Source organism: Cupriavidus sp. a3 (assembly GCF_051015765.1).
Lineage (GTDB): Bacteria > Pseudomonadota > Gammaproteobacteria > Burkholderiales > Burkholderiaceae > Cupriavidus > Cupriavidus oxalaticus_A.
Genome location: NZ_CP170644.1, coordinates 2,311,403 through 2,368,541, shown reverse-complemented (window position 1 = coordinate 2,368,541; position 57,139 = coordinate 2,311,403). Strand labels below are relative to the sequence as shown.

Sequence of the window (57,139 nt, the reverse complement as noted above, 5' to 3'; positions counted from 1 at the left end):
TTGCACGGCACCGTGGCTGACAACGCGGCAGTCAATGTGTTGTCCGGTGCGAACAATATTGCGGACGGCGCGTTCGCGAACGCCTCTGGAATTCCTACGGCAATCCAGAATTCCGGCTCCAACGTGCTGATCCAGAACGCCACGATCCTCAACGTCCAGTTCAAATAATGAAGCTGCTGCGCAACCTGTCGGCGTCTGTACCGTTCGTGCTGGCCACGGGGGCCATTCCGTGCGCCAATGCCGCGGATGTCTATCTCTACGGGCCGGTCGGCGAACCCTACAGCGTCAGGGTCACCAGTGTTCGCGAAGCGCGCTTCAAATCCACGATCCGCCAGCAATACGATTTCAGTTGCGGCTCTGCCGCGGTGGCCACGCTGCTGACCTACCAGTACGGCCATCCGATGAACGAGGCCACGGTGTTCCAGACCATGTACCTCAACGGTGACCAGGCAAAGATCCGCGCCGAGGGGTTCTCGCTGCTGGACATGAAACGTTTCCTGGCAGCGCTCGGCTACGAGGCGGACGGCTATGAGCTGCCGCTGTCCAAGCTCGAGGAAACGCAGATCCCGGCCATCGTGTTGATCGTGGAAAACGGCTACCACCATTTCGTGGTGGTCAAGGGTGTAAAAGGCAACCGCGTGCTGGTCGGTGATCCGGCCCGCGGAACACGTGCCATGTCACGCGAGCACTTCGAGAAAGTATGGGAAAGCCAGCTGTTGTTCGTGATCCACAACCGCACGGACAACGCGCGCTTCAACCTGGCCGCGGACTGGCGCCTGGCGCCCAGCGGCCCTTACTGGATGGGAGTCAACCGGGATAGCCTGTACTTCACCGTCATGCCCAAGCATGGCGTTGGCGATTTCTGAGGAATGCATCATGTTGCAGACTTCCCTCCCGACCCCAGCAGCGCCTCGCACCGCCACGTCGGCGGCCGCGATGCTGCTTGGTGCGGGCCTGGCCTGTGCCGGCGTGGCACATGCCAGTTCGCTACCCCAGCCCGACAGCCTCGACCCGTCGGCGCTGCCGTCGCAGGCCGCTTCTGCCAGCGACCGGGACCCTACACCCGTGGCTGCCGCGCGCGGCAGCATGGCCGGCTGGAAACCGGTCGCGCATGACAAGCTTGACGAGATGCGGGGCGGCTTCGAGATGTCGGGCCTGCAGGTTTCGTTCGGTATCGAACGCGCTGTGTACATCAACGGGGCCCTGGTCGTCGCAACCAGCATTAACATCCCGGACGTCGGACGCATCACCGCGGACCAGGCGGCGCGCCTGGCGACGACGCTGGGCCCCGCCATCATTGCTTCCACCAACGCTGCGGTCGATAGCGCGCTGGCGGGCGTCACGGCCGGCGCTCAGGGTGGCGCGAACGGATCCGCCGGTAGTGCGAGTGCCGGCGCCGCAGGGGCTTCCTCGGCCACGTCGGCTGCGGCCAACGGCGGCAGCGCCAGTGCCAGCGGCGCCGCGGGCGCGGCCGGCCTGCCCGCTGCCGTGGTGTCGACCGGCACGGGCCAGGTGGTGACCAACGGCTTGCTGAACGTGATCCAGAACGGCCCTGGCAACTCGGCCGCGGTGGCGGCGCTGGCCGGCACGCCCACCACGGTGATTCAGAACAGCATGGACAACCAGAGCATCCGGAGCCTGATGACAATCGACGCAAGCGTGAATACGCTGCAGGCCTTCCGGTCGCAATTGGCCAACGCGACGCTGCAGGATGCGTTGATGCGGGCCGCCAGCATGAGGTAATCGTAGCGAAGCAGCAGGCACTACAGGTTGCGGGCTCCTGACAACAGCCCGCCCGTCCCGGGGGAGGAAGACGTGATGAAGAAGCGGTCGATGCAGGGCATCCGGAATGCCGGATGCTCGACGTTGCTGTTGCTCGGCGGCCTGGCGCAGGCCCAGACGCCCGATGCGGGGGGACCCGCGGCAGGCCTGGAATCGCTGCAAAGGGAACTCGCCGAACAAGCCACCCAGCTCGACGCCATGAAGCGGGCGCTGGCCGAACAAGAGGCAGTCATTCGCGAGCTGCGCAGCGTCATCAGCAACGAGGTGCTGGCCACCAAGCGCGGCGGCCAGGGTGTCGGGGGTGGTGTGTCGCCCTCCAACAACGCCACCAATGCCGCCACCGCTGCGGCGGCGGCCAGCGCGGCGCAGAGCGCGCCCAACGCGGTCAACAACCCGCAGCAGATCACGCTGCAGCCGCCGCAGGATGTCGCGCAGGGCCCGCAGGCGGGCGAGTCCGCCAACCCCCAGACCGTGGCCGTGGAAGAACCCGTGGGCCGTCCGCCCGAGCGCGAGACCCGGCCGCCCGAGATCGCGCCGATCATCGACCAGCCCGGCGTGCTGACCGCACAGGGCAAGCTGGTGCTCGAGCCAGGCTTCCAGTACGGCTACTCCTCCAACAACCGCGTGGCGCTGGTCGGCTACACGGTGATCCCCGCGATCCTGATCGGCCTGCTCGACGTGCGCGAGGTCAAGACCTCGACCTACATCCCGTCGATCGCGCTGCGCTATGGCGTGACCAAGCGGCTGGAAGTCGAGGCCAAGGTGCCTTACGTGCATACGTCGGGCTCGACCGTGAGCCGTGAAGTCTTCACCGGCACCGCCGTCGACAACGTGTTCAATGCCAGTGGTAGCGGCATTGGCGACGTCGAGGCGACCGTGCGCTACCAGCTGAACTACGGCAACGAGAAAATCCCGTACTTCGTTGGCTGGCTGCGCTACAAGTCCGCCACCGGCAGGGACCCGTTCGAAGTGGTGACCGATTGCGTGACGCGTTGCATAGGCAATACCACCGGCACCGGCCTGCCGCTCAGCATGCCGACCGGCACCGGCTTCCAGGCAATCCAGCCGGGTATCACCTGGCTGCTGCCGACCGATCCGGCGGTGTTCTTCGGCACCTTCAGCTACCTGCACAACTTTGCGCGCGACAACGTCAGCCGCACCGTGCTCAACGGCCAGACGGAGAACCTGGGCAAGATCGCCCCGGGCGATATCTTCGAGTTCAGCTTTGGCATGGGCCTGTCGCTCAACGAGAAGGCGTCGTTCAGTATCGGCTATGACCAGGCCATCATCTGGCCGACCAAGCAGAACGGACAGACTGTGCCAGGCTCGGTGCGCATCACGCAAGGCACGTTGCTGGTGGGCTACTCGTACCGCTTCAACGACCGCTACACGCTGAACCTGTCGGTGGGTGCGGGCCTGACGCGTGACACGCCCGACCTGCAGGTCAACCTGCGCCTGCCGATCACTTTCTGAGGCGGCTTTCGCCGCGCTTTTCCAGGCGTTTCTGACTCACGTGACGTGTGCCTTGCAGCAGGCAGGGCATGCGTGCGCGTCACATGCGCGCGCGCACGCGCAGCGCTCCGGCACTTGCCTTGCGCTTGCCCCCCGAACGGCGTACAACGAAATAACCCCGCGCCGTCAGCGGTACTTTCTCACCCGGTCTACCCACACCATCGGCGCGGCCTGAACAAGGAGAGAGACATGCGCAAACGCATCTTCTGGTTGTTGCCCGACGTGGCGAGCGCCCGCCGCACCATGGACGACCTGCTGCTCGCCCGCGTCGAGAACCGCCGCATCCACTTCGTGGCGCGCGACGGCGAAGACATGACGGGCCTGCACGAGGCCAACCTGTTCCAGACATCCGATATCGTCCATGCCGCGGAAATGGGCCTGGTGGTCGGTGGCGGCGTGGGCGTGGTGGCCGGCGCGGTGGTGGCGATGTTCCCGATCGTCAGCGATACGCCGCAATGGGGCCTGGTCGGGGTGCTGGCGGTGCTCGGCGCGGTGTTCGGCGCATGGGCCGCGAGCATGATCGGCAGTTCCGCGCCCAACAGCCGCCTGCGCGCGTTCGAGAAGGACATCGAGGCGGGCAAGATCCTGCTGATGGTCGACGTGCCGCGCGGCCGCGTCGAGGAAATCGAAACGCTGCTGCAGAACGCGCACCCGGAAGCCCGTTTCGCCGGTCTCGATCCGGCCGTGCCGGCCTTCCCCTGATCCGTCCGCAGCAAGCCTTGCCGTCGCGACGGCAAGGCCATTCGCAGTCTCTCTCGTGCGCCCGCGCGGCGCACTTTGACGCGCATCTCTTAGCGCGTAGCTGGCCACGCCGGAACCGCCCTCCGGTTCCGGTGTGATGCCGCTGCAACACCCCACCACCTCCTGTTTGCCCTGACCTGGCGCATGCGGTAATTTTCGCAACGGCGCATGGCCGTTGCCGTGCGCAGCGCGCGTAAGCTCGCAACAGCGCGCATCAGAATAACGACATACCAGAGGGGGCAATCGATGAAGGCGAAATGGATCGCGTGCGGCATGCTGGCCGCCACGCTTGGATGGGCCGTGCAAACGGCGCAGGCGGAACCGGGCGTGACCCGCAACACCATCCGTATCGGCCAGTCGGCCGGCATCACCGGCCCCGTCGCCGGTTCGGTCAAGGAACAGATCGCCGGCGCGCAGGTGTACCTGCGCACGGTCAACGCCAGCGGCGGCGTGGCGGGCCGGCGCATCGAGCTGGTCACCTACGACGATGGCTTCGATGCCAAGCGCACGCCGGACAACGTGCGCAAGCTGCTCGACGAAGACAAGGTGTTCGCGCTGTTCATGGTGCGCGGCACGCCGCAGAACGAGAGCATCCTGCCGCTGGTCGCCGCGCACAAGGTGCCACTGGTGGCGCCGCTGACCGGCGCGATCACGCTGCACCGGCCGGTGAACCGCTACGTGTTCAATGTGCGCGCCAAGTACCAGGATGAAGTCGCGCGCGCGATCAACCACCTGGCCACCACCGGCATGAGCCGGATCGGCATTTTCCACACCACCGACGGCTTCGGCCAGGACGTGCTCGAAGGCTATACCACCGCGCTGCAGGCGCGCGGCGTGCAGCCGGCGGCGACCGTCAGTTTCGCGCGGCCGATGGGCGACATCAGCCAGGGCGTTGCCACCATGAACAAGGCTAACCCGCAGGCGGTGCTGGTGATCGGCTCGGGCTCGGAAGCCGCGCGCATCATCCGCGAGTTGCGCAGCGCCGGCAGCCAGGCGCAGTTCGTCACGCTGTCTAACAACGCTGCCGATTCCTTTATCCGCGAGCTGGGCGACGATGCGCGCGGCCTGATCATCACGCAGGTGGTGCCGGGCACCAACTCCAGCCAGATGACGCTTGCCAGCGAATACCGCAGCCAGGCCCGCCAGCAGGGCGTGGAGCCGTCCAACGCCGGCATGGAAGGCTTCATGTCGGCCAAGGTGCTGGTGGAAGGCCTGCGCCGCGCCGGGCCCGAGCCGACGCGCGAGCGCCTGGTCAGCGCGCTCGAAGGCCTGCGCGACTACGACCTCGGCGGCATCCTGATCAGCTACAGCCCCACGCGCCATACCGGCTCGTCCTTCGTCGAGATGTCGATCGTCTCGTCCACCGGCAAGCTGATCCGCTGAGCGGGCGGGCGGACAGGCCTGCGGGGCATGCCGGTTCCGCGCCACGCGGGCCGGCCTGCTGCGGTATATTCGCCCGCATGGCTACTCCTACCTCATCTCCCGACGCCGCCGCGCGTACCACATTCTCGTTGCATGGCCGCGTCGCGCTGGTGACCGGCGGCGCGCAGGGCCTGGGCCTGGCGATTGCCGCCGGGCTGGCCGATGCCGGGGCCCACGTGCTGGTGGCCGCGCGCAGCGAGGCACGCGTGCATGACGCGGTTGCCACGCTGGCCGCTCGCGGCGGCAGCGCCGAGGCGCTGGTGCTGGATATCACCGATGAAGCGGCGGTCGAGGCGGCGTTCGCGCGGATCGATGCCGCCCACGGCCGGCTCGATGTCCTGGTCAACAATGCCGGCGCGCGCAACCGCAGCTCGATGGCGCATCTCGATGCCGGCGACCTGCGCGCCATGCTCGAGACCAACCTGGTCGCGCCCTACACGCTGTGCCGCCACGCCGCGCAACGGATGCAGCGCGGGCAGTACGGCCGCATCGTCAACGTCAGCTCGATCGCGGGCCAGGTGGCGCGCGCGGGCGACGTACTCTATCCCGCCACCAAGGGCGGCCTGGACGCGCTGACGCGCGCGCTGGCCGCGGACCTGGGCCGCTTCGGCGTCACCGTCAACGCGATCGCGCCCGGCTACTTCGCCACCGAACCGAACCAGCCCATGGTCGACGACGAGAGCGTGGCCGAGTGGCTGCGCCAGCGCACCTCGCTGGGCCGCTGGGGCCGCCCGGAAGAGATCGCGGGCGCGGCGGTATTCCTGGCATCGCCGGCGGCGTCGTATATCACCGGGCACGTGCTGGCGGTCGACGGCGGCTACCTGGGCCACTTCTGACCCGCCGCCAACGGCAAAGCGTACCCAATTCTGCGTGCCATTCCGGTGACGGCGGTGGCCGCGTTTCAGCGCCGCGCCGGCGCCTTGCCGCCGCGGTAGAACGCCTGCAGGCTTTCGATCATCGCCGCGGCGGCAGCGGAGTCGCCGCGGTCCTTCATCCGCACCAGGCAGATATCGCGCACCAGTGACGGCAGCTGCAGCGGCCGGATCGCCAGGCCCTCGCGCCGGAACTGGAACAGCGCCAGCGACGGCACCGCGCTGATGCCGAGTCCCGCCTGCACCAGCGCCGCCACGGTTGCCAGGTGCTCCACCTCCATCACGCTGTGCAGCCGCAACGGGTGCAGCGCCGCATCGAGATGCTGGCGCACGCTGGTCGTGCGCGACAGCTGGATAAACGGCTCGCCCGCCAGGGCTTGAGGCGCGATGCGGCGCTTGCGCGCGAGCGGATGGCCGGCCGGGCAAACCAGGTGGAACGTGTCGCGCACCAGCGGCTCGACGCGCAGGTCGTCGTCCTGCGCCGGCGCGGGTGCCAGCGCAAAGTCGGCGCGGCCCTGCCGGACCAGCTCGATGCAGCCATCGGCGAGCTGGTCGAACAGTTCCAGCACGATGCCCGGGTAGCGTGCGCGGAACTGCGCCAGCAGCGGCGGCAGGTCGCCCCCCGCCAGCGACGGCAGCGCGGCGATCGACACGCGGCCCTTGCGCCGCTCGGCGTGCGCGCGCAGGTCTTCGAACGCCGCTTCGAAATCCGCCAGCAGCCGCCGCGCAGTCTGCTCGAAGCGCACGCCGTCGGTGCTCAGCTCCACGTGGCGCGTGGTGCGCTCGAACAGGCGGCTGCCCGCCTGCTCCTCCAGCGTCTGCACCAGTGCGCTGAAGGCCGACTGCGACAGGTGGCAGGCGCGCGCCGCGCGGGTGAAGTTGCGGTAGGTCGCCAGCGCCACGAAGGCGCGCAGGTGCTTGACCGACAGGTTCATCGAGGCTTCATATTTATCCAGCAAGTCGATAGATTAATCCAAATAATCCGTTTTTTGGCTGGACGGTACCGGCCTAGAATGGCTTCGACCCCGCCAACAACCTTGCCCCCGACCATGACTGCTCCCTTGCTCATCGGCTCCGGCGCCGGCTTCTCCGGCGACCGTACCGACGCCGCGTTGCCGGTGGTGCGCACGCTGATCGCCGCCGGCCAGCCCGCGGCGCTGATCTTCGAGACACTGGCCGAACGCACGCTGGCGCTGGCGCAGCTGGCGCGGCGCAACGATCCCGCGCACGGCTACGAACCCCTGCTCGACGCGCTGCTGGCGCCGGTGCTCGGCCTGTGCCTGCAACACGGCATTCCCATCGTCGGCAATTTCGGCGCGGCCAATCCGCACGCCGCGGCGCGGCGCGTGCTGCAGCTGGCAGGCGAACTCGGCCTGCCTGCGCCGCGCGTGGCGGTGGTGGAGGGCGACGATCTCTCGCAAGACGCTGGCCGCACGCTGCTGCAGGGCATCCTTGGAGACGCGTTCGACGCCGGCCGCTTTGTCTGCGCCAATGCCTATATCGGCGCGCAAGGCATCGCCGCCGCGCTGGCCGACGGCGCGCAGGTCGTGGTGTGCGGCCGCGTCGCCGACCCGGCGCTGGCGGTGGGGCCGGCGATGGCGCATCACGGCTGGTCGTGGGACGACTGGGACCGGCTCGCCGCGGCCACCATGGCCGGCCACCTGCTCGAATGCGGGGCCCAGGTCACCGGCGGCTACTTTGCCGATCCCGGCATGAAGGACGTACCCGATGTCCACGCGCTGGGTTTCCCGATCGCGCAGCTCGCCGAAGACGGCGCCATCGAGATCTTCAAGGCGGCCAATACCGGCGGCTGCGTCGACCTGCGCACGGTCAAGGAGCAATTGCTGTACGAGGTCCACGATCCGGCCGCATACCTGACCCCTGACGTAGTGGCCGACATCAGCGCCGTCACCGTCACGCAGATCGGCCCCGACCGCGTGGCGGTGCGCAACGTGCGCGGCCACGCACAGCCGGCCCAGCTCAAGGCCAATGTGTTCAGCCACGGCGGCTGGCTGGCCGAAGGCGAGATTTCCTATGCCGGCCCGAACGCCGCCGCCCGCGCGCGCCTGGCGGCCGACATCCTGCGCCGGCGCATGCAGATGCTGGGCCATGACGTGCCGATCCGCTTCGACCTGATCGGCGTGCTCAGCGTATTGGCCGACGACGCCGGCACGATGCTCGCCCGGCGCCAGCCGCACGAAGCCGAAGCGCAGGACGTGCGCCTGCGCGCCGCGCTGGCGCATGACGATGCCGCGGTGGCGCAGGCGCTGCTGCGCGAGGTCAACGCGCTCTACACCTGCGGCCCCGCCGGCGGCGGCGGCGTGCGCACGGGACAGCGCGCGCGCCTGAACGCCGTGTCGTGCCTGGTGCCGCGCGCAGCCGTCAGCGCCACGCATCGCTTCATCGCCTGAGGACGACGCCATGACCACGATCGATATCGCTACCGCCTCGCTCTACCAGTTCGCCCACGGTCGCACCGGCGACAAGGGCGACCGTTCCAACATCAGCGTGATCGCCTACGACGCGCACGACTACGAGCACCTGGTTGCCCACGTCACCGAGGACGCCGTGCGCACGCTGTTCAGCGAGCGCCGGCCCGGCGCCGTCACGCGCTACCTGGTGCCGTCGCTGCACGCCATAAATTTTGTCATCGACGGCGTGCTCGACGGCGGCGTCAATGACGCGCTCAACCTCGACACCCACGGCAAGGCGCTGTCGTTCCGCCTGCTGCAGCTGCAGATCCCGCTGCCGCCGCGGCTGGTGACCGCCGCACCCTGAATCTGCACCAACAACGCGCACCAACAACGATTCCGACAGGAGACAACGATGCACCGATTCCTCAAGCCACTGGCCGCCGTCGCGCTGTGCGCACTGGTCCTGCCCGCCGGGCAGGCATGGGCCGAATTCCCCGACAAGCCGATCCGCTTCGTGGTGCCGTTCGCCGCCGGCAGCGCCACCGACCAGCTCGCGCGGGCCATCGGCCAGGCCATCACGCTGGACAGCAAGGTCACCGTGGTGGTCGACAACAAGCCCGGCGCCAATGGCTTTATTGCGGCGTCTGACGTCGCCAAGGCCGCGCCCGACGGCTACACCGTGCTGATCAGCACCAACACCACCCATGCCGCCAATGAGCACCTGTTCAAGAAGCTGCCCTACGACCCGGTCAAGGACTATGCGCCGGTGACCGCGCTCGGCCGCGGCGGCCAGATCATGGTGGTCAACCCGCAAGTGCCGGCCAAGACGGTGGGCGAGTTCATCGCGCTGGCAAAGAAGCAACCGGGCAAGCTCAGCTTCGGCAGCGGCAGCTCGTCGTCGCGCATCGCCGGCGAGCTGTTCCAGCAGATGGCGCACGTCGAACTGCTGCACGTGCCGTACAAGAGCAACCCGCTGGCGATCACCGACCTGCTCGGCAACCAGATCCAGATGATGATCACCGACACCGCCACGGGCCTGCCGCAGGTCAAGAGCGGCAAGCTGCGCGCGTTGGGCGTATCGGGCAAGGCACGCTCGCCGCTGGCGCCCGACGTGCCGACCATCGACGAGGCCGGCGTCAAGGGCTACGAGATGAGCTATTGGTTCGCGGCCTACGCGCCGGCCGGTACGCCGCAACCCGTGGTGGCCAGGCTGAACGCGTTGATGGTGAAGGCCGCGCGCAGCGACACTGCGGCCAGCTTCTACCAGTCGACGGGCACCGAAGTGTTTACCAGCACGCCCGCCGAACTCGCGAAATTCCAGGCGCAGGAGTCTGGCAAGTGGGGCCGCATCATCAAGGCGGCGAATATCCAGCCTGAGTGACGACGAGCCGCTGCAAGCTCGCATGAATGGAAAACGGGGCCACGCGGCCCCGTTCTTTACGCAGAAGTAGGTACGCTTTGGTCGGGCGTACCTATTTCTGCGTAGCTGTTGTCGTGTCGTCCGCGGTCTCTCCTTGTTGCTCGCTGCCGCGCCGGGCCTGCTTTTCCGGTGAGTCGCCATCCGGCTTAACATACGCCTTCGGCCGGTGTGCGCGCCGGCCGGCGCTGTCTCCCCCGACAACCACCAACAACAAGGAACCAGACATGAAGCTGCAGTCCGCCGCGCGCCTGCCGGCATTGGCCATGGCCGCCGCAACCGCCGCCGCGATAGCCATCACGATGCTACCGGCCACCATCGGTAGCGCCCATGCGGCCGCGGCGCAGCAGAAGACCCAGGTACCGGGCTATTACCGCATGGTGATCGGCCAGCTGGAAGTCACCGCACTGTACGACGGCTACATCGACCTCGACCCGAAGATCCTCAAGTACACCAGCGCACGCGAGGTGCAGAGCCTGCTGGCACGGATGTTCGTCGAGTCGACGCCGGGCATGCAGACGGCGGTCAATGCCTACCTCGTCAATACCGGCAGCAGCCTGGTGCTGGTCGATACCGGCGCAGCGGCATGCTTCGGTCCCACGCTCGGGCGCATTGGCGACAACCTGCGCGCGGCGGGCTATGCGCCGGAGCAGGTCGACGCGGTGCTGCTGACGCACCTGCACGGCGACCATGCCTGCGGCCTCGCCGCGAACGGGCAGCCGGCCTTCCCCAACGCGACGGTCTATGTCGACAAGGCCGATGCCGACTACTGGCTCAACGAAGCCAATGCCGCCGCGGCGCCGAAGGAAGCACAGGGGCTGTTCGCGATGGCACGCGCCGCGGTCGCGCCATACCAGGCGGCGAACCGGTTCCGCACGTTTAACGGGGGCAGCGGCGGCCAAGGCGGCAGCGGCGCCGAACCGATCCCGGGCGTGCGCGCGCTGCCCGCCTACGGGCATACGCCGGGCCACAGTGGCTACCTGTTCACCTCGGGCAAGGACAGCCTGCTGCTGTGGGGCGACATCGTCCACAGCCATGCGGTCCAGTTCCGCCGTCCGCAGGTGGCGATCGAGTTCGATACCGACAGCCATGCCGCGGTGATCACGCGCAAGCGCATCCTGGCCGATGCGGCCAAGGGCAAGCTGTGGGTAGGGGGCGCGCACCTGCCATTTCCGGGGCTGGGCCATGTGCGTCGCGACACGGCCGGCTATACCTGGGTGCCGGCCGAGTACGGGCCGATCCGAGCGGATCGATAGCCCGGGGCGCACGCCGCGCTGTTCGCCATGCCTGGGGAAACGCTCAGGCCGATGGCCGCAGAAATGGGTACGCTTGCCCGCTGCGGCACCTTGGCCGAGGGCATCGCGTTCTTCGACGTGCTGTTCCTGGCTCCGCCCGTAGCGGGCTGCCGCAGCCGGGGCGCGACCACGCCGACGCATGGCGCGCCGGGCGGCCGCTGTTCAGGTTGGTACGCCGGGGAGTTCTCGCGCAGATGGGCGCGGAGTGAGGCGCGAGGATCAGTCGGGACTGGCCGGTACGGCTCAGGGCCGGCGCCGCTCCATTGCCACCATCGATGGCGTAAAGCCGAGCTGGCCGAAGAACGCCGCTTCGGAAGAGCGCGCCGCGCGCAGCACCCAGGTGATATCGGGATCGTTGCCCATGACGTGGCGCACCAGCGAGCGGCCGATGCCGCGCCGGCGGTGGCTCGGGGCCACGGCTACCATCGACAGGAAGCCGTCGGAGACGTCGTCGCACAGGGCCCGGGCGAAGCCGACGATCTCGCCGCCTTCCACCGCCACGGCCACGCGCTGGGAATTGGCCACCAGCCGCGCGAACTTGTCGGGACCGCCTATCCGGTTGGACCAGCCATTGGCGATCAGTAGTTGTCTGGCTGCCTCGATGTCATCGGGCAACAGGTTACGGATTTCCATTGGCGGCTCTCCCAGTAAAGCATGTACGGCCCCTCGCCGCCCCTTGCCACCAGGGGCGCCGCGAGTCGAGAACGGCACGGGAACCCGCGCCGCACAATTGGCGGAGTGTAGCGAGCGGGCGCGGGCGCGTCAATTTGGCTTCCGGGTGGGTGGGGGTGCCGCTCACGCCAGCGCGCCGGCGGGGTATCATGGCCTGCATGAACGCCCCCGTCTTCTCCTCAGCCCATCCGGCCGACCAGCTCGCCGAATTTTCTGACGCAGATGCAGCGCTGGCGCGCATCCGCGAGATCTACGACGCCTCGGTCGGCGCGGTGCGCGCGCGCTTCGATGCATTCGCCAGCGGCAAGCCGCTGCCCTCGGCCGCGCACGCCTGCTATCCGTACCTGGGGATCTCGGTCAACATCGAGACCATGGTCACCGACAGCCGCCCCTCCTGGGGCACGGTGGCCTACCCCGGGGTGTACGGCACCACGGTGACCCGCCCCGACCTGCTGGCGGACTACTACCGCGACCAGATCGAACGGCTGATGCGCTACCACCGCGTCCCGGTGGTCGTCGGCCTGAGCCGGCGCCCGATCCCGCTGCCGTTCGTGATCGAAGCCTCGACCACCGACATCAGCTACACCCAGGCGCGCGAGCTGGAGGCCTCGTTCGTGCTGCCCGAGCTCAGCCGCATCGACGACGGCATCGCCAACGGCACCTACGAGCCGATCCCGGGCGAGGCCTGGCCGCTGTCGCTGTTCCCGGCCGAGCGCGTGGACCTGGCGCTGCAGCGGCTGTACCACTACACCGGCACGGCGCCGCAGCATGTCCAGCGCTTCGTGCTGTTCACCAACTACCAGCGCTATGTCGATGAATTCGTCGCGCTGGGCCGTGCGCTGATGAGCAGCAGCGACGGCGGCGGCTACACCCGCTTCGTCGAGCCCGGCGACGTGGTCCAGGACCTCGGCGGCGCCGAGCCCGAAGACACGACCCGCCCGCGCGCGCTGCCGCAGATGCCGGCCTACCACCTGGTGCGCGAGGACAAGCTGGGCGTGACGCTGGTCAATATCGGCGTGGGCCCGTCCAACGCCAAGACCATGACCGACCATCTTGCCGTGCTGCGCCCGCATTGCTGGCTGATGGTCGGGCACTGCGGCGGCCTGCGCCGCTCGCAGCAGCTGGGCGATTACGTGCTGGCACACGCCTACGTGCGCGACGACCACGTGCTCGACCACGACCTCCCGCCCTGGGTGCCGGTGCCGCCGATCGCCGAGATCCAGGTGGCGCTGCAGGAAGCGGTGGCGCGCGTCACCGGCCTGTCCGGCAGCGAGATGAAGACGCGCATGCGCACCGGCACCGTGGTCTCCACCGACGACCGCAACTGGGAGCTGAAATCCAAGTCGCTGTATGCGCGCTTTAACCAGTCGCGTGCCATCGCCATCGATATGGAAAGCGCCGCGGTGGCCGCCAACGGCTTCCGCCTGCGCGTGCCCTACGGCACGCTGCTGTGCGTCTCGGACAAGCCGCTGCACGGCGAGCTCAAGCTGCGCGGCATGGCCAACGCGTTCTACCGGCAGCGCGTCAGCCAGCATATGACCATCGGGCTGGAGGCAATCCGCATCCTGCGTGAAAACGGTGTCGAGCAACTGCATTCGCGCAAGCTGCGCAGCTTCGACGAGCCGGCATTCCGCTAGGCTGCGACGTTCTTTCTTGCCCAAGCAAAAAAGGCCGGCTCCCGACGGGAGCCGGCCTTTAATTTTTTACTCTCGCGTTGCCGCTCAGAAGCGATAGCCCACGCCCATGCTGAACAGCCACGGGTCCAGGCTCACCTTGGACACTTTGACGTCGCCGGCCTTCACATCGCTCGACAGCCAGATCTTCTTGATGTCGGCATTCAGGAACCAGTTCTTGGTCAGCTTGTAGTCCATGCCGATCTGCAGCGCCGGCCCGACGCTCCAGCTGTCGAGCTGCAGCGCGTTGTTGGCGAGGTTCTCGCCCCAGATGCGGGTGAAGTTCAGGCCCGCGCCGATATACGGACGGAACGTGCCATTGGGAATGAAGTGGTATTGCACCAGCAGCGATGGCGGCAGGTGCTTGAAGGTGCCGATCTTGTTGCCGTCGAGATAGACGTTCTGCTTCTGCGGTACGGTCAGCACCAGCTCGGCGGCGATATTGGGGGTGAAGAAGTAGGTGACGTCGAGCTCGGGGATCCACTTGTTGTTGACCGTGATGCGGTCCGATGCCCCTACGCCGCCAACCGGGTCCGAACTGTTGGCCATGTCGAGGTAGGTGCCGCGCAGGCGCACCATCCAGTTGCCTTGTGCATCGTCGGCGGCCATCGCGGGCGCGGCGAACGCGCCGAGCATGGCGCAGGCGGCGATGGCGGAGCAGGTGACCCGGGTACGGAGAGAGAGCTTGATCATGATGTTTTGTCTTGGTCTGGTAAGGAGTCCGCGGACAGTTTGGCCGAGCGGGTTTGTGCGGACCTTGATGCAGAACAAGTCGAGAAGCCGCCACACAGGTGCGTCGCGATCGCGCGACAGCGGAGTTGCGGCGCTAATCCTCCGCTAATAACCACATGCGGAATCATTCGTGGCAAGCCGGCGCGCCAGCCCTTACGCTGTGCAGGAGATCAGCGCCCGCGAGCTTCCACGCAAAGGCGGGCGCCGTGGCACCGGGCATGTCGTGGGCGTCCGCAAGGGCGTCTTTCCGGGTGTGCCCCGTGGGGGCGGGGCACACCGGTTTTCTTCGGATCCCCTTGCGGCGAGCGCCGTGTCAGGCCACGTCGGCTTCGTCGGCCGGCGCGGTGCCGGCTCACGCCCGAGACCACCGCGCGCAGCGACGCCGTGACCGGGTTCACGTCGATGCCCGCGCCGAAGCCCGTCGGCGAATCTCCCACCCGCACTTCCCATAGCAAGCCGCGCGCGCATCGGCGCCGGCGGTCATCGCGTGCTCGTGGTAGTCCATCACGCGCACCGGCAGGTCCACATCCGTCACGCCGCTCCGCCTCGACCGAAGGACGGTCGCATGTGCGCTGAAAGTATGAGTTATGCGCGGGTCCGTACGTTATCCCTCAGTCATCTGGCCAGTATTGCGCTGGCACCTTTGCACCTAGGCTGGTAGCGCGTGAAAGAACACGGGGGAACATCATGAAACTGAGAACGTGGGCAACCTGGCTGGCAGGGACTGCCATGACATTCTTGCTGGCCGCCTGCGGCGGTGGGGGCAGCGGCGGCTCGAGTTCGCCCTCCACGCCTGCCGCGACCACGCCGCTGACCTTCACCGTCAAGATGAGCACGACCTCGGGCGAGGTAGGCGTGGGCCGCACGCTCACCATCAGCGCGCTGGCGGTGGACAGCAACGGCGTCGATGTCAGCGGCAATACGGTGTTCACCTGGAGCAGCGCCGACAATGGCATCGCCACGGTCGAACCGGTCGCGGCCACGCCGGCCAATGCGGTGGTGCGCGGCATCGCCACCGGTACCACCAACGTGCAGGTGGTCGCGACCGTCAGGAACGCCGACAACACCACCACCACGCTGCCTGCGCAGACCGCCACCATGACCGTGGTGCCGGCTTCCGCGGTCAGCTACAGCCTGTCGATTCCCCATACCAATCTGTCGATGAGCGACGGCCAGGAGCTGCCGGTCAAGGTGTCGCTGGTCGACAGCAACGGCAATGACGTCTCGGCCAGCGTCAACAGCTGGGCGTGGGCGAGCAGCGCCACCGCGGTCCAGGTCACGGCCAGCCAGAACAGCGCCACGCTGAAGGCGAGCAACAGCTCGACCACCGCGGCCGTGACGGCTGACGTGTCGGTGTCGGTCACGGCGCCGGATGGCCGCGCGATCGGCGGCGTCATCGTGGTGACGGTGGCGAAGAACGGCTCGGCCACCTATCGCGTGGTCACCACGCGCCTTGGCCAGCCGGTGGATGCGCTGCAGGTGCTCAACGACCATCCGGCCAAATTCACCTCGCGCGTGCTGCGCAACGACGGCCAGGATGTCACGGCCGACTTCGACGGCACCTGGACCTACACCGCCACCTCGCCGACGCTGTCGACCGCCGAAGCCGCGGGTACGCACGATGCCACGGTCAGCAGCAGCCTGGCCAAGGGCACCGGCCCGGTCCAGAGCACGCTGACGGTGACCGCCGTGAGCACCAAGCTGGCCGTGCGCCCGGCTGCCGCCCTGTCCGTGACCGAGAATCCGACCTGGACGCTGGTCGACGACAACCAGCAGCCGCTGACGCTGCTGCTGATGCCGGCGATCCCGGTGGAAGTGACCGCGCGCATGAAGCACCTGGGCGATGATGCGCAGTACACCGCGTGCAAAGACTGGGCGTGGGAAAAGACCGGTCCAGTGTCACTGACGCCTAGCATGCTGATGTTGCCGCACCAGGTGCGCGCGACGGGCACCGCCGCCGGCGACTTCACCATCACCGCGACCTGCACGGTGGTGGCGGACAACACGCCGCTGAAGCTGGTCTTCGTCGGTACCGTCAAGTAAGCAGCAACGTTCCCGCGCGCAAGTGAAACGCCCTCCGGTCCGGAGGGCGTTTTGCATTGGTGCCTTCCCAAAGCGTACCCATTTCTGCGCAGCAAGGAAGAGTCGTATTGCGCGGCCAATACAGCCCGCGAAACCACCAGGTGAGCCCACGTCCTGCCAGTGCCGCGGCCCGCACCGACCACGTTCCGCACCCAAAGCGTACCCATTTCTGCGTGCCGCTTCACAGTCCTTCATTGCCGCCGGTGTACCCCATCAGCCCGCGCCAGACGAGCGTATCCCGCTGCCTGCGCATGCCGCGCAAGCAGTCGGCGTACCCGTTTCTGCGTGAAGGAGCCCAGAAGGGAGATGGAGGGGAAAATACGCGCCGTTCAGCGCTTGCGCACGAAGCGCACGACCTGCTCGGCGGGCTTTCCTTGCGCGCCAGTGGCGTTGGCGGTGTTGGAGCCGCAGGTGTTGCAGCCGCCGTCGTCGCAGCCGCTGGTGCAGCCCGAGGCCGCCTGCGGCGCCAGCCACCGCACCAGCCGGCCGCGCCAGCCGCTCGCGGCGGCGCCGCCCAGGCGTGTCGCGAGGGCGGCCTTGACGCGCTCGCGCGTGCGCGGCGCATAGCGCGCCAGCACCGAGACCGCGCACGCCAGCACGATCAGCGGGACCAGCAGCGTTTCGAAGGCGTGGTAGAGCGTCATGGCAGCGATGGCGTCAGCTGAACAGCAGCGCGACGCGGTAAGTGACAAACGCGGCCAGGTAGGCCAGCCCGGTCAGGTACACGATCGATCCTGCCATGACCTTCCACGAGTTGGTCTCGCGGCGGATCACCGCCAGTGTCGAGATGCACTGCGGCGCGAACACGAACCACGCCAGCAGCGCCAGCGCGGTGGCCAGCGACCACTGCGCGGCGATCATCGGCGCCAGCTGCGCGGCCATGGCGTCTTCACTGCCAGACAGCGCGTACACCGTCGCCAGCGCGCCCACCGCCACTTCGCGCGCGGCCAGGCCAGGCACCAGCGCGATGCAGATCTGCCAGTTGAAGCCCACCGGCGCGAACACCTTCTGCAGCGCATGGCCGATCATGCCGGCAAAGCTGTAGTCGATGGCCGGCGCGGTCGCGCCTTCCGGCGGCGCCGGGAAGGTCGACAGGAACCACAGCAGCACGGTCAGCGTCAGGATCACCTTGCCCACGCGCGACAGGAAGATCCGGGCACGCTCCCACAGGCCGATGGCCACGTCGCGCACATTGGGGATGCGGTACGACGGCAGCTCCATCAGCAGCGGATGGTCGGTGCGGTCGCGGCGGAAGAACTTGAGCGCATAGGCCACCACCAGTGCGCTGACGATGCCTGCCACGTACAGCGCAAACAGCACCAGCCCCTGCAGGTTGAACAGGCCCATCACCGTGCGTTCGGGGATAAAGGCGCCGATCAGCAGCGCATACACCGGCAGCCGTGCCGAGCAGGTCATCAGCGGCGCCACCAGGATGGTGGTGAGGCGGTCGCGCGGATCCTGGATGGTGCGCGTGGCCATGATGCCGGGAATCGCGCAGGCAAAGCTCGACAGCAGCGGGATGAACGAACGGCCGGACAGCCCCGCACCCATCATCAGCCGGTCCAGCAGGAATGCCGCGCGCGGCAGGTAGCCCGATTCTTCCAGCGTGAGGATGAACAGGAACAGGATCAGGATCTGCGGCAGGAACACCACCACGCTGCCCAGGCCCGCGATCAGGCCGTCGACCAGCAGGCTCTTGAGCAGGCCGTCGGGCAGATGCGCACCAAGCAGTTCTCCGGCCCAGTGCACGCCGCCCTCGATGCCGTCCATCAGCGGCTCGGCCCAGGAGAACACCGCCTGGAACATCAGGAACAGCAGCACCGCCAGCAGCAGCAGGCCGAACACCGGGTGCAGCACGATGCGGTCGAGCCGGTCGTCCAGCGCCGCGGTGCGCGCCGGCATGCTGACCGCTGTGGCCAGCAGGCGGTTGACCTCGGTGTGCACGTCAACGTCGCTGGCGGGCTCGGGCGAGGACGGCGGTGCGGCAGGCAGGGCGCCGTCGAGCAGCGCCAGCAGCGCTGCCGCGCCGTCGCGCTTGACCGCCACGGTGCTGACCACCGGCACGCCCAGCGCGGCAGCCAGCTTGTCGCGGTCGATCCGGATGCCGCGGCGCGCGGCGGCGTCGCTCATGTTGAGCACCACCACCATCGGCAGGCCCAGCCGGCGCAGTTCCAGCACGAAGCGCAGGTGCAGGCGCAGGTTGGTCGCGTCCACCACCGACACCAGCAGGTCGGGACGCTGCTCGCCGGCGCGCACGCCCATGCAAACGTCGCGCGTGATGGCTTCATCCAGGCTCGCCGCGTGCAGGCTGTAGGCACCCGGCAGGTCCAGGATGCGCACCTGGCGTCCCGCCGGCGAGACGAAATGGCCTTCCTTGCGCTCGACGGTCACGCCGGCGTAGTTGGCCACCTTCTGCCGGCTGCCGGTCAGTCGGTTGAACAGTGCGGTCTTGCCGCAATTGGGATTGCCTACCAGCGCGATGCGCAGGGCAGGAGTCGGGGAAGCTGCTACAGACATATTCCGGAAGGGCTCACGCGGTCCGCTTGGTCCGCTCGTTCGGTGTGGGCGTCGTGGCGCCGGGCTGTTTGCCCGCTTCGGCAGGCGCGATGCTGGTCACCGAGGCGCTGGCGAGCTCGATGCCGATGCGCGCCGCTTCCACGCGGCGCAGCGCAAAGCGCGTAAAGCCGATCTGCGCGACCAGCGGATCCATGCCGAAGGGTCCGTAGGCGATGACCTGGACGATTTCGCCGGGAACAAAGCCTAGCTCTCGCAGGCGGCGCGCAACCGGGTCGCCGGGCGTGGCGTCGTCCACCGATTGCACTACGGCGGGCGTGCGCCGTGGAAGTTCAGACAACCGCATCATGCTTCCAGTCCGTTGGCGCGGTCGTCCAACGCGGCCGTGATGCGGCCGGCATGACCTCGCCAGGTACGTAAATGAAAATCGTTTTCATTGTATCGCAAATAGGGCATGACGATGCCCGCAAGTGGCGGGCACGCCAGCCGCCATGCCGCTGCGCGGCAGGAGGCGAATGATAACCGGTGACGGCGCGCGCGGAGGGGCCAAGCTTACGGCCGTGCGCTGGCACACATGCGCGCTAGCGTTTCGAAGTTCGGCTGTCCAAAACCTAATGCAACAGGTCTCATGCAGCACCATGCAATTACTACATTTGCGTTATTGGATGCCGCAAGCCTGCGGCGTTAAGCTCCAAGCACGCTGAACACCCCGTTCCACGCGTACTTCACAAGCCATCGGCCGCAGGGCCGGTGGCTTTTTCTTTGGACGTTGCTTCTTTGGACGCCGCTTTCGACGCCGCCTGCGCGGCCACCATCGCCACAAAGTTGTCGCGCGCGGGATGGTCGGGCGCCGTCTTCCACACGCAATAGACTTCAGAGCGCACCGCCGTGCCCGCCAGCGGCCGGAATGCCGCCCCCGCCATGCCGGAACGCGCCAGCGCCGCCGGCACCACGGCCACGCCCATGCCCTGCGAGACCAGCGAGACCACCGAGAGCCAGTGGCGCACTTCGTGCCGGATCTGCGGGTAAAAGCCCTGGGCCGCGCACATATCGAAGATGCGGCTGTAGTAATCCGGCGACGCTTTGCGCGAAAACAGCACGAAGGCCTCGCCGCGCAGGTCTGCGAGCGCCAGCTCCGGCTGCGCCGCGAGCGGGTGGTCCGCCGGCAGGCAGCAGACGAACGGTTCGGCATGCACCCGCGTGGCCCGCAGCGAGTCGGGCACCCGGCCGGTGTGGATAAAGGCCGCGTCGAGCTCGTCGTGCAGCAGCGCATCGATCTGCTCCTGCGAGTTGAGCTCGGTCAGCGCCACCTGGATCCCCGGGTAAGCCGCCTCGAACCCGCGCAGGATCTGCGGCAGGCCGCGGTACAGCATCGAGCCGACAAAGCCGACACGCAGCCGGCCTATGGCGCCCGCTTCGATCTCGCGTGCCAGCAGCCGCGCGGCCTCGGCCTGCGCCAGCAATGCCGTGGCCGATTCGCGAAAGGCGCGCCCGGCCGCAGTCAGCCGTACGCCGCGGCTGTCGCGGTCGAACAGCCGGGCGCCGACCGAGGCTTCGAGCTGCTGGATGTTCAGCGACAGCGGCGGCTGCGAAATCGCAAGCCGGCGCGCGGCCCGGCCGAAGTGCAGTTCCTCTGCCAGCACAAGGAAATAGCGCAGGTGACGGAATTCCATGGCGATACAAAAATCATATTGATCGAGCCAATTTTAGAATTAGACGCAAATCCTTGGGGTTTGAATAATGCAGGTCAAAGGGCCGCAGCGTGTTCGCCAACCATGCCGGTCCACCCGCCAAGGAGACCAGACATGCCGACCAGCGCCGTGCGCAATACCGCACCTCACGCCCAGCCCGACAGCCCCGCCGCCGCCCATCCGGTGCCCGACCGCCAGGGCGGGAGCCTGCTCGGCGCCGACCCCGAGTTGCGTGCGCTGCTGCCGCTCTACCTGCCCGCGGACCTGTTCAATCACCTGCTGCCGCACCTGGAGCGCATGGGCGCGCTGGCAGGCGGCGTGCTCGACGAACTGGCCGCCGTGGCCGACCAGAACCCCCCGACGCTGAGCTACCGCACCCGCAGCGGCATGGACGCGCAGCGCATCGACAAGCATCCCGCCTACGTGGAAATGGAGCGCGTGGCCTTCGCCGAATTCGGGTTGGCCGCCGCCTCGCACCGTGGTGGCGTGCTCGGCTGGGACAAGCCCATGCCGCCGGCGGCGAAGTACGCGCTCACCTATCTGTTCGTGCAGGCCGAGTTCGGCCTGTGCTGCCCGCTGTCGATGACCGATTCGCTGACGCGCACGCTGCGCAAGTTCGGCGATCCGGCGCTGGTCGGGAAATTCCTGCCCAACCTGACCACGCAGGTATTCGAAGACCTGTACCAGGGCGCCATGTTCATGACCGAGCAGGGCGCCGGCTCCGACGTGGCCGCCACCGCCACGCGCGCGGTGCGCGACACCGGCGCCGAGGGCGGCTGGCGCCTGCACGGCGACAAGTGGTTCTGCTCGAACCCCGACGCCGCGCTGGCGATGGTGCTGGCGCGCGTGGAAGACGAAGCCGGCAACGCCGTGCCCGGCCACAAGGGCGTGTCGCTGTTCCTGCTGCCGCGCAAGCTGGCCGACGGCAGCGACAACCAGTACCGCATCATCCGGCTCAAGGACAAGCTCGGCACGCGCTCGATGGCCAGCGGCGAGATCCGCCTCGAAGGCGCGCAGGCTTACCTCGTGGGCGAACCCGGCCGCGGCTTCGTGCAGATGGCCGACATGATCAACAACTCGCGTCTGTCCAACGGCGTGCGCGCCGCCGGCCTGATGCGCCGCGCGCTGACCGAGGGCCTGTTCATCGCGCATGAGCGCCGTGCCTTTGGCAAGCGCCTGGAGGACATGCCGCTGATGCGCCGCCAGCTGCTCAAGCTGACGTTGCCCACCGAGCAGGCCCGCACCATGGTGTTCCAGACCGCCGAGGCGCTGCGCCGCGCCGATGCCGGCGAGGCCGATGCCTACCCGTTGATGCGCATCCTGACACCGCTGATCAAGTTCCGCGCCTGCCGCGACGCGCGCAAGGTCACCGGCGACGCGATGGAGATCCGCGGCGGCTGCGGCTATATCGAGGAATGGAGCGACCCGCGCCTGGTGCGCGACGCCCACCTCGGCTCGATCTGGGAAGGCACCAGCAATATCGTCGCGCTCGACGTGCTGCGCGCGATCCGCCGCGAAGGCGCGCTGCCGGTGCTGCAGGCACACCTGGCCGGGCTGCTGGCCGATACCCCGATGCACGCAGACGCACACGCCACCTTCGAAGGCGCCATCGCCGCTGCCGCGAAACTGGCCGCGCATGCCGCCGAAGCCGGCGCCGACGGCGACCTGCTGGCGCGCCAGGCGGCTTCCGCGCTGTACCACGTGACCACCGCGGTGGCGATGGCGTGGGAAGCCGGCCGCATCGGCTCGGTGCGCCGCATGCGCCTGGCGCAGCTGGTGCTGCGCCATCGCGTGCTGCCGCAGGATCCGCTGGCGGCAAGCACCGAGCCGGATTGGCTGGCCGAGACGGTGGCGCCCCCTGCTGACGGCGTGGTGCGCGCAGCGGGCGCGGTCGCAGACGTCAACGTGTTCTGACACCGTATCCATCCCGATTGTTTGCTCCGCTCTCCCGCAAGCGGGAGTGGGAGCACCCCGCCTCGACGACGCCCCATACCATCCCGCCTCCGCGGGAGACGCCCTACACCAGGAGACAACGCCATGAAACTCTGGCACCGCCTCGCGGCCATTGCCGCGTGCTCGCTCTGCATCGCCGCCCCCGCCTTCGCGCAGAAGGACTTCCCGACCAAGCCTATCATGATGGTCGTCACCTATCCGCCGGGCGGCCCGACCGACGCGATGGCCCGCACGCTGGCCGCCGCGCTCAAGACCAGCCTGGGCCAGCCGGTGGTGGTGGAAAACCGCGCCGGCGCCGGCGGCAACATCGGCGCGGAAGCGGTGGCGCGAGCGGAGCCCGACGGCTACACGCTGATGTTCGGCACATCGGCGCCGCTGGCGATCAACGTCAGCCTCTATCGCAAGATCAACTACGACCCGGTCAAGAGCTTCGCCCCGGTGATCCAGATCGGCCAGCTGCCCAACGTGCTGGTGGTGAACCCGTCGGTGCCGGCAAAGAACGTCAGCGAGCTGATCGCCTACGGCAAGGCGCATCCGGGCAAGCTCACCTATGCGTCGTCCGGCAACGGCGCCTCGTCGCACCTGGCCGGCGTGCTGTTCAACAACGTCACCGGCACCGACTTCCAGCACATTCCGTACAAGGGCACCGGCCCGGCGCTGAACGACCTGCTCGGCGGCCAGGTCAGCATGACCTTCACCGACGTGCTGACCGCCATGCCCTTCATCAAGAGCGGCAAGGTGCGCGCGCTGGGCGTCACCAGCAGGGCGCGCTCGCAGGCGCTGCCGGATGTGCCGACTGTCGCCGAGCAGGGCGTGCCGGGCTTCGACGTTTCGGTGTTCTTCGGTGTCGTGGCGCCGGCGGGCACGCCGCCCGAAGTGATCGGCAAGCTCAACCGCGCCTTCGCCGATGCGCTCAAGCAGCCCGAGGTTCGCAAGACGCTGCAGGCGCAGGGCCTGGAATTCGCGCCGTCGACCACGCCGGAGCAGCTTGGCGGCTTCGTCAAGGCCGAGGTCGGCAAGTGGCGCGCTGTGGTGCAGAAGTCCGGCGCGCAGCTTGATTAAGCGACCAAGCGAACAGGAGCCAGCCATGACCCAATCCAGTCCCGGCGCGCTTGCCGGCATCCGCGTGGTCGACCTGTCGCGCATCCTGGGCGGCCCGTACTGCGGGCAGATCCTGGGCGACCACGGCGCCGACGTACTCAAGATCGAACCGCCGCAGGGCGACGACACCCGTACCTGGGGCCCGCCGTTCAAGGACGGCGTGGCGTCGTACTACTTCGGCCTGAACCGCAACAAGCGCGTGATGCGGCTGGACCTGACCACGGACGCCGGGCGCGAAGTCCTGCTCGCGCTGCTGGCCGAGGCCGACGTGCTGGTCGAGAATTTCAAGACCGGCACGATGGAGAAATGGGGGCTGGGCTATGACGTGCTGTCGGAGCGCTTTCCGCGGCTGGTGCATTGCCGCGTGTCGGGCTTCGGCGCGGATGGGCCGCTGGGCGGACTGCCCGGCTATGACGCGGCGATCCAGGCGATGTCCGGCATCATGAGCATCAACGGCGAAGCCGATGGCGATGCGCTGCGGGTGGGTTTGCCGGTGGTCGACATGGTCACCGGGCTGAATGCGGCGATCGGCGTGCTGCTGGCGTTGCAGGAACGTGCGCGCAGCGGGCGCGGGCAGTTTGTCGAGGCCGCGCTGTATGACTCGGGGCTGTCGCTGCTGCATCCGCATGCGGCCAACTGGTTCATGAGCGGCAAGACGCCGCAGCGCACGGGGAATGCGCATCCCAACATCTATCCCTACGACACGGTGGCCACCGCGACGGACCCGATCTTCCTCGCGGTCGGCAATGACCGCCAGTTCCGCATCCTGTGCGAGCATCTCGGGGTGCCGGCACTGGCGGAAGACGAACGCTATGCCTGCGCCGGTGCGCGGTCGGTGAACCGCGTGGCGCTGAAGGCCGAGCTGGAGACGCACCTGCGCAAGCACGACGGCAAGGCACTGGCCGACACGCTGGTCGCCGCGGGCGTGCCGTGCGCACCGGTGCTATCGGTGGCCGATGCCCTGCAGCATCCGCACACATTGCATCGCGAGATGGTGGTGGAAATGGAAGGCGGCTACAAGGGACTGGGCGCGCCGGTCAAGCTTAGCCGGACGCCGGCCAGTTATCGGCATGCGCCGTTGAGTGAGGGGGAGGGGTTTCTTGATTGAGATCCGGCTGTGAGGCGGGGGCCGCGGCCTGGCCAGCCGCAGGCACATCCCACGCGCCGCAGCCGGCCCGCCGCTCAGGTCAGCCCGGAATCATCCCAGGCAAGAGATAAGCCTGCACCATCGTGATGATCCCGATGACCACCGCGAACAACAGGCTGTGCTTGACGGTAAACCGGAACAGCTCCGATTCCTTCCCCACCAGTCCCGTCGCCGCGCAGGCCACTGCGATCGATTGCGGCGAAATCATCTTCGCGGTCACGCCGCCGGTGGTGTTGGCCGCCACCATCAGCGTATCGGACACGCCAATCTGGTGCGCGGTGGTGTTCTGCAGCGAGCAGAACAGCGCGTTGGACGACGTATCCGATCCGGTCAGGAACACGCCCAGCCAGCCGAGGAACGGCGAGAAGAACGGGAACGCGGCACCGGTGCCGGCCAGCAGCAGCGCCAGCGTCGACGACATGCCGGAGTAGTTCGCGACGAAGGCAAAGGCCAGCACCAGCCCGATCGACAGCACCGGGCGCGCCAGTTCCACCAGCGTTTCGCCGAAGGTAACAACCAGGTCGCGCGGCTTCATGCGCAGCAGCACGGCCGAGATCAGCGCGGTCAGCAGGATGGCGGTGCCCACGGCGGACAGCAGGTCAAGCTTCAGCACGGCCTCATAGGCCTTGGGCGTGGCCACGATCGGCGCGGCCTTGATCACCATCTGGTCCAGCCCCGGCACCTTGAACTTCAGCACCGTGCCCGCCAGCGCGCCGTTGGCGGCGAACAGCGCCTTGAACGGCTGCAGGCTCCATACCGTGACGATCGCCGTCAGGATGCCGAACGGTGCCCAGGCGCGCAGCGTCTGCGCCAGCGTGTAGGGCGATGCCTTGCGGCTCACCGGCGCGGCGCCAAAGCCGCCGCCAAAGCCGCCCAGCGCCACGGTGCCGCCGCTGACCGTACTGCCTGCGCCGCCAGCGCGTTGCGACGCGCCGCGCGGCTGCCACACCTTCAGGAACGCCGCCAGCGACACCAGGCTGACCAGCGCCGAGGTGATGTCCGGCAGTTCCGGCCCGATATGGTTGGAAGTGAAGTACTGCGTCACCGCGAAGCTGCCGCCGCACACCAGCGCCGCCGGCCAGGTCTCGCGCACGCCCTTGGCGCCGTCCATCATGAACACCAGCCAGAACGGCACCAGCAGCGACAGCAGCGGCAGCTGGCGGCCGGCCATGGCGCCGATCAGGAAGGGATCGATGCCCGTGACCTGTCCGGCCACGATGATGGGAATACCCATCGCGCCAAATGCCACCGGCGCGGTATTGGCGATCAGGCACAGTCCGGCGGCATACAGCGGATTGAAGCCCAGGCCGACCAGCAGCGCGGCGGTGATCGCCACCGGCGCGCCGAAGCCTGCCGCGCCTTCCAGGAAGGCGCCGAAGGCAAAGCCGATCAGCAGCATCTGCAGGCGCTGGTCGTCGGTGATCGCCAGCACCGAGGCGCGGATGATGTCGAACTGGCCGGTCTTGACCACGATCTTGTAGAGGAACACCGCGGTCACGATGATCCATGCGATCGGCCACAGCCCGTAGGCAAAGCCGAAGCCGGCCGAGGCCAGCGCCTGCTGCACCGGCATGCCGTAGGCGAAGATCGCCACGCCGAGCGCCAGCAGCAACGTGACCGCGGCGGCGACATGGCCCTTCATGCGCCACACGGCCAGCGCGATGAAGAAGAACAGGATGGGAATGGCCGCCGCCAGCGCCGACAGCCACAGGCTGCCTAGCGGCGTATAGAGTTGGGTCCAGGGTTGCACGGCTTAGTCTCCTACTTCAGTGGTGTTTCGGGAATTCTTTGTAGTTCTGGCAAACAGGCGGGCGTGCCTACTCCGGCTGCCCCTTCTCCTTGAGCAGATCCGCCAGGCTCTTCGCCGCCGGCTTCAGTGGCGTGCGATGCTGCGTCCATCCCATCTGCTTCGACGGCGCCAGCGCACGCAGTCTGGTGGCCGCCCAGCGGAACATCCGGTAAGTGGCCGGGTGCGAATACGCCCCGCTCCAGAAGCGCCACACCAGGTGCTCGCCCTTGCTGTACTTGGCGCCCTGGCCACGCAGCGGATTGGCCACCCGCTCCTCGGGATCGCGGTTGGATTCGGTGCGCAGGCGCACCAGTAATTGCGGGATCGGGATGCGTACCGGGCAGACCTCGCCGCAGGCGCCGCACAGGCTGGATGCGGTGGGCAGGTCCGCCGTGGCCTCGAGCCCCAGCAGATGCGGCGAAATGATCTTGCCGATCGGACCGGGATAAGTCGTGCCATAGGCATGGCCGCCGATGCGCGTATAGACCGGGCAATGGTTCATGCATGCCCCGCAGCGGATGCACTGCAGCGTGGCGCGCAGCTGCGCGTCGGCGTAGGCCTGCGTACGGCCGTTGTCGAGCAGCACCAGGTGCACCTCGCGCGGGCCGTCGCGCTCGCCGTCGCGGCGCGGGCCGGAGATCAGGTTGAAGTACGTGGTGATCGCCTGCCCGGTGGCCGAGCGCGTCAGCAGGCTCGACAGCGGCACGATGTGCTCGAGCTTCGCCACCACCTTTTCCATGCCCATGATGGCGATATGCACATCGGGGACCGTTGTCGAAAGGCGGCCGTTGCCCTCGTTCTCGACCAGCCACAGCGTGCCGGTGTCCGCCGCGGCGAAGTTGACCCCGGACAGGCCGATGTCGGCGCCGACGAACGCCTGCCGCAGCGCGCGGCGTCCGGTCTGGATCAGCGCGTCGACGTCCTCGGTATAGGGCGTGTCAGGAATATGCTGCTCGAACAGCGCGGCGATATCGCCCTTGGTCTTGTGGATCGCCGGCATCACGATATGCGACGGCTTCTCGCCGGCAAGCTGGACGATGTATTCGCCCATGTCCGACTCGATGCATTCGACGCCGCGCTCGGCCAGGTAATGGTTCAGCTCGATTTCCTCGCTGGCCATCGACTTGCCCTTGATCACGCGACTGGCCTGCCTTGCCGCCGCGATGCCGTGGATGATGCGGTTGGCGTCGTCGGCGGTCTCGGCCCAGTGGACCTGCACACCGGCGGCGGCGAGCTGTTCCTCCAGTTGCACCAGCAGGTCCGGCAGGTTGGCGAGCGCGTGCTGGCGCACCGCTTCGCCCAGGTCGCGCAGCCGCTCCAGCTCATCGGCGTCGGGAAACTGCGCCAGCCGCTTGCCCTGCAGGAAGTCCATCGCGCCGCGAAAGCTCTGGCGCAGCTTGGGATCGTCCAGCGCCTCGCGCGCGCGCGCCTTGAAGTCTTGCGGCGCGACGAAATGCAGCGTGTTCTGGCTCATTGCGCGGCCTCCTTGTTATCGATGTCCTGCTTGTCGATGTCCTGCACGATGACGACCCACAGCCGGCGCGGGCCGTGCGCACCGTAGGCCAGCGTCTGCTGGATATCGGAAGTCTTGGACGGGCCCGAGATCATCACCAGGTTGGTCGGCATGCCGTCGCGCCAGCGTTCGGCGCGCGCGGCCATGTGCAGGTCCTGGTGCAGCGTCGATGCGCGCACCAGCGCCACGTGCAGCGGCGGCACCAGCGATACCGTGCGCGGCGATCCCGCGTCCGGTGCAACGATCAGCGTGCCGGTGGCGGCAATGCCCGAGCGCGCCACGGTGAAGCCGGCGTCGACGGTGTCGAACAGCTCGGCTTTCCAGGCTTCGATGGGGCGGTCATAGCCGATGGCTTCGACCTGGGGCGGCAGCGCGGCAGCCAGCGCCGCGCCGGCGTGGCTCGCGGGATCGAGCAGCAGGCGCCGGACGCCGGCTTCGGCCAGCGCGGCGGCCAGCAATGCCGGCCACGCTTGCGCATCGGTGCACCAGACTTCAGCGTGCGAGGCTTCCAGTGCCATGCGCATCGCATCGACCAGCTCGTCGGCGCTAGGCGCGCGATGCCGGCGCGCCTCGAAATGGCCATCGATGCGGCGATCCAGTTCAGCGGTGGAGGACGCAGGCGTGGGGGCGGCGGCGCGCAGCCGGCCCAGCATGCGTTCGCGGGCGCCGGGCGTGCTCATGCGGCACCTCCGGTGCGCCGCCACAGGAAGCTGGCCAGGTGTTCGACCTGCAGCGGGGCGCCGTCATGCGCGGCGGTATGGCCGATATTGAGCAGGCAGCCGCAGTCGGCCGACACCAGCCGCTCGCAGTCGGTGGCGCAGGCGGACGCAACCTTGTCGCGCACCATCGCACCGGAGATATCGGGATGCTTGAGCGAAAACGTGCCGCCGAAGCCGCAGCATTCCGACTCGCGCTGATGCTCGACGCGGGTCACGCCAGGCAATGCATCGACCAGTGCCACGCCATGCTGGCGCGTACCCATTTCGCGGCGCGCGCCGCAGGAGGTATGCAGCACGATGCGCTCGGGCGCCTGGCCCGGCGGCACGGCGTTGTGGAAATCAACGTGCAGTACGTGCAGCAGGAATTCGCCCAGCTCGTAAATCCGCTCGGCCAGCGCGCGCGCCTTCGGGCCGGCCACGGGATCGTCGGCGAACAATTGCGGCCAGTGGTGGCGCATCATGCCGGCGCATGACCCGGACGGCACGATGACCGGCCAGGGCTGGCTGAACAGGTCCAGCTGCGCACGGGCTACCGCACGCGCGGCGTCGGGATTGCCGCTGCTGTAAGCCGGCTGGCCGCAGCAGCTCTGCGCACGCGGAAAGTGTACGGTGAGGCCTTCGCGCTCGAGCAGCCGCACGGCGTCGAGCCCGGCCTGCGGCACGAACAGGTCGACCAGGCAGGTGGCAAAGAGATAGGCCTGCGTAGGCGCAGGGCCGTTGGGGTACTGACGATCCTTCATGTCTCGCTCCGTATGTGCTGGGTTGCGCTGCTTGGCGTCGCACATTTGGGCGCATAATTCCCGCTTCCGCGCGGTTGTTCAAATTGGTTGGACCAGTCGGCGGGGCGATTGTGGAGCGAGGGTGGACGGCATGACGGCGGCGGCACAAAGGAGCGGACGCACCCGCGGGCGCGTGGAGGCGGTCATGCGCGAGATGGAAACCGCGCTGCTGGACGGTACGTGGCCGCCGGGCACCCGGCTACCGGCCGAGCGCGTGCTGGCCGAGCGGTACGCGGTGGCGCGCAACACCGTGCGCGAAGCCATCCAGCGCCTGGCCGCGCGCGGCCTGCTGCAAAGCCGGCGCGGCGCCGGCGTCTATGCCACCGACCAGTTGCGCGCCGGCATTGCTTCCCCATGGGGCCAGCTGGTGGCCGACCATCCCGCGCTGCGTGACGACATCCTGGAGTTCCGCCGCGTACTGGAAGGCGCGACCGCCTATTTCGCCGCGCTGCGCGCCAACGCCGCCGACGTCAGGCGCATCCGCACCCTGATGGATGAACTCGAACGCGCCCGCGCCGCCGACGACAAGCAAGCCGAGGCCGATGCCGATGCGCGCCTGCATGACGCCATCGCGCTGGCTTCGCACAACACCATGTTCCTGCACCTGCATACCAGCGTGATCGGCATGCTGCGCGAACACATCACCATCAATGGCACCGGACTGCGCGAACAGGACGACAGCGCCTCGGAACTGTTGCTGCTGCAGCACCGGACGCTATGCGAGGCGATCTGCGCGCGCCGGCCGGAAGAAGCGCGCACGGCGATGCAGACGCATATCGACTTCGTGCGCAGCCGGGTCGAGCAGGACGGGAGCTGAATGCGCGTAATTGGTCGGACCAGCGGGCGCTGGGGCGCCGGAATGGAAAACGTCTCCAATGCCAGCAACGGCTGCGGCACATTCGCCCACTTTTGCCCGCGGCCAAAGGCCAGGGCGCTGTGTTTATATCAGGCCGGCACCGGCCAGTTCCCGCTTCAGGTATGCATAGAAAATCGGGCCGGCGATCACGCCGGGAATGCCGAACAGCGTCTCCATCAGCAGCATCACGACCAGCAGCTCCCACGCCGCGGCCTGGATGCGCGCGCCGATGATGCGGGCGTTCAGGAAATACTCCAGCTTGTGGATCACCACCAGGAACACCAGCGAACCCACCGCGATCGGCAGCGATACCGACAGGGACGCCACCACGATGGCGGTATTGGAAATCAGGTTGCCCAGCACCGGCAGCAAGCCGGCCACGAAGGTGATGACCACCAGCGTCTTCGACAGGGGCAGGTGCACGCCGAACAGCGGCAGCACCAGCAGCAGGTAAATCGCCGTCAGCAAGGTATTGATCGTCGAAATCTGGATCTGCGCAAAGATGAACTGCGAGAACGCCTGCTGCAGCGTGCGCGCCCGCGCCACCAGCGCAGCCGCCAAGGGACGGCGGTTCGGCCGTGACACGGCGCGGTAAAGCGCCACCATCGCGCCGATCACCAGGCCGATCAGGATATGCACCAGCGTGCGCAACACCTCCGCCCCCAGCTTCTGCGCCATGGCAGCATGCGCGCGCAGCGCTTCGATCAGCGCATTGGCCAGCTCGTCCACGCCGTTGGGCAGCGCGTCACTGAGCCACGGCGGCAACTGCCCGCGCGACTGGTCGATAATGTCCGCGACATGATTGAGCAAGCCATCCAGCGTATTGCCTTCCCCGCTGATAAAGCGCACCAGCAGCCAGCCTGCCAACGACAGCCCCAGCAGGATCAACGCCGACAGGATTGCCACCGCCAGCGCATCGTGCCGCTGGTTCAGCCGCTTCAACCGCGGCGCCAGCACATCCACCAGGGAATACAGCAGCAGCCCGGACAGCAAGGCTGCCACCAGGTTCGCTTGGAGCACGGTCCAGAGCGCCAGCGCAGTCAGGACATAGGCGACGGCACCGACGCTGTACCACGCGGCCGGCAGCAGGCGCGGGGCGTTGGTCTGGTCGGGGTCTTTCATCGATGGTCTCCGGCGTTGGGGGGCACGCGCCCTCGGCGGGTGCGGGGCGGGCCAGGGCAAGCCCGCCTGTCAGTTCGGGTCAGGCAGCCTAGCGCTCGATTGTCGGGGCGGTGGCGGGGTTAGGCAAGCCTGCCGTGAACGGGTCCCGCTGGTGGCAAAAGGCTGGAAGGCGTGCCGCGCAGCGCTCCTATGCGGACTCCCGCACCCAGCGCTCGACAAGTTCCTCCGGTATGGCGCGGTAGACGTCTTCGAAGCGCTTGCCGATCAGGCGCTCGACCTGCCATAGCAGCAGGGCAACCGGGCTGCTGGGTTCATGCTGCTCGAACCACTGGCGCACAGCCCGGACCTGGCGCAAGGCGGCATCGCGGCCAGCGGGGCTATCGCCGGGGTCCGGGATGACTGGCAGGGCGGCAGGCGCCGATGGCGCCATGGAGTGAGAGGCATCTGACATGGGCATCGGCCCAGGCTTGACGGGGCGATCGGCCATTGCCTCCGCCACGGTCGTGCCCGCGAGTTCCGGATTGCCGACGAGCCGAAGTAACTTTCCAAGCGGCGCGAGGTCCGGCGCATGGCCCGCCAGCGTCTCATCGCCCCAATGCTGCAAGATCGCTGCCAGGCCGTAGGCTTCATCCATGGCGGCAATCTCGCGCATGCCCTGGCGCCGCAACGCGTCCAGTTGCTGGCGCACGGACTCTGGCGCGAGGGCATCGGCAGGATGAGGTACCCCCAACGCCCGTTCGATATCCCTGACCTGCAGGCGCGTTGCCGCATTGCCTGCCAGCACGATCTCGCGTATATCGGCGAGAAGGCCGTCCGGGTCGACCAGCGCCGCGAAGGCGTTGGCGCGCAGTGCCGGATCGTGTTCGCCTTCCACCATCAGCTGGGGATGGATGTCTTCCGGATAGTCAGCCAGCAGGCGTTGCAGCAGCGCCATGCCATCGCGCAGGCCCTCGGCGTGGTCGAGCCGCGTGCGGCAGCGAAGCAGCAGGTTCAGCAAGCGGATGTCCTTGCTGCGCATCAGCAGGCGCCGGCAGTCGCGCTCGAGCTCTGTCCAGTTCGGTGGCTCGGCCTGCGCAACGAAATCGCCGTATTGTGCTTCCGCGCCGGGCGCCGCCTTTGCCATCAGGACGACGAATTCCGGGTCGTATTCGAGATCGGGGCCGCAAGGATGTGCGGCATCGATCGGCTGTGCCAGCTCGGCGAGGCGGATTGCCTGGCGCGCATCGGATCTGGCTGCCCTGGATTTTGCCTTCATGGCAGCCTCAGTGTGTGACGTACTTCTCGGGGTCGAAGACCATGCCGGTGATGGCGCGCTGCTGGTCGGCCTCACCCAGCCAGGTCGACCAGCCCAGGCCCTCTTGCGCACCGAGCACGGCAGGCGGCGCGCAATGCGGCTTTATCTGCAGCTGCAGCTCCCACTCGTATTCGAAGCCGATGAAGGACCGGACCCATTCCACCAGCACCGGCAGATCGCGCCCGTTGGGCGTGAAGTTCAGGTACTGCTGCAGATGCAGCGGACCGATGACGAGACGGAACTTGTGCTGCCGGTCGGGGACCATGTCGCCCAGCAGCGCGCCCTGGCCCATCACGCCTGGCGAACCGGGGCGGCCGAGACGGCTGTGTTCGGCCGGATCTAGCACGATCCAGTGCAGCACGAACTCCTCCAGCCGCACCGGTACGCCAAAGAAGTGCGACACCGTCCCGGCGATGCCATCGGGACAGCGCGACTCGCGCACATGGTGGGCGCTCGCGGACAGGCGCGCGTGCGCCGGCAACGGGCCGCGGCGGATTTCTCCGGGATCCTGCCCCGCCAGCCAGCCCACGTAGCGCGAAAAGACTTCCTCGTCCGGCCGGTCGAGCCCCGCCGTGGCCTGCGAGCCCGCCCAGGCCTGGTAGAACTGCGTCAGCGCGCGATGATGGAACAGGTCGAGGAAGGCCGCAGTCGTCCCGTCGCGGTGTGCCTCGGTGCGCTCCCTGACAATTTCCGTGTGATGGATCGGCAAGGCGCCATTGGGGCCTAGCATGCCGAGCCCGAACAGCTGGATTCGCAACCGGCCCGCCTGCATCTCAAGCCGGGCAATCTCGCGCGGCGCAAACGCCAGCGAGGCGGCCTGGCCAATGCGGAAGCATTCCGCTTGCGGTCGGATGGCGCGGCCGGCCGGCGGCAGGTCGGCATGCTGCGCCGACAGCGCGCGCAAGAGCCCGAGGAAGCTGACCTTCCATGGCGCGCGTTGCGCATCGTCTGCGACGGAGCGCGCGGCGCCGCGCTGGCCGATACTGTTGTCGGTCTGGCTCATGGCTATATCGCGCCGCGTCCTCCCATTCGTACCGGCCAGCGGTGAATCAGGCCGCGTTCGATCGCGTACAACTCCGTTTCCGCGAAGGCGTTGACCGATACGTGCCGCGCCAGGAAGTGCTCGAGGATCACGCCGAACAGGTAGGGGCTGATGCCCGAGAAGCCGCTTTCCTCCACCGTCAGCTGGCACTGGACACCGCGGCCGTAGAGGATGGGTCCGTTTCCGGGCAGCCGCCGCGTGACCGGCCGGATGCTGCTGCCGATCAGGCTCTGGACCTGCCGCTGCTGGGCCGCGTCGTCGGGGGCGACGAACAGCCGCAGCAGGTCGCGCAGTCCCTGGCCGCCTTCGCGATGGTCGAGATCGGTGAGCGACAGGTAGTTGAACCCCAGCTGGCGGATCAGCCGCCAGGCCATTTCTCCCTCGGCGAAGGGCGCGCGCGGGGCCGACGGCGGCCGGATCAGCCCGACCCCGCCGACGGGAATCGAATCCGGTGTGCGCAAGTCATCGTAGCCATTGCGCGGGACAAGATTCGGCAGGTCGCGGTTGGTGACCATGGCCTGCACCGACAGGTAGCGCAAGTCCTTCGGGTAGGGGGCCTCGCGCTGGTCGACCAGCGACAGGAACACCTCGGTGCCGGTGTACGCGGTGCGTGTCCCGTACTTGCGCGCATGATCGGAAACCAGCCGCCGTTCCCGCCGCATGGAGAAGTAGCGTCCATGGTTGCCCTCGTCGCTGTTCAGCGTGGCGAAGAGCGGCCGGAACGCCACCGGCGTGCTGCGCTCGGAAACCTGCCCGGACAGGCCCTGCACCGAGAAGACCTCGTAGTCGAGCGGCCGGCGCCGGTCCGGCACGAGGTGAAACTCGGTGTGCCCGGCATGGATTTCCATCCGGTCGGTGCGCATCGGGAACAGGTTGACCACCGGCGTGCAGAACAGCGCGAACTGGCTCGCATCGACCTGGCTCGCGAGCACCCCGGGCGGCCTGGCCAGCAGGATCACGATCTCGGCCTCGCCGCCGTCGATGCCGGCCAGTCCGGGTGCGAGTCCGTTGAGTGCGGCGAAATAGAACCGCTGCGGACACGCGAAATACTCGTGCACGAGGTTGTGCCCGTGAAACTTGTTCCAGGGCACCGGCAAGGCGCTTTCCTCCGGTGCCATGCCGACGTAGCCGACCGCGTCCTGCGGGACCGCGCAGGGCCGCTCGCCCATCGCGCCTGGCTTGCCGATGAGCACGGTGACGCCGGCACCATGCAGCAACTCGAACAGGTGCGAGGCGATCTGGTCGTTGCCGCACAGATGCAGGGGCAGGGTATCAAGCCCGGCCAGCCTGGCGAACGTGACATTGCGGGTCAGCCTCAGTCGCAGCCGCAGCGCACCCTGTACGTTCACGTGGGCCGGCACGTAGCGTTCGAGATGCCGGATGTCCGGCGGGATGCCGGTAAGCCGGGCGTCGGCGATCTCGATCGGCCACAGTGTCAGCGGCTGGGTCGTGCGAAACTCGCATTGGGTCGATTCGCCCGCCGGCGCACGAGCCAGCAGCGCGGTGCCGCGCGGTATCGGGATGCCGCGGACCAGGTCGCCCTCCTTGTGGCTGGGATGGAACTGCGCGACCGCGATCGCCGGCGTCGGCGCGATGTAGTTGGGATAGATGACTTCCAGCAGGCGCTGGGTAAAGCGCGGGAATTCCGCATCGAGCTTCAGCTGCGTGCGGGCGGACAGGAAGCAGAACGCTTCGATGAGGCGCTCCACATAGGGATCGGCCACCTCGATGCCCTGCATACCCAGGCGCCTGGCCACCTTGGGATGCTGGTTCGCAAACTCCCCCGCCAGCTCGCGCATGTAGACCAGTTCGCGGTTGTAGTACTCAAGCAGCCGAGGGTCCATGGTGGTGGGGAGGCATCAGTTGGCGTGAATCGACTTGACCTGCATGCGGCTGGTCTCCAGGTCGAGCGAGCTTTGTGCGGTGAAGGCCATCGGATAGGGATCCATGTGGATCAGGCCGGAAATCTCGAATAGCAGCACGTTGTGGCGATGCGGCGCATCCTCCTTCAGCATCGGCGCGATCCCGAGCGAGCCCGGGATCAGGCGCGGCTCGAAATCCTCGATGGCGCGCTGGACGATGCGGATGATGTCGTCCCATTTGCGCTCGGACAGGTAGCTTCCTGCGAGCGCGGGAACGCCGTAGTTGAGCGTCGAGCTGGCAGCCTGGGGATAGCGCGCGCGATCGATCTCGTCCTCGCGGTTGGTCGTGTTGAGCAGGTAGGTGAGATCGCGCTGGATGATCTTGCGCATCTGCGTGCGCGTGACGGTGTATTCCTCCGGCGCTTCCGTCCTGCGGTGCGGCGCATCGTCGCGCAGCCGGTCGAACAGCGTCGGCAGCAGTTGCGAATTCGGACGGCGGGGCGGACCGGCGCGGCGCAGGGCCGCCGGCGTGCCACGGTCCGGCCGCTCAGGTGGTTTGCTCATCGTCCGGGGACCATTCGCGTTCTGGGCAATAGACGCTGTCCATGGAAACCAAATGGTGTTCGCGCCGTGTAAGGCTGGCGGTGGCGGCGCGGACTTGCGCGCAATCGATGCCGCTGGCAAAGAGCCGCAGAACGTCCGGGGCTCGCGGTTGCATAAAGAGCTGGCAGTCATCCGCGGCGTCTCCTGCGCTGATGCAGGCATCGATATGACCGGCCACGTCCAGCATGTCCATCAGCCTGGCCGTACTGGCGGCTTCGTGGGCGAGCGTCTGCAGCGGATTGGGATCGGACGCGGCAAGCGGGGTGGGCGCCCTGGCGCCTGCATCGTGGACGCCGACATAGTCGGGATCGCGCAAGACGGCCTCGGCTTCCAGCATGAGCCGCGCCAGCATGTCCGGGCCCGCCGCGATGCCGGCGTGGCTGGCGCTTGGCGCCGGGATGTGACCCTGGCCGACCAGGTCGAGCAACCCATTCGCGTCGGGTCCTGCGTCGGAAAGCGCCCTTGCTGGATCGCCTGGCCATTCGCTCATGTCGCCTCCGCCCACCTCGGTTTCAGAAAATGGCGCTGATGATAATCACAAAAATTGCGGAAATGAATGCGGAAATCCGGTATTACGTGCTATTAATTTCTAATATTAGATTTAATTTAATTTCATTAAAAATATGAAGAATCCTATTGTTTGACTTGCGGGTGTGTGTAGTCAGTGACGGCTGTCCCGTATTTCGATGAGAGTCCGAAGAAATAAGGCTGTCTGTCATTGCAGCATGATTCATGCGGTGGTAATTGCGCACGAGATGGGTCGAACTACGCCATGAATGTTGTGATTCGATTTTTATGGCGCCGCGCTATGAATATTCAGATTGTCGGCGCATTGCATGCCTGAAGATTTGTCAATAGTCTGAAAAAAAGCAAAGACAACCGTCCAACGGCTCGCATTCATGCAGCCGTGAACGGAAGACGCAAGGCATTCGAATGGATATTTCGCGCCAGGCCCTGTTTGGCCGACTCAATTCCACCCTGTTCAAGGCGCTGGAAAGCGCGACCGCTTTCTGCAAGCTCCGCGGCAACCCGTACGTGGAGCTGGTCCACTGGCTGCACCAGTTGCTGCAGGCGCCCGACGGCGACATGCAGCGCATGCTGCGGCATGCGGGTGCGGACCGGGCGGCCCTGGAGGCCGACCTGACCCGGGCGCTGGCGGCGCTGCCGGCCGGCGCTTCGTCGATCAACGATTTCTCGTTCCAGATCGAGACAGCGGTGGAGCGTGCCTGGGTCTACGCAACGCTGGCATTCGATGACGGCCGCGTGCGCGGCGCCTACCTGCTGACCGCGCTGCTGAAGACGCCCGAGCTGCGCCGCACCGTGCTTGGCGTGTCCAGGCAGTTCGGGAAGGTACAGGCCGATGATCTCGTCGCCAACCTGCCGACACAGGTTGCCCAGTCGCCGGAAGCGGAGGAGGGTGCATATGACGGTAGCGGCCTGGCGCCGGCGGCGCCAGGGGAGGCGAGCGGCGCCATCGCCGGCGCGCCGTCTGGCCGGTCGGCGCTGCACCAGTACTGCCTTGACCTGACCGAAGCCGCGCGTGCCGGCAAGCTCGACCCCGTGATCGGCCGCGAGCAGGAGATCCGCACCATGACGGACATCCTGTTGCGCCGCCGTCAGAACAACCCGCTGCTGGCCGGCGATGCGGGTGTAGGCAAGACCGCCGTGATCGAAGGATTCGCCCGGGCCATCGCGGCAGGGCAGGTGCCGCCCAGCCTGAAGGATGTCCGGCTTCTGAGCCTCGATGTCGGCGCGTTGCTCGCCGGCGCGAGCATGAAGGGGGAATTCGAGGCGCGCCTGAAGGCTGTGCTGGAAGAGGCCGACCGGTCGCCCAAGCCGGTGATCCTGTTTATCGACGAAGTACACACGCTGGTCGGTGCCGGCGGGCAGGCGGGCACCGGCGATGCCGCCAACCTGCTCAAGCCGGCGCTGGCCCGCGGCGCGTTGCGCACGATCGGCGCCACCACCTGGACGGAATACAAGCGCCATATCGAAAAGGATCCCGCGCTCACGCGACGGTTCCAGGTGCTGCAGGTCATCGAGCCGGAGGAGGCCATGGCAATGACCATGCTGCGCGGGATGGTTTCCACTTTCGAGACGCATCACCAGGTGCTCGTGCGCGATGACGCGGTGCGTGCCGCGGTCAGGCTCTCGCATCGCTACATCCCTTCGCGGCAGTTGCCTGACAAGGCGATCAGCCTGCTCGACACTGCCTGCGCGCGCGTTGCGCTGTCACTGCACGCCCCGCCGAAGGAGGTCGAATTCCTGCGGCAGCAATTGCAGGCATGCGATACCGAGCATGCGCTGCTGGCCAAAGAGGCGACGCTCGGTGCCGCTCCGGGCAAGCTGCTGACGCCGCGGATGGCCGACCTCAATACGCGCCGCGAGCGGATCGAGGGCGAGCTGGCGCTGGCCGACGGTCGGTGGAAGCGCGAACTGAGCCTGGCCAACGACCTGCTTGCCTGCCGGCGCGTGCTGAGCCAGGCGCCGGAGCAGGCGCCGTTGGCCACGGACGAGGCCGGCCGCCAGCTCGAGGACATCGAAGCCGAACTGAGCGCGGCCCGCGCCAGCGCGCAGCTGGTCCATACCGAAGTGGACGAGGCAGTCGTGGCCGAAATCGTCTCGGACTGGACCGGCATCCCTGTCGGCCGCATGGTGGCGGACGAGGTAGCGGCGGTGATGCGGCTGCCGCAGACGCTCGCCGCCAGGGTGACCGGGCAAGACCACGCGCTTGCCCTGCTGGCAGAGCGCATCCAGACCGCCAGGGCGCAGCTGGCCGATCCCGGCAAGCCGGTCGGGGTGTTCCTGCTGGTCGGGCCGTCCGGCATCGGCAAGACCGAAACGGCGCTGGCGCTGGCCGATGCGCTGTACGGCGGCGAGCAGAACCTCATCTCGATCAATCTCTCCGAATTCCAGGAGGCGCATACCGTCTCGACGCTCAAGGGCGCGCCGCCGGGTTATGTCGGCTACGGCGACGGCGGCGTGCTCACGGAAGCGGTGCGCCGCCGGCCGCACAGCGTGGTATTGCTCGATGAAGTCGAGAAGGCGCATGCCGATGTGCACGAAGTCTTCTACCAGGTCTTCGACAAGGGCCATATGGAAGACGGCGAAGGCCGCCACATCGACTTCCGCAACACGATCCTGCTGCTCACCAGCAATGTGGGTTCCGAGCTGCTGCTGGACCTGTGTGAGCGCAACGGCTCGCCCCCCGACCTTGCCGCGTTGTGCGAGGCCCTCACGCCCGAACTGCGCAAGCATTTCCCGGCGGCCTTCCTCGGCCGCCTCGTGGTCCTTCCCTACCTGCCGTTGGCGCCGGAAAACCTCGGGCGCATCGCGCGCCTGCAACTGGAGCGGGTCGCGGCACGCCTCCAATCCCAGCACGGCATTGCGTTGAAGTACGCGGATGCCGTGGTCGATCTCATCGTGTCGCGGTGCGCGGTGGGCGAGACCGGCGCGCGCCAGCTGATCGGCTTTATCGAGCAGGCCATCCAGCCGCAGCTCGCGCGGCTATGGCTGACGGCACTGTCCGGCAAACAGGATGTGGCGGCCGTCGCCATCGGCCTGTCCGGTACAGGGCCGGGCGAGCTGACCTATGACATCGAATACCGTTCCGGCCAGGGTCATGCCGAGCCGGGCAATGCCGAAGCCGGACCGGCCTGATGCCTCCGGCACATCCTTGAAACCCGTTGAGGAGAGCCATGTCCGTTGTGAACAGTTCGCAGAAATTTATCGCGCGCAATCGCACGCCGCGCGTCCAGATCGAGTACGACGTCGAAGTCTATGGCTCGGAGAAGCGCATCGAGCTGCCGTTCGTGATGGGCGTCCTGGCGGACCTCACGGGCAAGCCCGCCGAGCCGCTGCCGCCGGTGGCCGACCGCAAGTTCCTGGAAGTCGATGTCGACAATTTCGACGAGCGCATGAAGGCGATGCACCCGCGCGTGGCGTTTGCCGTGCATAACACGCTGTCGGGCCAGGGCCAGCTGCTGGTCGACATGACCTTCGAGAGCATCGAAGACTTCTCGCCGGCCGCCGTGGCCGGCAAGGTCGACGCGCTCAGAAAGCTGCTCGAAGCCCGCACGCAGCTTGCCAACCTGCAGACCTATATGGACGGCAAGTCGGGCGCCGAAGCGCTGATCAACCGGCTGCTCCAGGATCCCGCGCTGCTGCAATCGCTTGCCAGCACACCCCGGACACAGGCCAGCGAAGACAAGGGCGAAGCCGAGCCCTCGTGAATCGGCCGGCTGCTTGCCTACCTGAACCATTTTATCGAGCAAGGAATCCATGGCTTCCGCCCACCAAACGCAGACCCAAGCCGCAGCGGCCGCTGAGCATGCCGCCGACCACGCTGACTTTGCCGCGCTGATCAGCCGCGAGTTTTCACCCAAGACGGAGCAGGCGCGCGAGGCCGTCGACCTCGCCGTCAGGACGCTGGCCGAGCAGGCGCTCGCCAGCGCCTGCACCCTGAGCGACGATGCCTACAAGAGCATCGAGGCCATCATTGCCGCCATCGACAAGAAGCTGTCCGAGCAGATCAACCTGATCCTGCACCACGCGGATTTCCAGAAGCTGGAGTCTGCGTGGCGCGGCCTGCATCACCTGGTCGCCAACACCGAAACCGACGACAAGCTGCGCATTCGCGTGATGGACGTTTCCAAGGAAGAGCTGCGCCGCACGCTGCGCCGCTACAAGGGCATCGGCTGGGATCAGAGCCCGTTCTTCAAGCGCATCTACGAGGAGGAATATGGGCAGCTCGGTGGCGAGCCCTATGGCTGCCTGGTGGCCGACTACTACTTCGACCACACGCCGCCGGACGTGGAACTGCTTGGTTCGATCGCCAAGATCTCGGCGGCGGCCCATGCTCCGTTTATCGCCGGCGCCTCGCCGTCGGTGCTGCAGATGGATTCGTGGCAGGAGCTGGCCAATCCACGCGACCTGTCCAAGATCTTCCAGAACCTGGAGTACGCGCCATGGAATGGCCTGCGCAGCTCGGAAGACGCGCGCTACGTGGGCCTGGCCATGCCGCGCTTCCTGGCGCGGCTGCCGTATGGCATCCATACCAATCCCGTTGATGCTTTCGACTTCGAGGAAGACACCGACGGCGCCGATCATCGCAAGTATGTCTGGAGCAACGCGGCCTACGCGATGGCGGTCAATGTCAACCGCTCCTTCAAGCTCTACGGCTGGTGCACGCTGATCCGCGGCGTCGAGAGCGGCGGCGTGGTGGAGAACCTGCCCTGCCATGCCTTCCCGACGGATGACGGCGGCATCGACACGAAATGCCCGACCGAGATTGCGATCTCGGACCGCCGCGAAGCCGAGCTGTCCAGGAATGGATTCATCTCGCTGGTGCATCGCAAGAACACCGACTACGCGGCCTTTATCGGCGCCCAGTCGCTGCAGAAGCCTGCGGAATACTACGACGCCGATGCAACCGCCAACGCCAATCTCTCTGCCCGGCTGCCGTACCTGTTTGCCTGCTCGCGCTTCGCCCATTACCTGAAGTGCATCGTGCGCGACAAGATCGGCGCGTTCAAGGAGCGCGAGGACATGCAGCGCTGGCTCAACGAATGGATCATGAACTACGTCGATGCCGACCCGGCCAACTCCTCGCAGGAGACCAAGGCCAGGCGCCCGCTGGCGGCCGCTGAAGTGCTGGTGGAAGAAATCGATGGCAATCCCGGCTACTACAGCGCCAAGTTCTTTCTTCGCCCGCACTTCCAGCTGGAAGGCCTCACGGTCTCGCTGCGGCTGGTGGCGCGGCTGCCATCGGTCAAGGACGCCGCATAGCCCACGTCGGGGCATTGATCCGGGCCGGAAATGCCCACGGCAAGGCCTGCCGTGGCCCTTGTCCGCAGTTTCTGACTTACGTAAAGGAGTGACGCAATGGCGCAGGACATCTTCCTGAAGATCAACGGCATCGATGGCGAATCGCAGGATTCGTCCCACAAGAACGAGATCGAGTTGCTCGCGTGGGACTGGACCATCGAGCAGCAGTCGACCATGCACGCCGGCAGTGGCGGCGGCGCCGGCAAGGCGACGGTGTCGGACCTGAGCTTCGAGCACTACATCGACCGCGCTTCGCCCAACCTGATGAAGTACTGCCTGACGGGCAAGCACATCAATGAAGCGGTGCTGGTGGTGCGCAAGGCCGGCGGCAACCCGCTCGAGTACCTGAAGCTCACCATGACCGATGTGATTGTCACCAAGGTCAGCCCGAGGGGGTCGGTGGACGATGAAGTCCGCATGCGCGAGCAGGTGGCGCTGTCGTTCTCCCGGGTCAAGCAGGAGTACGTGGTGCAGAACGCCCAGGGCGGCAGCGGCGGCGCCGTGACGGCGGGATACGACATCAAGGGCAACAAGGAGGCTTGACCCGCACCCCGGCGTGGGGCCCTGCCGCGAACCCTGATAAAGGGGATCGGCAGGGCCTCCGCCTGGCACGCGAGGCGGTTGCGGCATGACGCCCGAAGGCCAGACGCTTATTCGTGCGGTACAAGGAGATTGCAGTGAGCCTACGCATCATGGCGGCATCGGCTGCCGCATTGCTGTGCGCCTGCTCGGCGCCGCAGCCGGACGCCTCCCGGGAACAGATCAAGCTCGCGCTGGCTGTCGATGCCAGGCCGACCGTCAACCCGGACGAACAGGATCGCGCTGCACCCGTCCTGGTTCGCGTCTACGAACTCAAGACGGAAGCGGCGTTCAGCAGCGCTGACTACTTCTCGCTCGATCAGAACGACAGCACCGTACTGACCCAGGACCTGCTGGCCCGCGATGCGTTCGTGCTGCGCCCCGGGGAATCCCGATCGATCGAGCGCAAGCTCAATCCCCAAACCACAGCGCTGGGCTTCCTGGTCGGATACCGCGACCTGGGCAAGGCGACCTGGCGCACGGTCTACCCATTGCCGCCTGCACCGGAAGCGGCGTGGTACCGCGCCGTCGTGCCTGCGCGCAAGGTCAGGCTGCAGGTCGTGCTCGACCAGCAAACCATTACCGTTATAAAACCCGACTGATTCATGAGCTGGTACAACAAGGTTGTCTGGAGCGAAGGGTTGTTCCTGCGCCCGCAGCTGTTTCAGCAGCAGGAGCGCTATCTGGAGCATTTCGCGCATAAACGCGCCGCGGCGCTGAGCGCATTCTTCTGGGGCTTTTCACACCTGGCCATCGACACCGAGGCGCTGGCGCTCGGCAAGCTGGTGGTTTCCGGCGCCGCCGGCATCCTGCAGGATGGCACGCCGTTCGACGCGCCCGCCCATGCGCGGTTGCCCGCCCCGCTGGCATTGCGCCATGAGCACCTGAACCAGCGCATCTGCCTGTCGGCACCGATTCGCACGCCCAATACGGAAGAGACCACATTCGACAACGCCGCGGACTCGTTGGCGCGGTACCACAGCTTCGAAGAGGAACTGCTGGATGCCAACTCGATCGGGCAGGGGCCGAAGCTGGTGCAGCTGGCCGACTTGCGGCTGCGCCTGCTGCCGGAGAAGGAGCTGACCGAATCCTGGATCGGACTGCCGCTTGCCAGGGTGGCCGAGATCCGCGCCGATGGCAGCGCCACGCTCGATCCGGCGCTGATCCCGCCGGTCAACGTGTACACGGCCAGCGCCTTGCTGACGGCGTGGCTGGGCGAACTCCACGGCCTGCTGCGCCTGCGTGCCAGTGCGATGGCCGAACGGCTTGCCGCGGCCAGCACCCGCGGCGGAGATGCCGCCGAGGTGTCGGAGTACCTCATCCTCCAGCTGCTGAACCGGCATGAGCCGGTGCTGACGCATATGCTCGAGGCCAAGGCAGCCTCGCCGGAGGATCTCTATGTCATGCTGACCGCGCTGGCCGGCGAGCTGTCTACCTTTGTCCGCACCGCTACCCGGCGTCCGCTGCCGTTTGGCGCCTATCGCCACGACGAGCCGCACACCTGCCTGAAGCCGGTGGTCGATGACCTGCGCTTCCTGCTCAACGTGGTGCTGGAGCGCAGTGCGCAGCGCATCGAGCTGCGCGACCAGTCCCACGGCATCCGGCTTGCGGTGCTGGAGCCGAGCGAGTTCTCGCGCTTCCATACCTTTGTGCTGGCCGTTGGCGCGCAGATGCCGCCCGACGTGCTGCAGCGGCAATTCCCGGCCCAGGCCAAGGCGGGGCCTTCGGAGCGCCTTGCCGAACTGATCCGCTCGCACCTTCCCGGCATCCCGCTGCGGCCGCTGCCCGTGCCGCCGCGTCAGATTCCGTTCAACGCCGGGCAGGTCTACTTCGAGTTGTCCCAGGACCATCCGCTGTGGGAGCAGGTCCAGCGCTACGGCGGCCTCGCGTTGCATGTGGCCGGCCATTTTCCGGAAATTCGTCTCGAGTTGTGGGGAGTGCGCAGCTGATGGAAGACGCAGTCGAACACACCGGCGAGACCATGCCGCCGTCCGCCATCGCGGACGCTGTCAGCGGGGCCGACGCGACATCCGCGGACACCACCGCGCCAGGACGTTCCGCATGGCGCTGGAACACACCCGAAACGCTGGAGCAGCGTGCCGCGCGCATTGCGGCCAGCGCCAATCCCCTGCTTGCCGCGGCGCAACCGCTGCTGCGCACGCTGGCCGACATGCCGGCGGAGCTGCCCGGTGATGGTGCGGCGCAAGCGCTCAAGCAGATGCTGATGCAGGAGATCTTGCGGTTCCAGGCGGTCTGCGAGCGCGCCAACCTGCGCCGCGAGCATGTGCTCGCCGCACGCTACACGCTCTGCACCGCGCTTGACGAGGCCGCCAACGCGACCCGCTGGGGCGAAGCCGGCGACTGGGCGACGCAGAGCCTGCTGATCCAGTGCCACCAGGAGGGAGACGGCGGCGAGAAAGTGTTCCAGCTGCTGGGCCGGCTGGTGGCCTCGCCGCAAGAGCACATGCACGTCATCGAGCTGGTCTACCAGGTGTTGTCACTGGGCTTTCGCGGCCGCTACGGCAAGCGGTCCGAAGGACCGCGCGAACTCGACGCGATCCGCCAGCAACTGTTGAACCTGATCGCCGGCGCGCGCGAAAGCGTGCCGCGCGAGCTGTCTCCGCACTGGCGCGGCGCGGCGCCCGGCAAGCTGCGGCTGCTGCGTTCGGTGCCGGTGTGGGTCACGGCCTGCGTGTTGTCGCTCGGCATTGCGGCATTGTTCGGCTGGTACAAGTACCAGCTGCTCGCCGGCACCGATGCGCTGGCGCGGCAGATCGTCGCCATCGGCCACGCCGCGCCGCCGGATCCGCCGAAGGCAATGCGGCTGGCGGCGCTGCTGCGGGCGGAGATCGCCCGCGGCGTCGTGAGCGTCAGCGAAGACGACAAGCGCAGCACGGTCACGTTCCGCGGCGACGACATGTTCGCCGCCGGCCAGGTGGATGTCGGCAGCAAGGTCCTGCCGGTGCTCGACAAGGTGGCCGCAGAGATCAGCAAGGTCGCCGGACAGGTCAACGTCATCGGCCATACCGACAACGTTCCGATCAGGACCGCACGCTTTCCTTCCAACCAGGTGTTGTCCGAAGAGCGCGCGGCCGTCGTCGCCGAATACCTCGCCGGCAAGGGCGTTGCCAAGGGAAGGCTGGCGGCGGTGGGCAAGGGCGATAGCGAGCCGCTGGCGGGCAATGCGTCGCCCGCCGCGCGCGCCCAGAACCGCCGTGTGGAAATCGTGGTGATGCATTGAGAGAGAGTGCGGTATGGAATTCCTGAAACGTTGCCTGGCCGTGCTGTTCTCGCGTCAGATGCTGGTGTACGTGGCGCTGGCGCTAGCCGCGGCCGCGATCTGGTTTATCGGTCCGCTGCTCGCGTTCAATGGTTTGCGGCCGTTGGCGGGGATCGGCATGCGGATGGCCGCCATCGTGCTGCTGCTGGCGCTGGCATTGTTGCTGGTGCTGCGCTGGTCGGTGGCGGTGATCGGGATCGCCGTGCTTTGCCTGGCAATCTGGCATGCCGGGCCGCTGCTTGCTGTCGGCGCAGCGCATCCGCTCGCTTCGGACGTCGTGCGGGTCGTCGTCATTGCCGTGCTTGTCTTTTTGCTCGCGGCCTATGAAGTGTTCCGTTTCCTGCGCCGCTCGCGGGCGAACGATTCGTTGCTGCAGAAGCTGCTGAACCCTGGCGGCAAGCGTCCGGAAGCCATTGCCACGGACGAGCTCGCCATTGTGGAAGAGGCTGTGCGGAAGGCGCTGAGGCAGCTCAAGGGGATGCGCAGCGGTGGCGGGATCGGTCGCGTCCTGGAAGGCAGGCGCTACCTGTACGAACTGCCGTGGTACATGGTGGTCGGCGTAGAGGGAGCGGGCAAGACCACCGCCCTGCTCAATGCCGGTTTGCAGTTCCCGTTGCCGGAGCAGATGAGCGCCGCCGCGCTGGCCGGCAAGGATCGAGGCACCCGGACTGCAAGCTGGTGGCTTTCGAATGAGGCCGTGCTGATCGACACGGCCGGCCGCTATACCAGCCATGGCCAGAATCCAAAGATCGACCAGGCCGAGTGGACCGGGTTCCTCACGATGCTGCGCAGGCATCGCAGCCGGGCGCCGATCAATGGCGCGGTGCTTGCCATCAGCGCCGAGGACCTGCTGACGCAGTCGCCCGAAGTGCGCGTGCGCCAGGCGACCAGCCTGCGCGCCCGGCTGGCCGACCTGCGCACGGATCTCGGCATCCGCTTCCCGGTCTATGTGATCGTCACCAAGCTCGACCAGCTGGCGGGCTTCGGCGCGTACTTCCGGTACCTGAGCAGCGAAGGCCGCGCGCAGCCGTGGGGCTTTACTTTCCCGCATGACGACCGCAAGGCCAGGCGCTCCGATGCGCCCGACGCCTTCGCGCAACGCTGCCGCACCGAGATGGCGCTGCTGGTCGACCGGCTGCAGGCGGGACTCGATGCGCGGCTGTATGAAGAGTACGACCCGCAGCGCCGCAAGGACCTGTTCGCGCTGCCGCAAGAGTTTGCCGGCCTGGCCGGGCCGGTCGTCGCCATGCTGGCGCAGGTGTTCCTCGATTCCCGCTTTGACGATACCGAGAGCACCCACATGCTGCGCGGCGTGTACTTCACCAGTGCGGCCCAGACGTCGTCAACGGTGGTGGCGGACCATGAAACCGTGCTCAGGCGCCTGGAGCGCAACCATGCCGACACCACGGAAACTGCGGAGCAGGCCTTCCCTGCCACGGCCGAATCCGTTGCCGATTCCGCGGCGGCGCAAGCGACGGGCCATCGCAGCTATTTCCTGCAGGACGTCTTCAAGCGCGTGATCGTGCCCGAAGCGCATCTGGTGAAACCGAACCTGCGCTGGGAATTCCGCTTCCGCCTGCTGCGGCTGCTCGGCCACACGCTGGCCGTGGTGATCTTCCTGTGGCTGGCCGGTGCGCTCTATGCCAGCGATGGCCACAACCGCGCCTACCTGCAGTCGGTGCGGCAGAAGGCCGGGGCGCTGGCCGCTACCGTCGCCGCCTTCTACAAGGCGCCGCAGCCCGGCACAATGCCCGAGGTGCTGTCGGCCGCGCGCGACCTGCCTGCCTATGCCGGCCTGGCGCCGGCCGTTCCGCCGCTGGCATGGCGCTACGGCCTCTACAGCGTGCCACCGGTCCTCGATGCCTCGATCCGGACCCACGTCAGGCTGCAGGACAACTTGCTGGTGCCATACCTGGTGCGCCGGGTCGAATCGGTGCTCGAAAGCGCGGTGGCCGCGCGCGATGCCAGGCAGACCTACGACACGCTGCGCGTCTACCTGATGCTGCACGAGAAGAACAGGTTCAGCGCGCCGGAGGTGCGGGCATGGGTCCAGAGCGATTGGGCCACCGGCAACGGCGCGGCCGCCTTTGGCGGCAGGGTCGCCGTGCTGGAACACCTGAATGGGCTGCTGGACGGCGGCCGGCCGGTGCAATCGCCCTATGCCAGGAACGAAGCTCTGATCCGCTCGGCGCGGGATTTCCTTGATGGCAACACTTCGATCGAGCGGCTCTACGACCGTGCCAAGGCGGCCATGCTGGAAGCCGCGCCGCAGGACTTCACGCTGGTCCGGGCGGTCGGGCCGCAGGCCGGAACGGTCTTTACGCGGGCCAGCGGCGAGCCGCTGGAGCGGGGCATTCCCGGGCTCTTTACCTATGCCGGCTATCACGATCTCTTCAACGCGCGCTTGCCCGAGTTTGTCGGCAAGGCGCAGGCGGTCGACGCCTGGGTGATGGGCCGCACGGGCCACGACGGCGCTCAAAAAAAAACGCTTGAGGCCGCAGCGGGCAAGCCGGGCGATAACGACCCGCTGACGCGCGAGATCCGCCGCCTGTACCTGGAGGAGTATGCACGCCGCTGGATCGCGTTCCTTGGCGACATACGCACGGTGACCGGCGACAACCTTGCCTTTGACCTGGAGATCCTGCGAAATTTCGCCGCGCCGGACTCGCCGCTGGCCCGGCTCGGCCGCGCCGCGGTGCAGGAGACCACGCTCTCCACGCTCCCCCGGCCGCTCGCGCCGCAGGACCCGTCGCTGGCGCAGAAGGCGCTGTCCGTACTCGACAAGACATCCGGACCAGTACAGGTGTTGAATGCGCGCGCCGAAGCGCGCCAGGAGCGCGAACTGGTCGACAACCGCTTTGCCGCGCTGCGCGAGGTCGTGACCGGACAGGCCGATGCCGCCGCGCCAGACGCGCTGGCAACGGGCGCCAAGCCGCGGCTGGAGGCGATTGCCGGCATGGTCAACGCCTACTACACCACCCTGGTGGTAGCCAACAACGCCTTGAATACCCGCAACCTGCCGCCGCCGGCGGACACCGGCGCGCAGCTGCGCATGGAAGCGGCCAAGCTGCCCGCGCCGTTCGCTGCGGTGCTGGCCGACCTGGTGGTGCAGGGTACGCGCGATGTCAACAAGGGCATCGGCAAGATCCTGGTGGCGCAGATGGATGCCATGATCGGCGAAAGCTGCCGCAGCGCCATCGAGGGCAAGTACCCTTTCGCCCCCGCGGCGGCACCGGATGTCGATCCGGAAGACTTCGCGCGGATCTTTGCCGCCGGCGGCGTGCTCGACGACTTTTTCGAGAAAGTGCTGGCGCCGCACGTCGATACCACCATCTCTCCCTGGCGCTACAAGCTGACCGCGCCGGACGTGCCGCCGGTGGCCGGGCCGAGCCTGGTGCCGTTCCAGCGCGCACGGGACATCCGCGAGGTGTTTTTGCGCGATCCGGGCGCGAAGAGGCTGGCGTGGAAGGTCGACCTGAAGGTCGTCGGGCTCGATCCCGAGATCGTCGAGCTGAACCTGGACTTCGACGGACAAGGGCAGCGCTACGTGCATGGCCCGGTGGTGCCGCTGAAGATCACCTGGCCCGGTCCGCGCGGCGGCCAGGGCGCACAGATCAGCGCCAGCCCGCGCATCCGCCCGGAGACTTCGACGCTGGCCGCAAGCGGCCCATGGGCACTGATGCGGATCGTGGCAAGGGGAAAGCTGGCCGGATCGGCCAGCGCCAGCCATTTCATGGCGGAGTACGACTTCGACGGCCGCAAGGCGCGGCTGGATATCAACACCGGCAGCCTGGCCAATCCGTGGACCACGGGCTTGCTGCAAGGCTTCGAATGCCCGGGGCGTTCGGGATGATGACGCACGCCGCGATGGGTAATGGCAACCACCTGCTGCGGCTGGCGCAGCCGGTGATCTGGGTGCTCGATGAACTGACGCCGGAACTCGATTCCGCGGCGCGCCTGGAGACGCTGCAGGAAGCCGCGCACACGCGCCTGGCCAACTTCCGGCAGGCCTGTCGCGCGGCGGCGTTGCCGGCGGAGGATGTGGAGGCGGTCCACTATTTTCTGTGCGCGGCGCTGGACCAGGCGGGCCGCCGCGTGCAGGGACGCTCCGGTGCCTGCCGTGGCGCCTGGCTGCAGCGCGGCCTGCTTGCGGCGCACTACGGCGAGGCGGAGCGCGGCAGCCGCTGCCGCGCACTGGTCGCCAGGCTGCAGCAGCGAGCCGGCGCCCATGCTGATGCGCTTGAAGTCGTTGCATGCCTGGTCGCACGCGGGCTCACGGATGAGTACGGGCGGCCACCGGCAGAACTGGTGCCGCGGATCCGGCCGGCGACACGCGAGATCATGGCGCTGAGACCGGCATCGCCATGTGAAGCGCAGCCCGAAGCGCCGCCGCGGGTGCCGATGGCCGGCGCCCGGCCGCTGCTTGCCGTCGCCGCATTGGCCTTCCTAGTCGCTGCCGTCGTCGTGGCGGTCCAGGCGACGCGCCAGAACGCCGCGACCGAAGCGCTTGCACTACGGGTGGAACGGCTGGCACAAGCCGCTTACCCACCCGTTTCCCCGTCCGTTTCCCCGTCCGTTTCCCCGTCGGCAGACACGCTGGAGCGGGACATCGAACAGGCCTTCGCCGGGCAACTCGCCAGCGCAGCCATCCATGCCGATGTGCGCAGCGGCCGCCTGCACATCGTCTTCCAACACGGCCTGTCGTTTCCGCCCGGGCAGGCGCAACTGCCACCGGCGCTGGCCGAGCAACTCGACAAGCTGGCCGACCTGCTCGACGGCCGGGCCGACTGGATCACGGTGGTCGGGCATGCCGACGATTCTCCGGTGGCCCCGGGCGGTTATCGGTCCAACCAGGCGCTGTCGCAAGCGCGCGCGCAAGAGGTGGCCGGCTACCTGCAGGCGCGTGGCCTGGCAGCGGTGCGGGTCGACACCATCGGGCGGGGCGCCGCGCAGCCCGTGGCAGACAACCGGACCGCCGGGGGCCGGATGCTGAACCGCCGGATAGAAGTCTTTGCCAGCGTTCGCTAGGCGCCAGCCGGCATGGGAATTGCTCCGCTTTTCGTATCGCCGCGCCAGCCAGGTGCCGCAACGGTGACTATATTAGGGGCATCGGCCCCCGCATTGGCCCCGGCATCGGAACCGCATTCCCCATGGCATATACCCACACCATCGGCAGTCAGCGCCATGTCTTCGACAGCTTGCGCACGCTGCTGGCCAAGGCCAGCCCGGCGCGCTCCGGCGATGCGCTCGCCGGCATCGCCGCCGCCAGCGAGCAGGAGCGTATGGCCGCGCGCCTGGCGCTGGCCGACGTGCCGCTGACGCAATTCCTCAATGAGGCGCTGGTGCCGTATGAGGCGGACGAAATCACGCGGTTGATCGTCGACCGGCATGACGCTTGCGCTTTTGCCGCGATCGGTGCCACGACCGTCGGCGACCTGCGCGACTGGCTGCTGCGGCACGAGACCGACAGCGCCACGCTGGCGCGCGTCGCGCCGGGCATCACCCCCGAGATCGCGGCCGCGGTCAGCAAGCTGATGCGCAACCAGGACCTGGTAGCGGTGGCGCGCAAATGCCAGGTGGTGACGCGCTTTCGCAATACCGTCGGACTGCCGGGGCGGCTGGCGGTGCGGCTGCAGCCGAACCATCCTACCGACGACCCCAAGGGCATTGCCGCTTCCGTCATCGACGGCCTGCTGTACGGCTGCGGCGACGCCACCATCGGCATCAACCCGGCCTCGGACAACCTGGGCGCCATTGTTTCGCTGCTGCATATGCTCGATGCGCTGCGCAGCCGCTTCGATATCCCGACGCAGTCGTGCGTGCTGACCCACGTCACCAACACGCTGCGCGCGATCGCGCAGGGCGCGCCGGTCGACCTGGTGTTCCAGTCGGTGGCGGGCAGCGAACGCGCCAATACGGCCTTCGGCATCAGCCTGGCGCTGCTGGCCGAGGCCCACGACGCCGCCCAGGGCCTGGCGCGCGGCACCGTCGGCGACAACGTCATGTATTTCGAGACCGGGCAGGGCAGCGCGCTGTCGGCCAATGCTCACCATGGCGTCGACCAGCAGACCATGGAGGCGCGCGCCTACGCCGTGGCGCGCGCGTTCTCGCCGCTGCTGGTCAATACGGTGGTGGGCTTTATCGGGCCGGAATACCTGTACGACGGCAAGCAGATCATCCGCGCCGGGCTCGAGGACCACTTCTGCGGCAAGCTGATGGGCGTGCCGATGGGCTGCGACGTCTGTTACACCAACCATGCCGAGGCCGACCAGGACGACATGGACACGCTGCTGACGCTGTTCGGCGTGGCCGGCATCAACTTCATCATGGGCGTGCCCGGCGCCGACGACATCATGCTGAACTACCAGAGCACGTCGTTCCACGATGCGCTATACCTGCGCGAAGTGCTGGGCCTGCGCCCCGCGCCGGAATTCGAGCAATGGCTGCAGCGCATGGGCATCGCAGATGCCGCCGGCCGGTTGCTGGAGCCGTCCGAGCGCCAGCCGCTGCTGCAGATGGCGCACAGCCTGTAAGGCCGCCCCCGGCCATTCTTCACGACACGCCATGTCCGACCTTCCTTCGCGCCCCGCCAATACCGCCAATAGCGCCAATACCTCCGCTACGCACGACGCCGATCCATGGCAGCGCCTGCGCCAGTTCACGCGCGCGCGCATCGCATTGGGGCGCACCGGCCACAGCCAGACCACCGAGGCCGTGCTCGCGTTCGGCCTGGCCCATGCGCAGGCGCGCGATGCCGTGCATCTGCCGCTGGACGCCGATGCCATCGCCGGCGCACTGCGGCAGGCGGGATGCGACCACGTGGTCGTCCATAGCGCAGCGCCCGACCGCACCCATTACCTGCGGCGCCCGGACCTCGGCCGGGGCCTGGATGACGCGAGCAGGGAGCGCCTGGCGGCGGCGCGACCGCAGCAGGCGCCCGATGTCGTGTTCGTGATCGCCGACGGCCTTTCGGCGCTGGCAGCGCAATCCCATGCCATAGCGGTGCTGGAAGCAACGTGCCGGCTGCTGCCGCAGGAATGGCGTATCGGACCGGTGGTGGTGGCGGAGCAATCGCGCGTCGCGCTCGGTGACGATATCGGTGCCGTGCTTGGCGCGCGTCAGGTGGTGATGCTGATCGGCGAACGGCCCGGGCTGAGTTCGCCCGACAGCCTCGGCATCTACCTGACCTACGCCCCGCGGCCCGGCCGTACCGATGCCGAGCGCAACTGCATCTCCAATGTGCGGCCCGAAGGGTTGTCCTATGTGCAGGCCGCGCAACGGCTGGTGTTCCTGCTGCGCGGTGCCGCGGCACTCGGGCGCTCGGGCGTGGACCTGAAGGACGACAGCGAGCGCGCATTGGCCGGCGCGGCGCCGCCGGCAGCGGCATTGCGGGACCTCGAATGAATGAAAACGAAAACGGCCACCGCGGGCGGATCCGCGGTGGCCGCACCGTAACGTCGCCGCGCTACATCATGCGGCGCGAGAAGTGCCCCGGCGTGGCATCCGACATCAGGTCCATGAACTGGTCCCGTGTCATGTGCACCAGTTCCTGGTGGTCGCCGCCTTCGAAATACACCTCGGGCTGCTGCATCAGGCTGTCGTCCACATAGGTTTGCATGCCATACGCCATGGCGACCGGCGGAATCGCGCCAAGGTCGCAATCCTTGAAGATCTCGCGGATTTCATCCTCATGTGCGAGCACCAGGTCGCGGCCGGTCTGTTCGCAGATCGCAGCCAGCTGCAGGTGATGGCTCGAAGGGATCACGGCGGCGACATAGCCGCGCTCGTCCTCGAGCAACAGGGTCTTGGCCAGACGGTCTCCGGGAATGTGCGCAGCCTCGGCAGTGGCCATGCTGCTGAGGGTGTAGGGGTGGCGGATGATGTCGTACTGGGTATTCTTGCTGCTCAGGCAGTTTGCAAGCGTGCTAGACAGGGCCATGGTTGCTCCTCAGAACAGGGATACGCCTACGGTTATCCTTGTGTTCCTAATATAGTGCCTGGCGCCGTGCCCAACGGCTCCCGATCCGCCTTGCAGCGCTAGCGGTGCAGCCGCGGCCACACCGCCTGCAGCTCGGTTTTCAGGAAGTTCAGCAGGTAGCGCGTCGCCAGCGTCTGGTAGCGGTTTGGCATGGTCAGCATGTACAGCCGGCTGCCGAACACGCTGATGCGGTAATCCGGCAGCAGCTGCACCAGCCCGCCGCTCGCCAGTTCCTCGCCGATCGCGTAGATTGGCGTGATGCCGATGCCCAGGCCGGCCACCACTCCTTCCTTCAGGAAGCCGAAATTATCGGAACTGAGCGTCGGTTCCAGCACCACCTGGTCGCGGGCTTCCTGCGCTTCGCTGCCGGGCCGCGTTCCCGCGACCTTCAGCTTTTGCCCGACTGGCGAGGCGCAAACGATCGCATGCTGCTGCAGGTCTGCGAGTGACTGGGGCGCGGGATGGTTTGCCAGGTAGGCGGGCGAAGCGCAGATGACCCAGTCCACCGTGCCAATCTCGGTGGCGATGACCGAATCGGGCGGCGTGGAGATGATGCGCAGCGCCACGTCCACATCCTCGGACACCAGGTTGTGCACGCGGTTGTCGAACACGACATCGAGGGTGATGTCGGGATAGCGCTGCTTGAATTGCACCATCAGCGGCGACAGCAGCGTATGGCCGAGGCCGGTAGGAACCGAAAGCCGCACATGGCCCTGCAGGCTCTTGCCCATGTTGCTGATCAGCGCATTGGCGGCTGCCACCTCGCCGAGGATATTGCGCCCGTGCTCGTACAGCCCGGCCCCCACAGGCGTGGGCTCGACATGGCGGGTGGTCCGCCGCAGCAGCTGCACGCCCAGCTCTTCTTCCAGCGCCTTCAGCCGGTAGCTGACATTGGCGCGCGTCATCTTGAGCTTGCGCGCGGCCGCGCTCAGGTTGCCGGCGTCGACGATGTCGACGAACAGGCGCAAGGCGTTGAGGTCCATGGCTAGTAGGAAAGAGCTAGTAGGAAAGAAAAAGGGCCGGCCCCGTATATTGCCATGCTGGCGCGCGCACCTCGGCGCCGAGGTGCAGCATACGGCGAACGTATCATCAGGGTTTGGGGGATTGTCCAGCCGGCGAAACAGTGTGTGCCGCGTTTCGGCCGCCCGTGACGGCGTTTCAGGCTGGCCATCGCTTGCACCGAACGCGACTCTGGGCAATGATGCGATCCACACCGTCAACCGGCCCGACGCGCCCCCGTTTGCCATGCACCGCTTGATGCGCCGCTGGCTGTGCGTGCCTTTGTTCATTGCCGGCGCCAGTGCCTCTGCCCAGGACCTGGTCGAATGCAAGCGGATCGAGCATGACCAGCTGATTGCCGCCACCCAGGAAACGCTGCTGTTCCTGCGCTGCCGTGCGCGCCAGGTCGCCTACGAAGCGCCACGCCTCAAAGGCGTCTCGCAGCGCTTCAAGGATGACCTGATCTTCGCTTGCCTGGACCAGGCGGACGCGGTCGAGCACCAGTTGCGCGTACGCCATGGCTATTCGCGCGAAGCGCTGGCGCGCCAGCGCTGCAATCCGCAGGGCGGCACGCCCGGCTGAGCCGCGCGACCGCCATCAACACGCGCTCGTGTCGACGCGGCTCATACTTCGCGCGTCATGCCGGCCAGGTCGATCCACTCGCGGAACTGCTCCTCGGTCACATGTCCGGACGCGATCGCCGCTTCCCGCAGGGACAGGTTGCGCTGCACCGCCAGCTTGGCGATCTCGGCGGCCTTGTCGTAGCCGATATGCGGGTTGAGCGCCGTGACCGGCATCAGCGAGCGTTCCAGCAGCTCGGCAATGCGCTCGCGGTCGGCCTCGACGCCCTCGACCATATGCTCGGCAAAGCTCGACGCCGCCCCCGCCAGCAGGCTGACCGACTGCAGCAGGCTGTAGATGATCACCGGCTTGTACGCATTCAGCTCCAGCGTGCCCAGGCCGTTGGCCAGCGTCACCGTGGTGTGGTTGCCGATCACGCGGCAGCACACCATGGCCAGCGCCTCCGCCTGGGTCGGATTGACCTTGCCCGGCATGATCGACGAGCCCGGCTCGTTGGCCGGCAGGATCAGCTCGGCGAAGCCGGCGCGCGGCCCCGAGCCCAGCAGCATGAAATCGCGCGCGATCTTCAGGAATGACGAGGCGGTGGTGTTGAGCGCGCCCGACAGGTCGGCCAGCGCATCATGCGAGGCCTGCAGCGCGTAGCGGTTGGGCGCGGGCTCGAACGGCAGGCCGGTGTAATCGGCCAGCGCGCGCGCAAAGGCCACGGCAAAGCCGTGCGGCGCGTTCAGCCCGGTGCCGACCGCGGTGCCGCCCTGCGCCACCGGCATGGCGCGCAGCATGGCCTGCTGCAGCCGCGATTGCGCATCGGCGACTTGCGTCATGTAGCCCGAGAACTCCTGGCCCAGCGTGAGCGGCACAGCGTCCTGCAGGTGCGTGCGGCCGACCTTGACGATATCGGCGAAGGCTTCCACCTTGCGCGCAAAGGTCTGCTGCAGCTGCTCCAGCGCCGGCAGCAGCTGTTGCTGGATCGCGCGCGTCGCGGCGATGTGCATCGCGGTCGGGAAGCTGTCGTTGCTCGACTGGCTGGCATTGACGTGGTCGTTCGGGTGCACCGGCTTCTTGCTGCCGACTTCTCCGCCGAGCAGCTGGATCGCGCGGTTGGCGATGACCTCGTTGAGGTTCATGTTGGTCTGCGTGCCCGATCCCGTCTGCCAGACCGACAGCGGAAACTCCTGCGGCCAGCGGCCTTCGATCACTTCCGTGGCCGCCTGCTCGATGGCCTGTGCCAGCTCGGGCGGCAGTACGCCCAGCTCACGGTTGGCGCGGGCCGCGCACAGCTTCAGGACGGCAAAGGCC

The 57,139-nt window shown here is 67.5% G+C and carries 49 protein-coding genes and 1 pseudogene (2 of these 50 cut by a window edge); 29 read left to right on the top strand and 21 right to left on the bottom strand.

What is annotated here, in order from left to right; all coding sequences use genetic code 11:
* The 7 genes from ACAD63_RS32590 to ACAD63_RS32560 all read left to right on the top strand — a co-directional run.
* Positions 1-168, top strand: the 3' portion of a protein-coding gene (locus ACAD63_RS32590; protein WP_133097131.1) for a hypothetical protein. It extends 267 nt beyond the left edge of the window; the window shows 168 of its 435 coding nt (coding positions 268-435); its start codon lies off the left edge, out of view; the stop codon is at positions 166-168.
* A complete protein-coding gene (locus tag ACAD63_RS32585) occupies positions 168-866 on the top strand; it encodes a C39 family peptidase (RefSeq protein WP_434034326.1) in 699 nt (232 codons plus the stop codon). The genes ACAD63_RS32590 and ACAD63_RS32585 overlap by 1 nt, the downstream gene beginning before the upstream one ends.
* Before the next feature lie 10 nt (positions 867-876).
* Positions 877-1,743 carry a flagellin gene (locus ACAD63_RS32580; protein ID WP_135703389.1) on the top strand — a complete coding sequence of 289 codons (867 nt, stop codon included), beginning with the start codon at positions 877-879 and terminating at the stop codon, positions 1,741-1,743.
* A gap of 75 nt (positions 1,744-1,818) precedes the next feature.
* Complete coding sequence (locus ACAD63_RS32575) at positions 1,819-3,255, top strand: acetate kinase (protein WP_133097128.1); 1,437 nt, start codon at positions 1,819-1,821, stop codon at positions 3,253-3,255.
* Positions 3,256-3,483: 228 nt separating this feature from the next.
* Complete coding sequence (locus tag ACAD63_RS32570; RefSeq protein ID WP_133097127.1) at positions 3,484-3,996, top strand: DUF1269 domain-containing protein; 513 nt, start codon at positions 3,484-3,486, stop codon at positions 3,994-3,996.
* A gap of 285 nt (positions 3,997-4,281) precedes the next feature.
* The gene (locus ACAD63_RS32565) at positions 4,282-5,418 is read left to right on the top strand and encodes an ABC transporter substrate-binding protein (RefSeq protein ID WP_133097126.1); all 1,137 of its coding nucleotides are present in this window, start codon (positions 4,282-4,284) and stop codon (positions 5,416-5,418) included.
* A gap of 77 nt (positions 5,419-5,495) precedes the next feature.
* Positions 5,496-6,293, top strand: a complete 798-nt coding sequence (locus ACAD63_RS32560; RefSeq protein WP_434034325.1) for an SDR family oxidoreductase — start codon at positions 5,496-5,498, stop codon at positions 6,291-6,293.
* 65 nt (positions 6,294-6,358) lie between these two features.
* Here the strand turns inward: ACAD63_RS32560 and ACAD63_RS32555 are convergent, their stop codons facing one another.
* Positions 6,359-7,264: a LysR family transcriptional regulator gene (locus ACAD63_RS32555; protein ID WP_133097185.1), complete on the bottom strand. Its 906-nt coding sequence runs from the start codon at positions 7,262-7,264 to the stop codon at positions 6,359-6,361.
* Positions 7,265-7,378: 114 nt separating this feature from the next.
* Between ACAD63_RS32555 and ACAD63_RS32550 the strand changes: the two genes are divergently transcribed.
* The 4 genes from ACAD63_RS32550 to ACAD63_RS32535 all read left to right on the top strand — a co-directional run bounded on the left by ACAD63_RS32550 (position 7,379) and on the right by ACAD63_RS32535 (position 11,416).
* Entirely contained in the window at positions 7,379-8,740 is a 1,362-nt protein-coding gene (locus ACAD63_RS32550; protein ID WP_135703391.1) for an acyclic terpene utilization AtuA family protein, read from the top strand.
* 10 nt (positions 8,741-8,750) lie between these two features.
* The gene (locus ACAD63_RS32545; RefSeq protein ID WP_434034324.1) at positions 8,751-9,107 is read left to right on the top strand and encodes an AtuA-related protein; all 357 of its coding nucleotides are present in this window, start codon (positions 8,751-8,753) and stop codon (positions 9,105-9,107) included.
* 48 nt (positions 9,108-9,155) lie between these two features.
* Positions 9,156-10,124, top strand: a complete 969-nt coding sequence (locus tag ACAD63_RS32540) for a Bug family tripartite tricarboxylate transporter substrate binding protein (protein WP_434034323.1) — start codon at positions 9,156-9,158, stop codon at positions 10,122-10,124.
* Between the two features lie 263 nt (positions 10,125-10,387).
* Positions 10,388-11,416 carry an MBL fold metallo-hydrolase gene (locus tag ACAD63_RS32535; protein WP_133097121.1) on the top strand — a complete coding sequence of 343 codons (1,029 nt, stop codon included), beginning with the start codon at positions 10,388-10,390 and terminating at the stop codon, positions 11,414-11,416.
* A gap of 282 nt (positions 11,417-11,698) precedes the next feature.
* On the opposite strand, the gene ACAD63_RS32530 is transcribed toward ACAD63_RS32535, so the two are convergent.
* Positions 11,699-12,088: a GNAT family N-acetyltransferase gene (locus ACAD63_RS32530; RefSeq protein ID WP_133097120.1), complete on the bottom strand. Its 390-nt coding sequence runs from the start codon at positions 12,086-12,088 to the stop codon at positions 11,699-11,701.
* Between the two features lie 188 nt (positions 12,089-12,276).
* Here ACAD63_RS32530 and ACAD63_RS32525 point away from each other — a divergent pair, with 188 nt between their 5' ends.
* Complete coding sequence (locus tag ACAD63_RS32525; RefSeq protein WP_133097119.1) at positions 12,277-13,764, top strand: AMP nucleosidase; 1,488 nt, start codon at positions 12,277-12,279, stop codon at positions 13,762-13,764.
* An 84-nt stretch (positions 13,765-13,848) separates the two neighbouring features.
* Here the strand turns inward: ACAD63_RS32525 and ACAD63_RS32520 are convergent, their stop codons facing one another.
* Together ACAD63_RS32520 and ACAD63_RS32515 are read right to left on the bottom strand one after the other, a co-directional pair.
* Positions 13,849-14,493: an OmpW/AlkL family protein gene (locus tag ACAD63_RS32520; protein WP_434034322.1), complete on the bottom strand. Its 645-nt coding sequence runs from the start codon at positions 14,491-14,493 to the stop codon at positions 13,849-13,851.
* Positions 14,494-14,876: 383 nt separating this feature from the next.
* A pseudogene (locus tag ACAD63_RS32515) lies at positions 14,877-15,067 on the bottom strand (alpha-isopropylmalate synthase regulatory domain-containing protein); the annotation flags it as partial.
* 194 nt (positions 15,068-15,261) lie between these two features.
* Here ACAD63_RS32515 and ACAD63_RS32510 point away from each other — a divergent pair.
* Positions 15,262-16,575: a hypothetical protein gene (locus ACAD63_RS32510; protein WP_135703394.1), complete on the top strand. Its 1,314-nt coding sequence runs from the start codon at positions 15,262-15,264 to the stop codon at positions 16,573-16,575.
* A gap of 368 nt (positions 16,576-16,943) precedes the next feature.
* Here the strand turns inward: ACAD63_RS32510 and ACAD63_RS32505 are convergent, their stop codons facing one another.
* The 4 genes from ACAD63_RS32505 to ACAD63_RS32490 form a co-directional block, all read right to left on the bottom strand.
* Positions 16,944-17,258: a DUF6587 family protein gene (locus ACAD63_RS32505; RefSeq protein WP_133097117.1), complete on the bottom strand. Its 315-nt coding sequence runs from the start codon at positions 17,256-17,258 to the stop codon at positions 16,944-16,946.
* Positions 17,259-17,271: 13 nt separating this feature from the next.
* On the bottom strand, positions 17,272-19,131 hold the full coding sequence (gene feoB / locus ACAD63_RS32500) for a ferrous iron transport protein B (RefSeq protein ID WP_434034321.1): 1,860 nt from the start codon (positions 19,129-19,131) through the stop codon (positions 17,272-17,274).
* A 13-nt stretch (positions 19,132-19,144) separates the two neighbouring features.
* A complete protein-coding gene (locus tag ACAD63_RS32495) occupies positions 19,145-19,474 on the bottom strand; it encodes a FeoA family protein (RefSeq protein WP_240745865.1) in 330 nt (109 codons plus the stop codon).
* Between the two features lie 379 nt (positions 19,475-19,853).
* The gene (locus ACAD63_RS32490; RefSeq protein ID WP_135703396.1) at positions 19,854-20,801 is read right to left on the bottom strand and encodes a LysR substrate-binding domain-containing protein; all 948 of its coding nucleotides are present in this window, start codon (positions 20,799-20,801) and stop codon (positions 19,854-19,856) included.
* A 132-nt stretch (positions 20,802-20,933) separates the two neighbouring features.
* Here ACAD63_RS32490 and ACAD63_RS32485 point away from each other — a divergent pair, with 132 nt between their 5' ends.
* The 3 genes from ACAD63_RS32485 to ACAD63_RS32475 all read left to right on the top strand — a co-directional run bounded on the left by ACAD63_RS32485 (position 20,934) and on the right by ACAD63_RS32475 (position 24,981).
* Entirely contained in the window at positions 20,934-22,733 is a 1,800-nt protein-coding gene (locus tag ACAD63_RS32485; protein ID WP_434034320.1) for an acyl-CoA dehydrogenase family protein, read from the top strand.
* A 123-nt stretch (positions 22,734-22,856) separates the two neighbouring features.
* Positions 22,857-23,834 (top strand): Bug family tripartite tricarboxylate transporter substrate binding protein, encoded by a 978-nt coding sequence (locus ACAD63_RS32480; RefSeq protein WP_135703398.1) that lies wholly within the window; start codon positions 22,857-22,859, stop codon positions 23,832-23,834.
* 25 nt (positions 23,835-23,859) lie between these two features.
* Entirely contained in the window at positions 23,860-24,981 is a 1,122-nt protein-coding gene (locus ACAD63_RS32475; RefSeq protein WP_135703399.1) for a CaiB/BaiF CoA transferase family protein, read from the top strand.
* Positions 24,982-25,060: 79 nt separating this feature from the next.
* Here the strand turns inward: ACAD63_RS32475 and ACAD63_RS32470 are convergent, their stop codons facing one another.
* The 4 genes from ACAD63_RS32470 to ACAD63_RS32455 form a co-directional block, all read right to left on the bottom strand.
* On the bottom strand, positions 25,061-26,770 hold the full coding sequence (locus ACAD63_RS32470; protein ID WP_434034319.1) for a lactate permease LctP family transporter: 1,710 nt from the start codon (positions 26,768-26,770) through the stop codon (positions 25,061-25,063).
* Positions 26,771-26,837: 67 nt separating this feature from the next.
* A complete protein-coding gene (locus ACAD63_RS32465; RefSeq protein ID WP_135703401.1) occupies positions 26,838-28,283 on the bottom strand; it encodes a LutB/LldF family L-lactate oxidation iron-sulfur protein in 1,446 nt (481 codons plus the stop codon).
* On the bottom strand, positions 28,280-29,002 hold the full coding sequence (locus ACAD63_RS32460; RefSeq protein ID WP_195428047.1) for a LutC/YkgG family protein: 723 nt from the start codon (positions 29,000-29,002) through the stop codon (positions 28,280-28,282). Before ACAD63_RS32460 ends, ACAD63_RS32465 begins: the two co-directional genes overlap by 4 nt.
* A complete protein-coding gene (locus tag ACAD63_RS32455; RefSeq protein WP_195428048.1) occupies positions 28,999-29,781 on the bottom strand; it encodes a (Fe-S)-binding protein in 783 nt (260 codons plus the stop codon). Before ACAD63_RS32455 ends, ACAD63_RS32460 begins: the two co-directional genes overlap by 4 nt.
* Before the next feature lie 184 nt (positions 29,782-29,965).
* Between ACAD63_RS32455 and ACAD63_RS32450 the strand changes: the two genes are divergently transcribed.
* Positions 29,966-30,637, top strand: coding sequence for a FadR/GntR family transcriptional regulator (locus ACAD63_RS32450; protein WP_434034318.1), 672 nt, complete (start codon positions 29,966-29,968; stop codon positions 30,635-30,637).
* Between the two features lie 123 nt (positions 30,638-30,760).
* On the opposite strand, the gene ACAD63_RS32445 is transcribed toward ACAD63_RS32450, so the two are convergent.
* The 6 genes from ACAD63_RS32445 to ACAD63_RS32420 form a co-directional block, all read right to left on the bottom strand.
* On the bottom strand, positions 30,761-31,798 hold the full coding sequence (locus tag ACAD63_RS32445; protein WP_133097106.1) for an AI-2E family transporter: 1,038 nt from the start codon (positions 31,796-31,798) through the stop codon (positions 30,761-30,763).
* Between the two features lie 187 nt (positions 31,799-31,985).
* On the bottom strand, positions 31,986-33,053 hold the full coding sequence (gene tssA, locus ACAD63_RS32440; RefSeq protein WP_133097105.1) for a type VI secretion system protein TssA: 1,068 nt from the start codon (positions 33,051-33,053) through the stop codon (positions 31,986-31,988).
* A 7-nt stretch (positions 33,054-33,060) separates the two neighbouring features.
* Complete coding sequence (gene tssG / locus ACAD63_RS32435) at positions 33,061-34,101, bottom strand: type VI secretion system baseplate subunit TssG (RefSeq protein WP_434034679.1); 1,041 nt, start codon at positions 34,099-34,101, stop codon at positions 33,061-33,063.
* Positions 34,098-35,978, bottom strand: a complete 1,881-nt coding sequence (gene tssF, locus ACAD63_RS32430) for a type VI secretion system baseplate subunit TssF (protein WP_434034317.1) — start codon at positions 35,976-35,978, stop codon at positions 34,098-34,100. The genes tssG and tssF overlap by 4 nt, the downstream gene beginning before the upstream one ends.
* A gap of 15 nt (positions 35,979-35,993) precedes the next feature.
* The gene (tssE, locus tag ACAD63_RS32425; protein WP_434034316.1) at positions 35,994-36,560 is read right to left on the bottom strand and encodes a type VI secretion system baseplate subunit TssE; all 567 of its coding nucleotides are present in this window, start codon (positions 36,558-36,560) and stop codon (positions 35,994-35,996) included.
* A complete protein-coding gene (locus ACAD63_RS32420; RefSeq protein WP_165971553.1) occupies positions 36,544-37,026 on the bottom strand; it encodes a TagK domain-containing protein in 483 nt (160 codons plus the stop codon). Before ACAD63_RS32420 ends, tssE begins: the two co-directional genes overlap by 17 nt.
* Positions 37,027-37,532: 506 nt before the next feature.
* Between ACAD63_RS32420 and tssH the strand changes: the two genes are divergently transcribed.
* From tssH to eutC, 11 genes are all read left to right on the top strand, one after another.
* Positions 37,533-40,259, top strand: coding sequence for a type VI secretion system ATPase TssH (tssH, locus tag ACAD63_RS32415; protein WP_434034315.1), 2,727 nt, complete (start codon positions 37,533-37,535; stop codon positions 40,257-40,259).
* 38 nt (positions 40,260-40,297) lie between these two features.
* Entirely contained in the window at positions 40,298-40,831 is a 534-nt protein-coding gene (gene tssB / locus ACAD63_RS32410) for a type VI secretion system contractile sheath small subunit (protein WP_195428054.1), read from the top strand.
* Positions 40,832-40,880: 49 nt separating this feature from the next.
* Positions 40,881-42,386, top strand: coding sequence for a type VI secretion system contractile sheath large subunit (gene tssC, locus ACAD63_RS32405; protein WP_135703412.1), 1,506 nt, complete (start codon positions 40,881-40,883; stop codon positions 42,384-42,386).
* 96 nt (positions 42,387-42,482) lie between these two features.
* Positions 42,483-42,968 (top strand): Hcp family type VI secretion system effector, encoded by a 486-nt coding sequence (locus ACAD63_RS32400; protein ID WP_434034314.1) that lies wholly within the window; start codon positions 42,483-42,485, stop codon positions 42,966-42,968.
* A 149-nt stretch (positions 42,969-43,117) separates the two neighbouring features.
* Positions 43,118-43,606: a type VI secretion system lipoprotein TssJ gene (gene tssJ, locus ACAD63_RS32395; protein ID WP_135703991.1), complete on the top strand. Its 489-nt coding sequence runs from the start codon at positions 43,118-43,120 to the stop codon at positions 43,604-43,606.
* A 3-nt stretch (positions 43,607-43,609) separates the two neighbouring features.
* Positions 43,610-44,953 carry a type VI secretion system baseplate subunit TssK gene (gene tssK, locus ACAD63_RS32390; RefSeq protein ID WP_133097096.1) on the top strand — a complete coding sequence of 448 codons (1,344 nt, stop codon included), beginning with the start codon at positions 43,610-43,612 and terminating at the stop codon, positions 44,951-44,953.
* The gene (gene tssL, locus ACAD63_RS32385) at positions 44,953-46,245 is read left to right on the top strand and encodes a type VI secretion system protein TssL, long form (protein WP_240745753.1); all 1,293 of its coding nucleotides are present in this window, start codon (positions 44,953-44,955) and stop codon (positions 46,243-46,245) included. The genes tssK and tssL overlap by 1 nt, the downstream gene beginning before the upstream one ends.
* Before the next feature lie 13 nt (positions 46,246-46,258).
* Complete coding sequence (gene tssM, locus ACAD63_RS32380; protein WP_434034313.1) at positions 46,259-50,137, top strand: type VI secretion system membrane subunit TssM; 3,879 nt, start codon at positions 46,259-46,261, stop codon at positions 50,135-50,137.
* The gene (locus ACAD63_RS32375; protein ID WP_434034312.1) at positions 50,134-51,312 is read left to right on the top strand and encodes a DotU family type IV/VI secretion system protein; all 1,179 of its coding nucleotides are present in this window, start codon (positions 50,134-50,136) and stop codon (positions 51,310-51,312) included. Before tssM ends, ACAD63_RS32375 begins: the two co-directional genes overlap by 4 nt.
* A gap of 122 nt (positions 51,313-51,434) precedes the next feature.
* The gene (locus ACAD63_RS32370; RefSeq protein ID WP_133097093.1) at positions 51,435-52,817 is read left to right on the top strand and encodes an ethanolamine ammonia-lyase subunit EutB; all 1,383 of its coding nucleotides are present in this window, start codon (positions 51,435-51,437) and stop codon (positions 52,815-52,817) included.
* A 31-nt stretch (positions 52,818-52,848) separates the two neighbouring features.
* Complete coding sequence (gene eutC, locus ACAD63_RS32365; protein WP_135703416.1) at positions 52,849-53,688, top strand: ethanolamine ammonia-lyase subunit EutC; 840 nt, start codon at positions 52,849-52,851, stop codon at positions 53,686-53,688.
* Positions 53,689-53,749: 61 nt separating this feature from the next.
* Here eutC and ACAD63_RS32360 read toward each other — a convergent pair whose 3' ends face one another.
* Complete coding sequence (locus ACAD63_RS32360) at positions 53,750-54,223, bottom strand: aminoacyl-tRNA deacylase (protein ID WP_133097091.1); 474 nt, start codon at positions 54,221-54,223, stop codon at positions 53,750-53,752.
* Between the two features lie 98 nt (positions 54,224-54,321).
* On the bottom strand, positions 54,322-55,245 hold the full coding sequence (locus ACAD63_RS32355; RefSeq protein ID WP_133097090.1) for a LysR family transcriptional regulator: 924 nt from the start codon (positions 55,243-55,245) through the stop codon (positions 54,322-54,324).
* A gap of 262 nt (positions 55,246-55,507) precedes the next feature.
* Between ACAD63_RS32355 and ACAD63_RS32350 the strand changes: the two genes are divergently transcribed.
* The gene (locus tag ACAD63_RS32350; protein WP_434034311.1) at positions 55,508-55,843 is read left to right on the top strand and encodes a hypothetical protein; all 336 of its coding nucleotides are present in this window, start codon (positions 55,508-55,510) and stop codon (positions 55,841-55,843) included.
* Positions 55,844-55,884: 41 nt separating this feature from the next.
* Here the strand turns inward: ACAD63_RS32350 and fumC are convergent, their stop codons facing one another.
* Positions 55,885-57,139, bottom strand: the 3' portion of a protein-coding gene (gene fumC, locus ACAD63_RS32345; protein ID WP_133097088.1) for a class II fumarate hydratase. The gene runs 152 nt beyond the window's last position; the window shows 1,255 of its 1,407 coding nt (coding positions 153-1,407); the start codon falls outside the window, past its right edge; its stop codon occupies positions 55,885-55,887.

Coding starts and splice junctions, on each gene's coding strand:
- ACAD63_RS32585 (WP_434034326.1), top strand. CDS start 168: ATGAAGCTGCTGCGCAACCTGTCGGCGTCTGTACCGTTCGTGCTGGCC.
- ACAD63_RS32580 (WP_135703389.1), top strand. CDS start 877: ATGTTGCAGACTTCCCTCCCGACCCCAGCAGCGCCTCGCACCGCCACG.
- ACAD63_RS32575 (WP_133097128.1), top strand. CDS start 1,819: ATGAAGAAGCGGTCGATGCAGGGCATCCGGAATGCCGGATGCTCGACG.
- ACAD63_RS32570 (WP_133097127.1), top strand. CDS start 3,484: ATGCGCAAACGCATCTTCTGGTTGTTGCCCGACGTGGCGAGCGCCCGC.
- ACAD63_RS32565 (WP_133097126.1), top strand. CDS start 4,282: ATGAAGGCGAAATGGATCGCGTGCGGCATGCTGGCCGCCACGCTTGGA.
- ACAD63_RS32560 (WP_434034325.1), top strand. CDS start 5,496: ATGGCTACTCCTACCTCATCTCCCGACGCCGCCGCGCGTACCACATTC.
- ACAD63_RS32555 (WP_133097185.1), bottom strand. CDS start 7,264: ATGAACCTGTCGGTCAAGCACCTGCGCGCCTTCGTGGCGCTGGCGACC.
- ACAD63_RS32550 (WP_135703391.1), top strand. CDS start 7,379: ATGACTGCTCCCTTGCTCATCGGCTCCGGCGCCGGCTTCTCCGGCGAC.
- ACAD63_RS32545 (WP_434034324.1), top strand. CDS start 8,751: ATGACCACGATCGATATCGCTACCGCCTCGCTCTACCAGTTCGCCCAC.
- ACAD63_RS32540 (WP_434034323.1), top strand. CDS start 9,156: ATGCACCGATTCCTCAAGCCACTGGCCGCCGTCGCGCTGTGCGCACTG.
- ACAD63_RS32535 (WP_133097121.1), top strand. CDS start 10,388: ATGAAGCTGCAGTCCGCCGCGCGCCTGCCGGCATTGGCCATGGCCGCC.
- ACAD63_RS32530 (WP_133097120.1), bottom strand. CDS start 12,088: ATGGAAATCCGTAACCTGTTGCCCGATGACATCGAGGCAGCCAGACAA.
- ACAD63_RS32525 (WP_133097119.1), top strand. CDS start 12,277: ATGGCCTGCATGAACGCCCCCGTCTTCTCCTCAGCCCATCCGGCCGAC.
- ACAD63_RS32520 (WP_434034322.1), bottom strand. CDS start 14,493: ATGATCAAGCTCTCTCTCCGTACCCGGGTCACCTGCTCCGCCATCGCC.
- ACAD63_RS32510 (WP_135703394.1), top strand. CDS start 15,262: ATGACATTCTTGCTGGCCGCCTGCGGCGGTGGGGGCAGCGGCGGCTCG.
- ACAD63_RS32505 (WP_133097117.1), bottom strand. CDS start 17,258: ATGACGCTCTACCACGCCTTCGAAACGCTGCTGGTCCCGCTGATCGTG.
- feoB (WP_434034321.1), bottom strand. CDS start 19,131: ATGTCTGTAGCAGCTTCCCCGACTCCTGCCCTGCGCATCGCGCTGGTA.
- ACAD63_RS32495 (WP_240745865.1), bottom strand. CDS start 19,474: ATGCGGTTGTCTGAACTTCCACGGCGCACGCCCGCCGTAGTGCAATCG.
- ACAD63_RS32490 (WP_135703396.1), bottom strand. CDS start 20,801: ATGGAATTCCGTCACCTGCGCTATTTCCTTGTGCTGGCAGAGGAACTG.
- ACAD63_RS32485 (WP_434034320.1), top strand. CDS start 20,934: ATGCCGACCAGCGCCGTGCGCAATACCGCACCTCACGCCCAGCCCGAC.
- ACAD63_RS32480 (WP_135703398.1), top strand. CDS start 22,857: ATGAAACTCTGGCACCGCCTCGCGGCCATTGCCGCGTGCTCGCTCTGC.
- ACAD63_RS32475 (WP_135703399.1), top strand. CDS start 23,860: ATGACCCAATCCAGTCCCGGCGCGCTTGCCGGCATCCGCGTGGTCGAC.
- ACAD63_RS32465 (WP_135703401.1), bottom strand. CDS start 28,283: ATGAGCCAGAACACGCTGCATTTCGTCGCGCCGCAAGACTTCAAGGCG.
- ACAD63_RS32460 (WP_195428047.1), bottom strand. CDS start 29,002: ATGAGCACGCCCGGCGCCCGCGAACGCATGCTGGGCCGGCTGCGCGCC.
- ACAD63_RS32455 (WP_195428048.1), bottom strand. CDS start 29,781: ATGAAGGATCGTCAGTACCCCAACGGCCCTGCGCCTACGCAGGCCTAT.
- ACAD63_RS32450 (WP_434034318.1), top strand. CDS start 29,966: ATGCGCGAGATGGAAACCGCGCTGCTGGACGGTACGTGGCCGCCGGGC.
- ACAD63_RS32445 (WP_133097106.1), bottom strand. CDS start 31,798: ATGAAAGACCCCGACCAGACCAACGCCCCGCGCCTGCTGCCGGCCGCG.
- tssA (WP_133097105.1), bottom strand. CDS start 33,053: ATGAAGGCAAAATCCAGGGCAGCCAGATCCGATGCGCGCCAGGCAATC.
- tssF (WP_434034317.1), bottom strand. CDS start 35,978: ATGGACCCTCGGCTGCTTGAGTACTACAACCGCGAACTGGTCTACATG.
- tssE (WP_434034316.1), bottom strand. CDS start 36,560: ATGAGCAAACCACCTGAGCGGCCGGACCGTGGCACGCCGGCGGCCCTG.
- tssH (WP_434034315.1), top strand. CDS start 37,533: ATGGATATTTCGCGCCAGGCCCTGTTTGGCCGACTCAATTCCACCCTG.
- tssB (WP_195428054.1), top strand. CDS start 40,298: ATGTCCGTTGTGAACAGTTCGCAGAAATTTATCGCGCGCAATCGCACG.
- tssC (WP_135703412.1), top strand. CDS start 40,881: ATGGCTTCCGCCCACCAAACGCAGACCCAAGCCGCAGCGGCCGCTGAG.
- ACAD63_RS32400 (WP_434034314.1), top strand. CDS start 42,483: ATGGCGCAGGACATCTTCCTGAAGATCAACGGCATCGATGGCGAATCG.
- tssJ (WP_135703991.1), top strand. CDS start 43,118: ATGGCGGCATCGGCTGCCGCATTGCTGTGCGCCTGCTCGGCGCCGCAG.
- tssK (WP_133097096.1), top strand. CDS start 43,610: ATGAGCTGGTACAACAAGGTTGTCTGGAGCGAAGGGTTGTTCCTGCGC.
- tssL (WP_240745753.1), top strand. CDS start 44,953: ATGGAAGACGCAGTCGAACACACCGGCGAGACCATGCCGCCGTCCGCC.
- tssM (WP_434034313.1), top strand. CDS start 46,259: ATGGAATTCCTGAAACGTTGCCTGGCCGTGCTGTTCTCGCGTCAGATG.
- ACAD63_RS32375 (WP_434034312.1), top strand. CDS start 50,134: ATGATGACGCACGCCGCGATGGGTAATGGCAACCACCTGCTGCGGCTG.
- ACAD63_RS32370 (WP_133097093.1), top strand. CDS start 51,435: ATGGCATATACCCACACCATCGGCAGTCAGCGCCATGTCTTCGACAGC.
- eutC (WP_135703416.1), top strand. CDS start 52,849: ATGTCCGACCTTCCTTCGCGCCCCGCCAATACCGCCAATAGCGCCAAT.
- ACAD63_RS32360 (WP_133097091.1), bottom strand. CDS start 54,223: ATGGCCCTGTCTAGCACGCTTGCAAACTGCCTGAGCAGCAAGAATACC.
- ACAD63_RS32355 (WP_133097090.1), bottom strand. CDS start 55,245: ATGGACCTCAACGCCTTGCGCCTGTTCGTCGACATCGTCGACGCCGGC.
- ACAD63_RS32350 (WP_434034311.1), top strand. CDS start 55,508: ATGCACCGCTTGATGCGCCGCTGGCTGTGCGTGCCTTTGTTCATTGCC.